Annotated in this window: 57 protein-coding genes and 1 tRNA gene (2 of these 58 cut by a window edge); 19 read left to right on the top strand and 39 right to left on the bottom strand. The window is 72.6% G+C overall.

What is annotated here, in order from left to right; all coding sequences use genetic code 11:
* Positions 1–419, bottom strand: the 5' portion of a protein-coding gene (locus ABME02_RS11645; protein WP_353815497.1) for a DUF4192 family protein. The gene continues 787 nt to the left of window position 1, outside the view; the window shows 419 of its 1,206 coding nt (coding positions 1–419); its start codon is at positions 417–419; the stop codon falls past the left edge of the window.
* Between the two features lie 202 nt (positions 420–621).
* On the opposite strand from ABME02_RS11645, the gene ABME02_RS11640 reads away from it, so the two are divergent.
* Together ABME02_RS11640 and ABME02_RS11635 are read left to right on the top strand one after the other, a co-directional pair.
* On the top strand, positions 622–1,113 hold the full coding sequence (locus ABME02_RS11640; RefSeq protein ID WP_353815496.1) for a methylated-DNA--[protein]-cysteine S-methyltransferase: 492 nt from the start codon (positions 622–624) through the stop codon (positions 1,111–1,113).
* Complete coding sequence (locus ABME02_RS11635; RefSeq protein WP_353815495.1) at positions 1,110–1,730, top strand: DNA-3-methyladenine glycosylase I; 621 nt, start codon at positions 1,110–1,112, stop codon at positions 1,728–1,730. Before ABME02_RS11640 ends, ABME02_RS11635 begins: the two co-directional genes overlap by 4 nt.
* Before the next feature lie 35 nt (positions 1,731–1,765).
* Here ABME02_RS11635 and ABME02_RS11630 read toward each other — a convergent pair whose 3' ends face one another.
* The 14 genes from ABME02_RS11630 to prmC form a co-directional block, all read right to left on the bottom strand.
* Positions 1,766–2,524, bottom strand: a complete 759-nt coding sequence (locus ABME02_RS11630) for a YaaA family protein (protein ID WP_353815494.1) — start codon at positions 2,522–2,524, stop codon at positions 1,766–1,768.
* Entirely contained in the window at positions 2,524–3,096 is a 573-nt protein-coding gene (locus ABME02_RS11625; RefSeq protein ID WP_353815493.1) for a P-loop nucleotide/nucleoside kinase family protein, read from the bottom strand. Before ABME02_RS11625 ends, ABME02_RS11630 begins: the two co-directional genes overlap by 1 nt.
* 10 nt (positions 3,097–3,106) lie before the next feature.
* Positions 3,107–3,367 (bottom strand): F0F1 ATP synthase subunit epsilon, encoded by a 261-nt coding sequence (locus tag ABME02_RS11620; RefSeq protein WP_067947101.1) that lies wholly within the window; start codon positions 3,365–3,367, stop codon positions 3,107–3,109.
* Between the two features lie 2 nt (positions 3,368–3,369).
* Entirely contained in the window at positions 3,370–4,827 is a 1,458-nt protein-coding gene (atpD, locus tag ABME02_RS11615; protein WP_353815492.1) for a F0F1 ATP synthase subunit beta, read from the bottom strand.
* A gap of 27 nt (positions 4,828–4,854) precedes the next feature.
* A complete protein-coding gene (locus ABME02_RS11610; RefSeq protein ID WP_155841222.1) occupies positions 4,855–5,763 on the bottom strand; it encodes a F0F1 ATP synthase subunit gamma in 909 nt (302 codons plus the stop codon).
* A 90-nt stretch (positions 5,764–5,853) separates the two neighbouring features.
* Positions 5,854–7,491, bottom strand: coding sequence for a F0F1 ATP synthase subunit alpha (atpA, locus tag ABME02_RS11605; RefSeq protein WP_353815491.1), 1,638 nt, complete (start codon positions 7,489–7,491; stop codon positions 5,854–5,856).
* 97 nt (positions 7,492–7,588) lie between these two features.
* Entirely contained in the window at positions 7,589–8,380 is a 792-nt protein-coding gene (locus tag ABME02_RS11600; protein WP_353815490.1) for a F0F1 ATP synthase subunit delta, read from the bottom strand.
* 3 nt (positions 8,381–8,383) lie between these two features.
* Complete coding sequence (locus tag ABME02_RS11595; RefSeq protein WP_353815489.1) at positions 8,384–8,947, bottom strand: F0F1 ATP synthase subunit B; 564 nt, start codon at positions 8,945–8,947, stop codon at positions 8,384–8,386.
* 28 nt (positions 8,948–8,975) lie between these two features.
* Positions 8,976–9,209, bottom strand: coding sequence for an ATP synthase F0 subunit C (atpE, locus tag ABME02_RS11590; RefSeq protein ID WP_022888426.1), 234 nt, complete (start codon positions 9,207–9,209; stop codon positions 8,976–8,978).
* Between the two features lie 45 nt (positions 9,210–9,254).
* Entirely contained in the window at positions 9,255–10,052 is a 798-nt protein-coding gene (atpB, locus tag ABME02_RS11585; protein WP_353815488.1) for a F0F1 ATP synthase subunit A, read from the bottom strand.
* 405 nt (positions 10,053–10,457) lie between these two features.
* Complete coding sequence (locus ABME02_RS11580; protein WP_353815487.1) at positions 10,458–10,937, bottom strand: Cg1360 family ATP-synthase-associated protein; 480 nt, start codon at positions 10,935–10,937, stop codon at positions 10,458–10,460.
* The gene (locus ABME02_RS11575) at positions 10,934–12,232 is read right to left on the bottom strand and encodes an MraY family glycosyltransferase (RefSeq protein ID WP_353815486.1); all 1,299 of its coding nucleotides are present in this window, start codon (positions 12,230–12,232) and stop codon (positions 10,934–10,936) included. The genes ABME02_RS11580 and ABME02_RS11575 overlap by 4 nt, the downstream gene beginning before the upstream one ends.
* Positions 12,229–13,146, bottom strand: a complete 918-nt coding sequence (locus ABME02_RS11570) for an L-threonylcarbamoyladenylate synthase (protein WP_436408263.1) — start codon at positions 13,144–13,146, stop codon at positions 12,229–12,231. The genes ABME02_RS11575 and ABME02_RS11570 overlap by 4 nt, the downstream gene beginning before the upstream one ends.
* A gap of 60 nt (positions 13,147–13,206) precedes the next feature.
* Complete coding sequence (gene prmC / locus ABME02_RS11565; RefSeq protein WP_353815602.1) at positions 13,207–14,046, bottom strand: peptide chain release factor N(5)-glutamine methyltransferase; 840 nt, start codon at positions 14,044–14,046, stop codon at positions 13,207–13,209.
* A gap of 135 nt (positions 14,047–14,181) precedes the next feature.
* Between prmC and cysK the strand changes: the two genes are divergently transcribed.
* On the top strand, positions 14,182–15,117 hold the full coding sequence (gene cysK / locus ABME02_RS11560) for a cysteine synthase A (protein ID WP_353815485.1): 936 nt from the start codon (positions 14,182–14,184) through the stop codon (positions 15,115–15,117).
* 29 nt (positions 15,118–15,146) lie between these two features.
* Positions 15,147–15,740 carry a serine O-acetyltransferase EpsC gene (gene epsC / locus ABME02_RS11555; protein WP_353815484.1) on the top strand — a complete coding sequence of 198 codons (594 nt, stop codon included), beginning with the start codon at positions 15,147–15,149 and terminating at the stop codon, positions 15,738–15,740.
* Positions 15,741–15,787: 47 nt separating this feature from the next.
* On the opposite strand, the gene ABME02_RS11550 is transcribed toward epsC, so the two are convergent.
* The 9 genes from ABME02_RS11550 to ABME02_RS11510 form a co-directional block, all read right to left on the bottom strand.
* Positions 15,788–16,282: a GNAT family N-acetyltransferase gene (locus tag ABME02_RS11550; RefSeq protein ID WP_353815483.1), complete on the bottom strand. Its 495-nt coding sequence runs from the start codon at positions 16,280–16,282 to the stop codon at positions 15,788–15,790.
* A complete protein-coding gene (prfA, locus tag ABME02_RS11545; RefSeq protein ID WP_353815482.1) occupies positions 16,279–17,355 on the bottom strand; it encodes a peptide chain release factor 1 in 1,077 nt (358 codons plus the stop codon). Before prfA ends, ABME02_RS11550 begins: the two co-directional genes overlap by 4 nt.
* Positions 17,356–17,358: 3 nt before the next feature.
* Positions 17,359–19,464: a transcription termination factor Rho gene (gene rho, locus ABME02_RS11540; protein WP_353815481.1), complete on the bottom strand. Its 2,106-nt coding sequence runs from the start codon at positions 19,462–19,464 to the stop codon at positions 17,359–17,361.
* A gap of 262 nt (positions 19,465–19,726) precedes the next feature.
* Positions 19,727–20,707 (bottom strand): homoserine kinase, encoded by a 981-nt coding sequence (gene thrB / locus ABME02_RS11535; RefSeq protein WP_353815480.1) that lies wholly within the window; start codon positions 20,705–20,707, stop codon positions 19,727–19,729.
* Positions 20,704–21,801: a threonine synthase gene (gene thrC / locus ABME02_RS11530; protein ID WP_353815479.1), complete on the bottom strand. Its 1,098-nt coding sequence runs from the start codon at positions 21,799–21,801 to the stop codon at positions 20,704–20,706. The genes thrB and thrC overlap by 4 nt, the downstream gene beginning before the upstream one ends.
* Positions 21,798–23,108, bottom strand: coding sequence for a homoserine dehydrogenase (locus tag ABME02_RS11525; RefSeq protein ID WP_353815478.1), 1,311 nt, complete (start codon positions 23,106–23,108; stop codon positions 21,798–21,800). Before ABME02_RS11525 ends, thrC begins: the two co-directional genes overlap by 4 nt.
* Complete coding sequence (lysA, locus tag ABME02_RS11520; protein ID WP_353815477.1) at positions 23,105–24,520, bottom strand: diaminopimelate decarboxylase; 1,416 nt, start codon at positions 24,518–24,520, stop codon at positions 23,105–23,107. The genes ABME02_RS11525 and lysA overlap by 4 nt, the downstream gene beginning before the upstream one ends.
* Before the next feature lie 210 nt (positions 24,521–24,730).
* Complete coding sequence (locus ABME02_RS11515; RefSeq protein WP_353815476.1) at positions 24,731–25,537, bottom strand: LmeA family phospholipid-binding protein; 807 nt, start codon at positions 25,535–25,537, stop codon at positions 24,731–24,733.
* A gap of 10 nt (positions 25,538–25,547) precedes the next feature.
* Complete coding sequence (locus ABME02_RS11510) at positions 25,548–27,221, bottom strand: arginine--tRNA ligase (protein ID WP_353815475.1); 1,674 nt, start codon at positions 27,219–27,221, stop codon at positions 25,548–25,550.
* Positions 27,222–27,261: 40 nt separating this feature from the next.
* Between ABME02_RS11510 and ABME02_RS11505 the strand changes: the two genes are divergently transcribed.
* The 8 genes from ABME02_RS11505 (at position 27,262) to ABME02_RS11470 (ending at position 34,647) form a co-directional block, all read left to right on the top strand.
* Positions 27,262–27,894: an iron ABC transporter ATP-binding protein gene (locus tag ABME02_RS11505; protein WP_353815474.1), complete on the top strand. Its 633-nt coding sequence runs from the start codon at positions 27,262–27,264 to the stop codon at positions 27,892–27,894.
* A 65-nt stretch (positions 27,895–27,959) separates the two neighbouring features.
* Positions 27,960–28,032: transfer RNA gene (locus tag ABME02_RS11500), tRNA-Arg, on the top strand.
* 196 nt (positions 28,033–28,228) lie between these two features.
* Positions 28,229–30,229 carry a TPM domain-containing protein gene (locus tag ABME02_RS11495; protein ID WP_353815473.1) on the top strand — a complete coding sequence of 667 codons (2,001 nt, stop codon included), beginning with the start codon at positions 28,229–28,231 and terminating at the stop codon, positions 30,227–30,229.
* Positions 30,230–30,283: 54 nt separating this feature from the next.
* A complete protein-coding gene (locus ABME02_RS11490) occupies positions 30,284–31,021 on the top strand; it encodes a PspA/IM30 family protein (RefSeq protein WP_353815472.1) in 738 nt (245 codons plus the stop codon).
* 122 nt (positions 31,022–31,143) lie between these two features.
* Positions 31,144–31,746: a J domain-containing protein gene (locus tag ABME02_RS11485; protein WP_353815471.1), complete on the top strand. Its 603-nt coding sequence runs from the start codon at positions 31,144–31,146 to the stop codon at positions 31,744–31,746.
* Between the two features lie 92 nt (positions 31,747–31,838).
* Positions 31,839–32,681 carry an arginase family protein gene (locus ABME02_RS11480; protein WP_353815470.1) on the top strand — a complete coding sequence of 281 codons (843 nt, stop codon included), beginning with the start codon at positions 31,839–31,841 and terminating at the stop codon, positions 32,679–32,681.
* 119 nt (positions 32,682–32,800) lie between these two features.
* Positions 32,801–34,252: a dihydrolipoyl dehydrogenase family protein gene (locus tag ABME02_RS11475; protein ID WP_353815469.1), complete on the top strand. Its 1,452-nt coding sequence runs from the start codon at positions 32,801–32,803 to the stop codon at positions 34,250–34,252.
* A 5-nt stretch (positions 34,253–34,257) separates the two neighbouring features.
* Positions 34,258–34,647, top strand: a complete 390-nt coding sequence (locus ABME02_RS11470; protein ID WP_353815601.1) for a Fe-S oxidoreductase — start codon at positions 34,258–34,260, stop codon at positions 34,645–34,647.
* Between the two features lie 86 nt (positions 34,648–34,733).
* On the opposite strand, the gene ABME02_RS11465 is transcribed toward ABME02_RS11470, so the two are convergent.
* The 6 genes from ABME02_RS11465 to ABME02_RS11440 all read right to left on the bottom strand — a co-directional run bounded on the left by ABME02_RS11465 (position 34,734) and on the right by ABME02_RS11440 (position 41,279).
* A complete protein-coding gene (locus ABME02_RS11465) occupies positions 34,734–35,765 on the bottom strand; it encodes an iron-siderophore ABC transporter substrate-binding protein (RefSeq protein WP_353815468.1) in 1,032 nt (343 codons plus the stop codon).
* Positions 35,766–35,836: 71 nt separating this feature from the next.
* A complete protein-coding gene (locus ABME02_RS11460; RefSeq protein ID WP_353815466.1) occupies positions 35,837–36,673 on the bottom strand; it encodes an ABC transporter ATP-binding protein in 837 nt (278 codons plus the stop codon).
* Positions 36,670–37,728 (bottom strand): FecCD family ABC transporter permease, encoded by a 1,059-nt coding sequence (locus ABME02_RS11455; protein ID WP_353815463.1) that lies wholly within the window; start codon positions 37,726–37,728, stop codon positions 36,670–36,672. Before ABME02_RS11455 ends, ABME02_RS11460 begins: the two co-directional genes overlap by 4 nt.
* The gene (locus tag ABME02_RS11450) at positions 37,728–38,804 is read right to left on the bottom strand and encodes a FecCD family ABC transporter permease (RefSeq protein ID WP_353815462.1); all 1,077 of its coding nucleotides are present in this window, start codon (positions 38,802–38,804) and stop codon (positions 37,728–37,730) included. Before ABME02_RS11450 ends, ABME02_RS11455 begins: the two co-directional genes overlap by 1 nt.
* Positions 38,801–39,772, bottom strand: a complete 972-nt coding sequence (locus ABME02_RS11445; RefSeq protein WP_353815460.1) for a siderophore-interacting protein — start codon at positions 39,770–39,772, stop codon at positions 38,801–38,803. Before ABME02_RS11445 ends, ABME02_RS11450 begins: the two co-directional genes overlap by 4 nt.
* 70 nt (positions 39,773–39,842) lie before the next feature.
* Entirely contained in the window at positions 39,843–41,279 is a 1,437-nt protein-coding gene (locus ABME02_RS11440) for an amidase (protein ID WP_353815459.1), read from the bottom strand.
* Between the two features lie 54 nt (positions 41,280–41,333).
* On the opposite strand from ABME02_RS11440, the gene ABME02_RS11435 reads away from it, so the two are divergent.
* Positions 41,334–41,978, top strand: a complete 645-nt coding sequence (locus ABME02_RS11435; protein ID WP_353815458.1) for a hypothetical protein — start codon at positions 41,334–41,336, stop codon at positions 41,976–41,978.
* 29 nt (positions 41,979–42,007) lie between these two features.
* Here the strand turns inward: ABME02_RS11435 and ABME02_RS11430 are convergent, their stop codons facing one another.
* The 6 genes from ABME02_RS11430 to ABME02_RS11405 are packed head-to-tail and all read right to left on the bottom strand — an operon-like array spanning position 42,008 to position 46,138.
* Positions 42,008–42,586: a GNAT family N-acetyltransferase gene (locus ABME02_RS11430; RefSeq protein WP_353815457.1), complete on the bottom strand. Its 579-nt coding sequence runs from the start codon at positions 42,584–42,586 to the stop codon at positions 42,008–42,010.
* A 50-nt stretch (positions 42,587–42,636) separates the two neighbouring features.
* Complete coding sequence (locus tag ABME02_RS11425) at positions 42,637–43,329, bottom strand: uracil-DNA glycosylase (RefSeq protein WP_353815456.1); 693 nt, start codon at positions 43,327–43,329, stop codon at positions 42,637–42,639.
* Complete coding sequence (locus ABME02_RS11420; protein ID WP_353815455.1) at positions 43,329–44,051, bottom strand: type 1 glutamine amidotransferase family protein; 723 nt, start codon at positions 44,049–44,051, stop codon at positions 43,329–43,331. Before ABME02_RS11420 ends, ABME02_RS11425 begins: the two co-directional genes overlap by 1 nt.
* Complete coding sequence (locus tag ABME02_RS11415) at positions 44,048–44,581, bottom strand: phosphoribosyltransferase (RefSeq protein WP_353815454.1); 534 nt, start codon at positions 44,579–44,581, stop codon at positions 44,048–44,050. The genes ABME02_RS11420 and ABME02_RS11415 overlap by 4 nt, the downstream gene beginning before the upstream one ends.
* 10 nt (positions 44,582–44,591) lie before the next feature.
* Positions 44,592–45,353 carry a potassium channel family protein gene (locus tag ABME02_RS11410; RefSeq protein ID WP_353815453.1) on the bottom strand — a complete coding sequence of 254 codons (762 nt, stop codon included), beginning with the start codon at positions 45,351–45,353 and terminating at the stop codon, positions 44,592–44,594.
* Entirely contained in the window at positions 45,350–46,138 is a 789-nt protein-coding gene (locus ABME02_RS11405) for an SDR family NAD(P)-dependent oxidoreductase (RefSeq protein ID WP_353815451.1), read from the bottom strand. Before ABME02_RS11405 ends, ABME02_RS11410 begins: the two co-directional genes overlap by 4 nt.
* 64 nt (positions 46,139–46,202) lie before the next feature.
* Here ABME02_RS11405 and ABME02_RS11400 point away from each other — a divergent pair, with 64 nt between their 5' ends.
* The 6 genes from ABME02_RS11400 to ABME02_RS11375 all read left to right on the top strand — a co-directional run bounded on the left by ABME02_RS11400 (position 46,203) and on the right by ABME02_RS11375 (position 53,354).
* Entirely contained in the window at positions 46,203–47,363 is a 1,161-nt protein-coding gene (locus ABME02_RS11400) for an acyltransferase family protein (RefSeq protein WP_353815450.1), read from the top strand.
* A gap of 99 nt (positions 47,364–47,462) precedes the next feature.
* A complete protein-coding gene (locus ABME02_RS11395) occupies positions 47,463–48,788 on the top strand; it encodes a bifunctional o-acetylhomoserine/o-acetylserine sulfhydrylase (protein WP_353815449.1) in 1,326 nt (441 codons plus the stop codon).
* A 113-nt stretch (positions 48,789–48,901) separates the two neighbouring features.
* Positions 48,902–50,110 (top strand): homoserine O-acetyltransferase MetX, encoded by a 1,209-nt coding sequence (metX, locus tag ABME02_RS11390; protein WP_353815447.1) that lies wholly within the window; start codon positions 48,902–48,904, stop codon positions 50,108–50,110.
* Positions 50,111–50,234: 124 nt separating this feature from the next.
* Positions 50,235–51,392: a sensor histidine kinase gene (locus ABME02_RS11385; RefSeq protein ID WP_353815445.1), complete on the top strand. Its 1,158-nt coding sequence runs from the start codon at positions 50,235–50,237 to the stop codon at positions 51,390–51,392.
* Positions 51,389–52,699, top strand: coding sequence for a hypothetical protein (locus tag ABME02_RS11380; RefSeq protein ID WP_353815444.1), 1,311 nt, complete (start codon positions 51,389–51,391; stop codon positions 52,697–52,699). The genes ABME02_RS11385 and ABME02_RS11380 overlap by 4 nt, the downstream gene beginning before the upstream one ends.
* Before the next feature lies 1 nt (position 52,700).
* Complete coding sequence (locus ABME02_RS11375; protein ID WP_353815443.1) at positions 52,701–53,354, top strand: response regulator; 654 nt, start codon at positions 52,701–52,703, stop codon at positions 53,352–53,354.
* A 15-nt stretch (positions 53,355–53,369) separates the two neighbouring features.
* Here the strand turns inward: ABME02_RS11375 and ABME02_RS11370 are convergent, their stop codons facing one another.
* The 3 genes from ABME02_RS11370 to ABME02_RS11360 all read right to left on the bottom strand — a co-directional run.
* Positions 53,370–54,644 carry an MFS transporter gene (locus tag ABME02_RS11370; protein ID WP_353815442.1) on the bottom strand — a complete coding sequence of 425 codons (1,275 nt, stop codon included), beginning with the start codon at positions 54,642–54,644 and terminating at the stop codon, positions 53,370–53,372.
* 98 nt (positions 54,645–54,742) lie between these two features.
* Positions 54,743–55,051 (bottom strand): thiamine-binding protein, encoded by a 309-nt coding sequence (locus ABME02_RS11365; RefSeq protein ID WP_353815441.1) that lies wholly within the window; start codon positions 55,049–55,051, stop codon positions 54,743–54,745.
* A gap of 42 nt (positions 55,052–55,093) precedes the next feature.
* Positions 55,094–56,224, bottom strand: the 3' portion of a protein-coding gene (locus ABME02_RS11360) for a glycosyltransferase 87 family protein (protein WP_353815440.1). 141 nt of this gene lie beyond the right edge of the window; the window shows 1,131 of its 1,272 coding nt (coding positions 142–1,272); its start codon lies off the right edge, out of view — the gene reads right to left on this strand; the stop codon is at positions 55,094–55,096.

Here is a 56,224-nt window from a genome sequence, read left to right as displayed (position 1 = left end):
CTCTCCTCGATGAGGCCGAGTGCCCGGCCGCCCGCGGGAAGGCCGTCGTCGAAGAGCGATCCCCATCCGTTCGGTGCCACCGTCAGTGCGTCTCGGACGGCGAAGCCGGCGCGCTCTGCGCCCTGGACGACGCACTCGAGGACGTCGGCCCGCGGGAGGCCCTCCCCGTCGAACGGCTCCTCGCAGTACGCGATGGGGACGATCCCGTCGACGCTCGGGATCCTGCAGAGCGTGCCCATCACCGAGGCCACGACGGCGTCGACGTGCGCGGAGTCCGGCAGGTCGTGTCGGAGCACCGCCGACGTGCGGTTGCCCTCGAAGGCGACGCAGACGAGGGAACGGGCCGGACGGTAGCCGGCGAGCACGGGGACGAGTGCCAGGAAGTCCTGAGGGGCGCCGGCGCGAATGGTGGTCGTCATGCGGGCAGCCTCGCTGCGACCGCGGCATGGACGGGCGCGCGCTCCCGGATCGGTGATCCGCGGCATGCCCCGAGGCGATGTGGAGGACGGCTCCCGAGGCGACGTGGCGGACCGGTCCTCCACACCCGACGTGGTCGATTCCACTTCGTGCGGTGTCCGATTCCCGCCAGTCGATGACGGATGCCGCGCCTATCCTCGAAGCATGAACTCCCCCTACCTGATCCGCCTCTCCAGCCCCGTCGGGCGGATCGAGCTCCAGGCCGACGATTCCGCGCTCACCTCGCTCACCATCGAGCGCGACGGCGCGCTCCCGCACGACGACCTCCCCGAGCGCACCTCGGCGCTCCTCGAAACCGCACGCTCCCAGCTCGACGAGTACTTCGACGGACGACGGACGAGCTTCGACATCCCCGTCCGACTCGACGGCACGCCGTTCCAGCGCGCCGTGTGGGCTGAGCTCCAGCGCCTCGCCTGGGGCGAGGCGACCTCCTACGGCGCCCTGGCGGCGGCCGTGGGGCGACCCGGCTCCGCTCGCGCCATCGGCGGCGCCGTCGGCGCCAATCCGATGCCGATCATCGTGGGCTGCCACCGCGTGCTCGCATCGGACGGCCGGATCACGGGCTACTCGGGCGGTGAGGGGATCCCGACCAAGGTCTGGCTCCTCGGGCACGAGCAGATCGGCTTCGCGGCGTGACCGGGTCCGTCGGGCCCGACCTGATCGTCGGCGATGATGGAGTGGCGAGATGCGCGTGGGGAGCCTCGGACCCGGAGTACCGGCGCTACCACGACGAGGAGTGGGGCACTCCGCAGCACGACTCGGACGTCCTGTTCGAGAAGCTCTGCCTCGAGGGCTTCCAGGCCGGTCTCTCATGGATCACCATCCTGCGTCGCCGTCCGGCGTTCCGGGAGGTCTTCCATGGGTTCGACCCCGAGCGCGTCGCCGCGATGGACTCGGAGGACGTCGAGCGCCTCCTCGGCGATGCGCGCATCATCCGCCATCGCGGGAAGATCGAGGCGACGATCTCGAACGCACGGGCGACGCTCGCGCTCGACGGCACGCTCGACGAACTGCTGTGGGGCTTCGCGCCGCCTCCACGGCCCGACCCGCCCGTGGGCTTCGCCGAGGTCCCGGCGGCCACCCCGGAGTCGACAGCGCTCAGCAGGCAGTTGCGCTCGCTCGGCTTCCGCTTCGTCGGACCGACCACGATGTACGCGCTGATGCAGGCGATGGGCATGGTCGACGATCACCTCGCCGGCTGCCACCGCTCACGCGCGGCAGCCGAGTATGCGGCGATTCCGGGGCGCCGGTGACCTCTCCGGGTCCGCCTCACGGCGCGATCGCGCGATCAGGCGACGAGCTCGAGCTCGACCGGCGCCGCCGGCCGCTCGGCGCCGACCTCGAGCCGGAAACCCGCGCCGGCGCACCACGACATCAGGTCGTCGCGCGTCTCGAGGATCGGTCGTGCGTCGAGCAGGGCACGCGTGAAGAGACCCTTCGCCCGCTTGTTGAAGTGGTTGAGCGCCCGACGACGACCGCCCTCGTCCACGGACACGACGCGGAGGAACACCGAGTCCCGCCGCACCGGGGCGGGACCGAGCTCGACGTATCCCTCCGAACGGAGGTCGACGATGAGTCCTGACCGCTCGGCGAGCACCGTGCTGATCGGATCCCGCCACTGCGGCCTGAGACGGAGCCCGGGCAGCCGCGAATCGTGGGACAGGCGGTAGGCCGGGATCGGATCCCCGGCACCGACGAGGCCGAACAGTGCCGAGTGCACGGCGACGTGCTCGGCGGCGAACGCGCGTGCAGCGCGGTCGAGGCTCGGAGCGTCGAGCGCGTCGTACAGCACGCCCGTGTACCGATCGATCGCCGGCATCGTCGGCGAGGTCAGGATGCGGCGGTTGCGATCGACCTCGGCGATCTGTCGCGGGCCGAGCTTCAGCGCGCGCATCATGGCGTCGGCGTCCGCAGCCAGCGCGGAGGCGGCCCGGAGCACCTCGTCGCGTGCATCGCGCAACGCGGGGAACGAGAGCGCGTCGAGCGACAACGGGATCGGATCGCCCCCGTCCCGCTTGGTCTCGGAGGGCGGCAGCAGGACCAGCACTACTCGGCGATGAAGGCCAGCGCGGCCTCGACGTTCACGCCCAACGGCTCCACGCTGTCGACGGTCACGCGAGGCAGGGCGGAAGAGGGTCCCGTCCATGGCGCATACCCGTCGAGGCTCTGCTCGACGGCTCTCCACGTGGTCTCGTCCAGGTGCGGGAGGTTGCGCTCTCGCTTCTCGAGCCGCTCCTTGTGCACGGACGCGTCGGAGCACACGACCTCGATGACGCGAAGGCGCACGTCGGCGCGCGCTGCCAGGTCGCGCCACTGCAGTCGGGCGGACTCGGCCGCGTTCACGGCATCCACGATCACGGTGCGACCGGAATCCAGTTCCTTCTCCGCGATCTGCTCGGCGACCAGGTAGGCGGCGAGGCCCGTCGGCTGGTCGACGTCGATGCCGGCCCGCAGGATCGCGGACTCGATCGGATCGACCGACACGACCGTGGCGCCGAGGCGGGCGCCGACGATCTCGCCGATCGTCGACTTGCCCGCGCCCGGCAACCCGGCCATGACGATGAGCTGTGTGACGCTCAGGTCACCGAACTGGCGGTCGAACGGCTGCTCCCCCTGCATCCGTGCTCCTTCAGGCGAGGGCGGCGCGCGACGCGACGACCTGCACGGCGTCGGACTGCACCGAGAGGAACCCGTCCTCGGCGTTCGCCGTGATCTTCTCACCGCCGGGCAGGGTGACGCGCACCTCGCCGCCGGCGAGGATCGCGAGCATCGGCTCGTGACCCGGCAGGATGCCGATCTCGCCTTCGACGGTGCGCGCCACCACCATGGCCGCCTCGCCCGACCAGACTTCCTGGTCGGCCGAGACGACGCTCACGTTGAGGGCGGCCATGCTCAGCCGTTCTCCTTCTGGATCTTCGCCCACTTCTCCTCGACGTCGGAGATCGGGCCGACGTTGAAGAACGCCTGCTCGGCGACGTGGTCGAAGTCGCCGCGGGCGATGGCGTCGAACGACTCGATGGTGTCCTTGAGCGGCACGGTCGAACCGTCGACACCGGTGAACTTCTTCGCCATGTAGGTGTTCTGCGAGAGGAACTGCTGGATGCGGCGCGCACGCGACACCGTGATCTTGTCCTCTTCCGAGAGCTCGTCGACGCCGAGGATCGCGATGATCTCCTGCAGCTCCTTGTTCTTCTGGAGGATCTGCTTGACCGTCGTCGCGACGCGGTAGTGGTCCTCGCCCAGGTAGCGCGGGTCGAGGATGCGCGACGTCGAGGTCAGCGGGTCCACCGCGGGGTAGAGGCCCTTCGACGCGATCTCACGCGAGAGCTCGGTCGTGGCGTCGAGGTGGGCGAACGTGGTCGCCGGCGCCGGGTCGGTGTAGTCGTCGGCGGGAACGTAGATCGCCTGCAGCGAGGTGATCGAGTGACCGCGCGTCGAGGTGATGCGCTCCTGGAGGATGCCCATCTCGTCGGCGAGGTTCGGCTGGTAGCCCACGGCGGAGGGCATGCGGCCGAGCAGCGTCGACACCTCGGAGCCCGCCTGCGTGAAGCGGAAGATGTTGTCGATGAAGAGGAGCACGTCCTGCTTCTGGACATCGCGGAAGTACTCGGCCATCGTGAGCGCCGAGAGGGCGACGCGCAGACGCGTCCCCGGGGGCTCGTCCATCTGGCCGAAGACGAGGGCGGTCTTGTCGAAGACGCCCGCCTCCTCCATCTCGTGGATGAGGTCGTTGCCCTCACGGGTGCGCTCGCCGACGCCGGCGAACACGGACACACCGCCGTGGTCCTGGGCCACACGCTGGATCATCTCCTGGATGAGGACCGTCTTGCCGACGCCCGCACCACCGAAGAGGCCGATCTTCCCACCCTGGACGTACGGGGTGAGGAGGTCGATGACCTTGATGCCGGTCTCGAACAGCTGGGTCTTGGACTCCAGCTGGTCGAAGGTCGGGGGCTTGCGGTGGATCGGCCAGCGCTCGGTGATCTCGATCGTCTCGCCGGGCTCGCCGTTCAGAACATCGCCGATGACGTTGAAGACCTTGCCCTTGGTGACGTCGCCGACGGGCACCGAGATCGGTGCGCCGGTGTCGTGCACCTCCTGACCGCGGACCAGGCCGTCGGTCGGCTTCAGCGCGATCGCACGGACGACGTCGTCACCGAGGTGCTGGGCGACCTCGAGCGTCAGCTCGGTGCTCTGCTCGCCGATCGTGATCGTGGTCTTCAGCGCGTTGTAGATGTCGGGGATCGAGTCGTGCGGGAACTCGATGTCGACGACGGGGCCGGTGACGCGCGCGATGCGGCCGACGGTGCCCGTCGTGTCCTGGACTGGCGCGATGGCGGTGTCAGTCATGTTCTCTTCCTTCTGGATGAATCTTGGCTACTTGGAGGAGGAGAGCGCGTCCGCTCCACCCACGATTTCTGCGATCTGCTGCGTGATCTCGGACTGCCGGGCCTCATTGGCCAGTCGGGTGTAGTCGGTGATCAGCTTGTCGGCGTTGTCGGTGGCCGACTTCATGGCCTTCTGCGTGGCCGCGTGCTTCGCGGCGGCCGACTGCAGCATGGCGTTGAAGATTCGGCTCTCGATGTACACCGGGAGCAGTCCGTCGAGGACCGTCTCGGCGTCGGGCTCGAACTCGTAGAGCGGGAAGACCTCGGCCTTGCCGGACGGCGCGACCTCCTCCTCGGCCTCGACGACCTCGAGCGGCAGCAGTCGCGTCACGACCGGAACCTGCGTGATGCGGCTGACGAAGCGGTTGTAGACGATGTGGATCTCGTCGACGCCGCCGTCCGCGCTGTCGCGGAGGAACGCCTCGAGGACGGCGTCCGCGACCTCCTTCGCGGTCTCGAACTCGGGGTTGTCGGTGCCGCCGATCCAGCTGCGCTCGTAGTCGCGCCGCCGGAACGAGAAGTACCCGACCGACTTGCGGCCGATCAGGAAGTACACGACCTCCTTGCCCTGGCTGCGGAGCAGCTCGGCGAGCTCCTCCGACTCACGCAGGACCTGCGAGTTGAACGCGCCCGCGAGGCCGCGGTCCGAGGTGAAGATCACGATCGCCGCGCGGTCGACCCGCTCCGGCTCGGTCGTGAGCACGTGCGAGACGTTCGAGTAGCTCGCCACCGCGGACACCGCACGCGTGATCGCGTCGGAGTACGGCGTCGACGCGGCGACGCGCGCCTGCGCCTTCTGGATCCGCGAGGCGGAGATGAGCTCCATCGCTCGCGTGATCTTCTTGGTCGTCTGCGCCGACTTGATCTTCTGGCGGTAGACCCGAAGCTGCGCTCCCATGTTTCTCCTGTGTCCTGGCTTCCTGTTCCCGAGGCTCCCGGTTCGGCCGGTACGGCCCGTCCCCGAGAGCCTCAGGGACGGCGGAATCGACTAGCGACGACCCTTGACGATCTTCTCCTGGCCGACCTCTTCCTCGTCGATGGCCTCGAACTTCTCGCTGCCGACCGAGGCGAGCGGCTTGCCCTCACCGGTCTGGAACTCGAGCTTGAAGTTGTCGACCTCGGACTCGAGGGTCGCGACCGTCTCGTCGGAGAGCACGTTGGTCTCGCGGAGGTCCGAGAGCACCGACGTGTTGCGGCCCAGGTAGTCGAGGAACTCGCGCTCGAAGCGCAGGATGTCCTCGACGGGGACCTCGTCGAGCTTGCCGTTGGTTCCGGCCCAGATCGAGACGACCTGCTCCTCGACCGGGTACGGCGAGTACTGCGGCTGCTTGAGCAGCTCGGTCAGGCGCGCGCCCCGCTCGAGCTGACGGCGGCTGGCCGCGTCGAGGTCGGATGCGAACATGGCGAACGCCTCGAGCGAGCGGTACTGGGCGAGCTCGAGCTTCAGCGTTCCCGAGACCTTCTTGATCGACTTGACCTGGGCGTCGCCGCCGACGCGCGAGACCGAGATGCCGACGTCGACCGCCGGACGCTGGTTCGAGTTGAACAGGTCGGACTGGAGGAAGATCTGGCCGTCGGTGATCGAGATCACGTTGGTCGGGATGTACGCCGAGACGTCGTTCGCCTTGGTCTCGATGATGGGAAGGCCCGTCATCGAGCCGGCGCCGAGGTCGTCGGAGAGCTTCGCGCAGCGCTCGAGCAGGCGCGAGTGCAGGTAGAAGACGTCACCGGGGTACGCCTCGCGGCCCGGCGGGCGACGGAGGAGCAGCGAAACGGCGCGGTAGGCCTCGGCCTGCTTCGACAGGTCGTCGAAGATGATCAGGACGTGCTTTCCGTCGTACATCCAGTGCTGGCCGATCGCCGAGCCGGTGTACGGCGCCAGGTACTTGAAGCCCGCGGGGTCGGAGGCCGGAGCGGCGACGATGGTGGTGTACTCCATCGCGCCCGCGTCCTCCAGCGCACCCTTGACCGACGCGATGGTCGAGCCCTTCTGGCCGATCGCGACGTAGATGCAGCGGACCTGCTTGGTCGGGTCGCCCGACTCCCAGTTCGCCTTCTGGTTGATGATCGTGTCGATCGCGATGGCGGTCTTGCCGGTCTGGCGGTCGCCGATGATGAGCTGGCGCTGGCCGCGGCCGACCGGGATCATCGCGTCGATCGCCTTGATGCCGGTCTGGAGCGGCTCGTGCACCGACTTGCGCTGCATGACGCCCGGGGCCTGGAGCTCGAGCGCGCGGCGACCCTCGGTGGCGATCTCGCCGAGACCGTCGATCGGGGCGCCCAGCGGGTCGACGACGCGGCCGAGGTATCCCTCGCCCACGGGCACCGAGAGGACCTCGCCCGTGCGGGTCACCTCCATGCCCTCCTCGATGCCGGTGAACTCGCCGAGCACGACGACACCGATCTCGTCCTCGTCGAGGTTGAGCGCGAGGCCGAGCGTGCCGTCCGCGAACTTGACGAGCTCGTTCGCCATGACCGAGGGCAGGCCCTCGACGTGGGCGATGCCGTCAGCCGCATCGGTGACGTACCCGACCTCGGTCTTCTGCGCCGCGCCCGGCTCGTAGTCGCGGGCGAACTCCGAGAGAGCCGAACGGATCTCGTCGGGGCTGATGGAGAGTTCTGCCATTGCCATTTCCTTTTCTGAAGGGCCAGGCCCTTTTCTGTACCGCTTGTACAGCTACTGGTGTGTCGCGGCGCAGGACGCCGGTCGTTGTCGTCCGGCGTCAGCCGGCAAGCTTCTGCCTCAGGTCGGTGAGGCGGCTGGCGACGCTGCCGTCGATGACGTCGTCGCCGATCTGCACCCGCACGCCGCCGAGGACCGTGGGGTCGACGACGGAATCGAAGCGGATGCGGCGGCCGGCCTGGGCCCCGAGCGTGCGCTCGAGGCGGGCGATCTGGTCGTCGGTCAGGGGCGCGGCCGAGGTCACCGTCGCGACGTCGAACCCGCGCTGGTCGGCGACGACGGCTGCCGCGCCGCGCAGCATCTCGCCGATGCGGCGACCGCGAGGCGACTGCACCAGGTGGCGGACGATGAGCGTCGTCGCCGGCGCGGCCTTCGAACCGAGCAGCCGCTCGACGAGCGCGACCTTCGCGTCAGGCGAGCCGAGCTTGGAGCCGAGGGCCAGCTCGAGCTCGGCGTCCGACGCGACCGTGCGCTGGAAGGCGTACAGCTCGCCGTCGACCTCCACATCGCCCGCGGCGTCCGCTGCGACCCGGAAGCCGAGGTCCTCGAGCCCGTCGAGGAAGTCGGCCGCCGAGGACCACCGCTGCGACGACGCGCTCACGAGGAGCGACGCCGCGGCGGGGGTCACCCTGCCGCCGAAGACCCGCTTGACGAGCTCGGTCTTCTGGGCGAGGTCGGCCTCCTTGTCGGTGAGGGCCGTCCGCAGCTGCGGGGTGACCGCGATCACCCGGGTCGCGGCGAGGAGGTCGCCGGCCACCGGGAGCTCGGCCCCGCCGAGCGCCGCGAGCTCGGCTCGCGTGCCGGCCAGGGCCTCTCTCGTAGCGCTGCCCATGGGTTACTTCTTCCCCCCTGCGGCGGCCTGCTCGGACGCCTCGAGGTCGGCGAGGAAGCGGTCGACCACGGCCTTGGCCTTGGCATCGTCGGAGAGCGACTCGCCGACGACGCCCGAGGCGAGGTCGATCGCGATGGTGCCGACCTCGGAGCGGAGCGACACGAGCGCCGACTGGCGCTCCGCCTCGATCTGCGCCTGGGCGCTCGCGTTGATGCGGGCGGCCTCGGTCGACGCCTGCTCCTTGGCCTCGGCGACGATCTTCTTGCCGTCCTCGCGGGCGGTCTCGCGGATCTTGCCCGCCTCGGCGCGCGCGTCGGCGAGCTGGGCGGTGTACTCCTCGAGGGCGGCCTCGGCCTTGCGCTGGGCCTCGTCGGCCTTCGCGATGTTGCCCTCGATCGCCTCGGCGCGCTCGTCGAGCAGCTTCTGCATGCGCGGAAGCGCGTACAGCCAGAAGAAGACGAGGATGATGGCGAAGCAGACCGCCGACCAGACGATGTCGTAGGTCGCCGGCAGCACCGGGTTGTGAGTCTCGCCCTCGGTTGCAGCTCTCAGCACTGCGTGAAGCACGTTGGCCTCCTCAGTTGGGACGGGACGATCAGACGAAGATGAAGTAGGTCGCGATACCGATGAAGGCGAGCGCCTCGGTGAAGGCGATACCGATCCACATCAGGACCTGGAGGCGGCCGGCGAGCTCGGGCTGGCGAGCCACGCCCTCGATGGTCTTGCCGACGACGATGCCCACGCCGATGGCCGGGCCGATGGCGGCGAGACCGTAGCCGACCGTTGCGATGTTGCCGTTGATCTCAGCGAGAACGGTGGTTGCGTCCACGTTGGGGTTTCCTTTCTTGGGGTTTCTTCGGGCGGGCGCCCTGGCTCAGTGCTCCTCCGCCACCGCGAGCTGGATGTAGACCGCGGTGAGGAGCGTGAAGACGTAGGCCTGCAGGACGGCGACGAGGATCTCGAACAGCGTGAACACGAAGCCGAAGGCCAGCGTTCCGACGCCGAGCAGCGTGTACCAGCCGCCGAGGTTGAAGATGAAGAACTGCGTCGCCGCGAAGAACAGCACGAGCAGCAGGTGGCCGACGATCATGTTCATCATGAGTCGCAGCGTCAGGGTGACGGGGCGGATGACGAAGGTCGAGATGAGCTCGATCGGCGTGACGATGATGTACACCGGCCACGGCACGCCCGAGGGGAAGAGCGAGTTCTTGAAGAAGTTCTTCGGGCTCTGCTTGATGCCGGCGTAGATGAACGTGACGTACGACACGATCGCGAGCACGAGCGGGACGCCGATGACCGACGTTCCGGCGATGTTCAGTCCCGGGATGATGCCCGTGATGTTCATGAACAGCACCATGAAGAAGATCGACGTCAGGATCGGCAGGAACCGCTTGCCGTCCTTCTTGCCCAGCAGGTCGTCGGCGACGCCGACGCGGATGAAGTCCAGGCCCATCTCGACGATGCTCTGGAATCGGCCCGGGACGATGCGCATGCTGCGCGTGCCGATCCAGAAGACCAGCAGCAGCGCGGCCACGGCGATGAAGCGCACCAGCATGATGCGGTTGATCTCGAAGGCCGTGCCCTCGAACAGAAGGGCGCCGGGGAAGAATTCCTCGATCGACGGCCCGTGGAATTCACCATCATTGGTTTCAGTCGGAACCAGCAGGTTCACAGCGTTAGCTAGCAGCGCTATCTCCTGTTTCGGGGCGTGGAGCGGAGCTCTCGCGTCGACGAACATGGAAACGGTCCGGCGCCCGTGCCGGAGCAGGGCGGAACCGTGGGGGATCGCCCCTACTGTAGCAAGACTTCGGCGCTCCGCCGAATCGCCACACGTCGTAGAACTCGCGGCCGACCGGGGAGCATGCCGATCGGCGCATGCCACGGCGCGTGTCGCTCGGGTCGCCGGACCGCGGCGACCCGGGACGCGCCCCGCCGCCAGGCGGAGGCCATCCTCCGCAGTCCCGGTGCCGAACGCCCCGGAAACGCGAACGCCGCCAGGCGGAGGCCATCCTCCGCAGTCCCGGTGCCGAACGCCCCGGAAACGCGAACGCCGCCCCGTCGGGGGGCGGCGTTCCGGTCAGTCGTCCGAGGGAGGCGGCGGCAACTGCGCGTCGCTCGCGTAGGGCAGTCGCGATCGCGCCACGACGAGGACGTCGACCACGAGCGATCCGATCACCCCGGCCACGATGGACAGGAACAGGACGACCGGGTCGAGCCAGTCGACGCCGCGGAGCAGCACCACCAGCACGATGAAGACGATGAACTTCAGCAGCCATCCGCCGAGCACGATCCCGAAGAAGGCGCCCACGAACAGGTCGGAACCCGCGAAGCGGTTGGCGAGCAGGATGCTCGCGCCCGTGATGCCCATGAACACGACGGCGATGAGCGTGCCGAGGAGCGCGCTCACGAGTCCCTCGGTGCCGGCGAAGACGAGGCCGAGGATGCCGCCGACGACCGCGATGCCGCCGGCGATCGCCACTCCCCAGGTCAGGGCGCGGCGGAGCACCGGGTTCGAGGTCGGCGTACGGTCGGCGGGGTCGCGAGGCGGGGTGGTCATCGGGCTCCTGTGGGGTGCTCGCCCTGGGACGGGCGGTCGGGGACTGGGGTGCGGTCGGCGTCGTCCGCTCGGCGCGGTTCGGCGGCTGCGAGCTCGTCGAACCCGGGCGCCGAGCCGCTGCCCGCGGCATCCGCCTCGGCCGCCACCGTCTGCCGCTTGCGCAGGCCGAGGGGTGCCAGGGTGAGCGCGGCGAGGACGACGAATCCGACGCCGATGAAGAGGAACGCCCAACCGGAGTCGACGCCGAAGTAGACGGGCAGGACGAACGCGAGCAGGCACCCGAACGAGGCGACCGCGGTCCATCCGTAGAAGATGAGCACGGCATGCAGGTGCGAGTGGCCCATGTCGAGCAGGCGGTGGTGCAGGTGCTTGCGATCGGCCGCGAACGGCGACTTGCCAGCCCGCAGCCGACGCACGACCGCGAGGCCGAAGTCGAGCAGCGGGATGAGCAGCACCGCGAACGGGATGATGATCGGGATGAAGGCGGGGAACAGCTCGTCGTTGCCGAGTTGCGAGGGATCGACCTGGCCCGTGACCGCGATCGCGGAGGTGGCCATGAGCATGCCGACGAGGAGCGCCCCGGCGTCGCCCATGAAGAGCTTCGCCCGGTGCCAGTTGAGCGGCAGGAAGCCGGCGCACGCACCCACCACCACGACGGCGAGCAGCGAGGCGAGGTTGAAGTAGTTGGTGGGCGAGGTCTGCTGCACGAGCAGGTACGAGTAGAGGAAGAACACGCCGCTCGAGATGAGGGCGACCCCGGCGACGAGCCCGTCGAGCCCGTCGATGAAGTTGATGGCGTTCATCACGAGCACGATCGTGAAGACCGTCACGGTGGCACTCATCCACGACGAGCCGACGGTGATGCCGCCGTCGGGCCCGCCGATCGGCAGCGAGACGATCGACACGCCCTGCCAGGCGATCAGCCCGGCGGCGATGAACTGGCCGGCGAGCTTGGTGAGCCAGTCGAGGTCCCAGATGTCGTCGGCGACGCCGATCGCCACGATGAGTCCGGCCGCGAGCAGGATCGCGAGGACCTGGAAGGGGTCCTGGAACACGATCTGCAGGTTCGCGAAGCGGGCGATGCCGAGCGAGGAGATCCAGGCGGCGGCCGCGAAGCCGACGAGGATCCCGAGGAACATGGCGATGCCGCCCAGCCTCGGCGTCGGCCGGGTGTGCACGTCGCGCTCGCGGATCTTCGGATAGAGCCGGTACTTGAGGCTCAGCTTCCACACCACCAGCGACCCGGCGAACGTCACGATCGCCGTGACGAGCGCGAGCAGGACGAACAGGGTCATGAGGCGGCGGAGTCCGTCCGCTCGGCGGGAGACGGGGCCGCGTCCGAGGCCGCGTCGACGGATGCGGCGGGCTCGGCGTCGTCGGCGGCCGGCTCGTCGGCGACGTCATCCGCGGGTGACCCGACCGATGCCTCGGCCTCGCCCTCGGGCGCCGTGCCGTCTCCGGGCGTGCCGTCGGCGGGCGCGCCGTCGTCGTCGGAGCCGGTCGGGCCCTCGGCGACCGGCGCCAGCAGCTCCTCCCCCACGACGTCGGCGATCCGCTCGCGCGAGATCACGCCGGCGCGGACGATGCGGAGCACCCCGGTCCCGTCGGCGGCCAGGCCGGTGGCGTCCACGATCGTCGACGACGTGTCGCCCGGCCGTTCCCCGATCGCCTCGTAGCCCGTGCCCGCGGCGCCGCCGTCGAGGTAGACCGACACGCGATCGCCCAGCATGTCGGCGGCCTCGCCCGCGGTCGACGCGGACGGCATGCCCGACAGGTTCGCCGACGACACCGCCAGGGGCCCGGTCTCGGAGAGCAGTTCGAGCGCGATGCGGTGGTCGGGCATGCGGAGGGCCACGGTTCCCCGGGTCTCCCCCAGGTCCCAGTGCAGCGACGGCTGCGCGCGGAGGATGACGGTGAGCCCGCCGGGCCAGAACTCGGCGACCAGCGCGCGCACCGCCTCCGGGACGTCGGCCGCGAGCGCGTCGAGCGTCGGGATGCCCGGCACGAGCACGGGCGGCGGCGAGGTGCGCTCGCGCCCCTTCGCATCGAGCAGGCGCTGGACGGCGGCCGCGCTGAACGCGTCGGCGGCGACACCGTAGACGGTGTCGGTGGGGATGACGACCAGCTCGCCGCTGCCGATGGCGCGACGGGCCAGGCGCATGCCGGCGAGGAGCTCGGACTCGACCGAGCAGTCGTGGATGAGTGTCATGACCGCTCGATTCTAGACGTGACCGAGGTTCGCAGGCTGGGCGAACGGATGCCGCGGCCGTCAGCGGCGCGCGGTCGTGACGCGGTCGCGCCCCGTGAGGTCCCGGTGGTGCGCGACGGCGTGCCATCCGTCGGCCGTCAGGATGCCCGCGATCTCGGCGGACTGCGTCTCCCCGTGCTCGATCAGCAGCGCGCCGCCGGGGTGCAGCAGCACGAGGGCCCGCCGCGAGAGCACCCGCACGACGTCGAGCCCGTCAGGCCCGCCGTAGAGCGCGCGCTCGGGATCGTGCAGGCGGACCTCGGGGTCGCGCGGGATCGCGTCGTCGGGGATGTAGGGCGGGTTCGACGCGACGACGGCGACGCGGCCCTCCAACCCGGGAAGCGCCTCGGCCAGGTCGCCGAAGACGAGTTCGAGGTTGGATGCCGCGACCTCGTCCACGTTCCGCCGGGTCCACGGGAACGCCTCGGGCGAGTTCTCGACGGCCCAGACGCGCGCGTGCGGCACCTCGGTGGCCATCGACAGCGCGATCGCGCCGCTGCCGGAGCCGAGGTCGACGCCGATCGGCTCGGGCTCGGCCGCGGCCCGCAGCGCGTCGATCGCGAGCTGTGCCAGCAGCTCGGTCTCGGGTCGCGGCACGAAGACGCCGGGGCCGACGGCGAGCTCGAGCGACCGGAACGCGGCGCGCCCCGTCAGGTGCTGCAGGGGCTCCCGCCCCGCGCGCCGCGCGACGAGCACGTCGAGTGCTGCGGTATCCGTCGTCGACATCCGGTCGCCGATCACGAGGCGCGCATGGACCCCGCCCCGGGAGAGCCCGAGCACGTGGCCGATGAGGAGGTCGGCGTCGACCTCGGCGTCGGCGATGCCCGCCGCCTGCAGCGCGCGGACCGTCTCGTCGCGCACGTCGCGGAGCGGTCGGCGCGCCGGCTCGTCGTGGGTCGCATTCACGCAATGGAATGTAACCCACTCCCGGCGCGTTCCCGCCCTCCGTATGCTGGTGCGCGGCACGACGCCGCCGTCACGAGAGGGAACGAGATCATGGCCCAGGTCTACGAGAACATCACCGACGTCTTCGGGCGCACCCCGCTCGTCAAGCTGAACCGCGTCACGGATGGCGCGGGCGCGACCGTGCTCGCCAAGCTCGAGTTCTACAACCCGTCGGCCAGCGTCAAGGACCGCCTCGGCATCGGCATCGTCGACGCCGCAGAGGCCGACGGCTCGCTGAAGCCCGGCGGCACGATCGTCGAGGGCACGAGCGGCAACACGGGCATCGCGCTCGCGATGATCGGCGCCGCGCGCGGCTACCGGGTCGTGATCGCCATGCCCGAGACGATGTCGAAGGAGCGACGCGCGCTGCTGCGCGCCTACGGCGCCGAACTCGTCCTCACCCCGGGCTCCGAGGGCATGAAGGGCGCGGTCGCCCGTGCCGAGCAGATCGCCGCCGAGACCCCCGGCGCCGTGCTCGCGCGCCAGTTCGAGAACCAGGCGAACGTCGACGTCCACCGGCGCACCACCGCGGAAGAGGTGTGGGACGACACCGACGGCGGCGTCGACATCTTCGTGTCGGGCATCGGCACGGGCGGCACCCTCTCGGGCGTCGGCCAGGTCCTGAAGGAGCGCAAGCCCGAGGTGCAGATCGTCGGCGTCGAGCCGCTCGAGTCGCCGATCCTCAACGGCGGCCAGCCGGGACCCCACAAGATCCAGGGCATCGGCGCGAACTTCGTGCCCGCGATCCTCGACCGCGACGTCTACGACGAGATCATCGACGTGAACATCGACCAGGCCGTCGCGACCGCCCGTCGCCTCGGCGTCGAGGAGGGCATCCTCGGCGGCATCTCGTCCGGCGCCACCGTGTACGCCGCGACCCAGCTCGCCCAGCGCCCCGAGAATGCGGGCAAGACGATCGTCGTGATCCTCGCGAGCTACGGCGAGCGCTACCTCTCGACCGTGCTCTACGAGGACCTGCTGGACTAGCGGCCCAGGCGATCTGGTTGACTGGACGGGTGGGAATCCTCGGCCGCCTCAGGGAAGACATCGCGACGGCCCGGTCCCACGACCCCGCCGCGCGGAACCGCATCGAGATCGTGCTCGCCTACTCGGGCCTGCACGCGATCTGGGCGCACCGGCTCGCGCACCGCATGTGGCAGGTGCCCCTCCTGCGCCTCCCGGCCCGCGTGGTCTCCCAGCTCGTGCGCTTCCTCACCGGCATCGAGATCCACCCGGGCGCGACGATCGGCCGCCGGTTCTTCATCGACCACGGCATGGGCGTCGTGATCGGCGAGACCACGATCGTCGGCGACGACGTGATGCTGTACCACGGCGTGACGCTCGGCGGGAAGGCGCCGCGGGGCGCTCCGCGCGGCGCGAAGCGCCATCCGACGCTCGGCGACGGCGTCACGGTCGGCGCGGGCGCGAAGGTGCTCGGCGACATCGAGATCGGCGCCGGCAGCGCGATCGGCGCGAACGCGGTCGTCACGCGGGGTGCTCCCCCGCACTCGCTGCTCGTCGGGATCCCCGCGGTCGCGAAGCCGCTGTCGCCGGCGACGGCGGATGCCGCGCGCGGCATGCACGACTGGCACGTCGACTTCCACATCTAGGCGCGCCGCGACGACGGATGCCGCGGCGTCCGTCGGCGCACGCTCGCTCAGAGCGGCAGGAACATCACGTGCAGGCCCACGCGACCGTGGCGGGGCGAGCGGAACGCCCCGGGGACGGTGCCGACGACCTCGAACCCGACCGATCGCCACAACCGGACCGCGACCTCGTTCGACGCGACGACGGCATTGAACTGGATGCCCTCGTAGCCCTCGCGCCGGTGCCAGTCGACGACCCAGTCTGCCAGCGCGCGGCCGACGCCCGCCCCACGCGACCCGGATGCGACCATGAACGAGGCCGTGCCGATGTGGTCGCCGGGCCCGGGCCGGTTCGGCCCCATCTTCGCGGTGCCGACGATGCGCCCGTCGGACTCGGCGACGACGGTGAGTCCGGGCGGGGCCTCGATCCAGAGCGACCGGGCCTCGGCGGACGCGAGCGGCATCGGGTACGCGTAGGTCTCGCCCTCTCGGACGACCTCGTCGATGATCGCGAGCACCGCCGGCCAGTCGCCCTCGGCGAAGGGCCGGATCGAGGGTCCGGTCACTGGTCGCCGAGGTCGGCGAGCCGCGCCTCCTCGTCGGCGTGGATCGCCGACTCGATGATCGGCTCCAGCGAACCGTTCATCACCTGGTCGAGGTTGTACGCCTTGTAGCCCGTGCGATGGTCGGCGATGCGGTTCTCGGGGAAGTTGTACGTGCGGATCCGCTCGGAGCGGTCCATCGAGCGGATCTGCGACTTGCGCGCGTCGGATGCCGCGGCCGCGAGCTCCTCCTGCTGGCGCGCGAGGAGCCGGGCCCGCAGCACCCGCATCGCCGCCTCGCGGTTCTGCAGCTGCGACTTCTCGTTCTGCATCGCGACGACGATCCCGGTCGGGACGTGCGTGATCCGTACGGCCGAGTCGGTCGTGTTGACCGACTGGCCCCCCGGACCCGACGACCGGTAGACGTCGATCTTGAGGTCGTTCTGGTTGATCTCGACCTCTTCGGGCTCGTCGACCTCGGGGAAGACGAGCACGCCGGTCGTCGACGTGTGGATGCGCCCCTGCGTCTCGGTGACGGGGACGCGCTGCACGCGGTGCACGCCGCCCTCGTACTTCAGGTGCGCCCAGACGCCCTGCGACGGGTCGGAGGCGTTCGACTTGATCGCGACCTGGACGTTCTTGTAGCCGCCGAGGTCGGACTCGTCGCGCTCGAGGAGCTCGGTCTTCCACCCCTTCGACTGCGCGTACTGGATGTACATGCGCAGCAGGTCGGCCGCGAAGAGGGCGCTCTCGGCGCCGCCCTCGCCGCCCTTGATCTCCATGATCACGTCCCGGCCGTCGTCGGGGTCGCGCGGGATCAGGAGCCGTCGCAGCTTCTCCTGCGCCTCGGCGAGGTGCTCCTCGAGTCCGGGGACCTCCTCCGCGAACGCCTCGTCCTCCTTGGCGAGCTCACGCGCGGCCTCGAGGTCCTCCTCCGCCTGCCGCCACGCGTCGTGCGCGGCGACGATGCGGCTGAGCTCGGCGTAGCGCCGGTTCACCCGCTTCGCGCGCGCGGCGTCGGCGTGCAGCGCCGGGTCGGCCAGCTCGTCCTGGAGCGAGGTGTGCTCGGCGATCAGCGCCTGGACGGACTCGAACATCGATCAGCGGTGGTCGGACTCGTGGCCGTGGCCGTGTCCGTTCCCGTTGCCGCCCACCGGAGCCGACTTCTGCATGAGGAGCAGGAACTCGGTGTTCGACTGCGTCTCGCGGAGACGACCCAGCACGGCCTCGAGGGCCTGCTGGGGCTCGAGGCCGGCGAGCGCACGACGGAGCTTCCACGTGATCTTCACCTCGTCGGGCGAGAGCAGCATCTCCTCGCGACGCGTCGACGACGCGTTCACGTCGACCGCCGGGAAGATCCGCTTGTCGGCCAGGTGACGCGAGAGCCGCAGCTCGGAGTTGCCCGTTCCCTTGAACTCCTCGAAGATCACCTCGTCCATCTTCGAGCCCGTCTCGACGAGCGCGGTGGCGAGGATCGTCAGCGAGCCGCCGTTCTCGATGTTGCGCGCCGCACCGAAGAACCGCTTCGGCGGGTACAGCGCCGACGCGTCGACGCCGCCCGAGAGCACGCGGCCCGAGGCGGGCGCGGCGAGGTTGTACGCACGGCCCAGGCGCGTGATCGAGTCGAGCAGAACGACCACGTCGTGGCCGAGCTCGACGAGGCGCTTCGCGCGCTCGATCGCCAGTTCGGCGACCGTCGTGTGGTCCTCCGCCGGGCGGTCGAACGTCGAGGCGATGACCTCGCCCTTCACCGTCCGCTGCATGTCGGTGACCTCCTCGGGGCGCTCGTCGACGAGCACGACCATGAGGTGGACCTCGGGGTTGTTGATGGCGATGGCGTTCGCGATCTGCTGCAGCACGATCGTCTTGCCCGCCTTCGGCGGCGCGACGATGAGGCCGCGCTGGCCCTTGCCGATCGGGGCGACGAGGTCGATGATGCGCTGCGTCAGCTTCGTCGGCTCGGTCTCGAGGCGGAGGCGGTCCTGCGGGTAGAGCGGCGTGAGCTTCTGGAAGTCCACGCGCGCCGCGGCCTCGTCGGCCGTCTGGCCGTTGACCGAGTCGATCTTGACGAGCGCGTTGTACTTCTGGCGGCCGCTGCCCTCGCCCTCGCGGGGCTGCTTGATCGAGCCGACGACCGCGTCGCCCTTGCGCAGGTGGTACTTCTTCACCTGGCCCAGCGAGACGTACACGTCGCTCGGTCCGGGCAGGTACCCGGTCGTGCGGACGAACGCGTAGTTGTCGAGCACGTCGAGGATGCCGGCGATGGGGATCAGCACGTCGTCGTCAAGGATCTCGGGCTCGACCTCGTCGCCCTGGCCCTGACCGCGGCGCTTGCGGTCGCGGTACCGGTTGCGGCGACCGCCGCCCTCGCCGTCGGCCTGCTGCTGGTCGCCGCGGCCCTGCTGGCCGCGACCGCCCTGCTGGTCCTGCTTGCCCTTCTCGGCGTCGCCGCCCTGGCGGCCCTTGTCGGAGTCGGACTGGCGGCCCTTGTCGCCCTCGGCCTGCTCGTCGGCGCGGCGTCCGCCCGGCTGCTGGTCGGCCTTCTGGCCCTCGCCGCGATCGGCGCCGCCGCGGCGACCGCGGTTGCGGCTGCGGCCCTGACGCTGCTCCTGCGCGGCCTGGTCGGCCTTGCCGTCGCCATCGGACGCGTCGTCGGCCCGGCCCTCGCCGGCGTCGCCCTTCCGGCCCTCGGCCGTGGCGGCGGCGAGCTGCTCGCGAACGGCGGCACGTGCGGCCTCGCGGGCCTCGTCGTCGGAGGAACCCGTGGAGGGCGCCTCGTCGGCCTGCGCGTCGGCGGGCACGAGGTCGACGCCGGTCGCGCCCGCGTTCGCGTGGGCGGCGGCGGCCGTGGCGCTCGTGGCGCGGCGCGGCTGGCGGCCGCGACGGACCGGCTCGGCCGCGGGCGCCTCGGCGGCCTGCGTCTCGACCGCGGGCTCCACTGCGTCGGCCGGCACGTCGTCAGCCGACGCGGGCGCCTCGGCGGGGGCCTCGGCCGTCGGCGCGGCGGCGGGCTCGACGACGTCGTCGGCCTCGACGGCCGCGGAGCCGTCGGTGTGGGCGGAGATCAACTCCACGAGTTCTCCTTTTCGGCGCTTCGATGCGCCCGAGATGCCGAGCGAGGACGCGAGCTCCTGGAGCTCGGCGACCTTCATGGTCGACAGGCGGGCGGCGTCCACGCGCTCCGCGTGGTCGGTTCCGTTGGTCACTGGGATTGTCCTTTCCCCTGGCCAGGCATTGGGGGTTGGCCGAGGAGAGCTGATCGCGGCACGTCGCAGACGTGCGCACGAGGCGCAGATCTGCGCGATGGCGAAAGCATGAGATGCCGGGAATCGCACCGAACGGCGACGACGCAGGTGATGCAGCGCCTACCGGGTGCGGGTCTCAGTCTAGCACCCGGCCGTCGGCGGTCCGACCACGCGCCACGCCCGCCGACGCGGATCGCGAGGCCGGTTCGCCCGCGTCGGCGACTCAGGTGCCGTCGTCGGGCGTCACGGTCGCCCCGAGGAAGTCGACCGCGAGCGGGAGGGCCTGCCAGGCGGTGTCGGCCGTCTCCTCGACGAGGCGCGTGGCATCCGCTCGCTCGCTCGGATCGCTCGCGAGCACCAGGATCGACGGCCCGGCCCCCGAGACGACGGCGGGATGTCCCGCCTCCCGGAGGCGGCGGATGAGCCGGTCGGTCTCGGGCATCGCCTCAGCGCGGTAGTTCTGGTGGAGCTTGTCCTCGGTCGCGGCGAGCAGGAGCTCGGGACTCTGGATCAGCGCCGCGACGAGCAGCGCCGAACGCGAGACGTTGAAGACCGCGTCCTCGTGGGGCACCGACTGCGGCTGCAGGCTGCGTGCGAGCGCGGTGGACATCTCGTGCTCGGGGACCAGCACGAGCGGCGAGACGCCCCGATGCACCATGAGCTTCTTGTGCCGCGGACCGTCGGGCGTGACCCACGCGATCGTGAGCCCCCCGAAGAGCGCGGGCGCGACGTTGTCGGGGTGGCCCTCGAGCTCGGTCGCGAGTTCCAGCAGCCCGTCCGGGGTGATCTCGACCTCGGGCGCGAGCAGGCCCTTGGCCGCCATCACGCCGGCCACGATCGCGGCGCCGGACGACCCGAGTCCACGACCGTGCGGGATGGAGTTGTGCGCGACCAGCCGGATCGGGGGGAGTTCGCGGCCGTGGCGCGCGAACGTGTGCGCCATCGCGCGCACCACGAGGTGGGTGTCGTCGAGCGGAACCTCGCCCTCGCCGACGCCCTGCACCTCGATCTCGAGCCCGGAGCCGATGACCTCGACCTCGACCTCGTCGTAGCGCGCCAACGCGAGGCCGAGCGTGTCGAAGCCCGGCCCGAGGTTCGCCGACGTCGCCGGGACCTTGACGTGCACCTTCCGCCCGAGGAGGGCGTCACCCGACGGCGTCGCCGCCGCCGAGGGCGTCGCCTCCGCAGAGACGGCGGCGCTCATGCGCCGAGCCCCAGCACCTCGGCGACGTGCGCCACGTCCGCGGGGACGACCGTCGGCGCGACCTCGGAACCGTCGGGGCGGCGGAGCGCCCACTGCGGGTCCTTCAGCCCGTGCCCGGTGACCGTGAGGACGACCTTCGCCCCGGCCGGCACCTCCCCGGCCGCGGACCGCTCCAGCAGGCCCGCGACGCTGATCGCGGAGGCCGGCTCGACGAAGATGCCGACCTCGGCGGAGAGGATCCGCTGCGCCTCGAGGATCTTGTCGTCCTCGATCGCGCCGAAGTACCCGTCGGTGAGGTCGCGGGCCTCGAGCGCGAGGTGCCACGAGGCGGGGTTGCCGATGCGGATCGCGCTTGCGATGGTCTCGGGGTTGCGGACCGGCTCGCCGCGCACGAGCGGCGCGGACCCCGCGGCCTGGAAGCCGAACATGCGCGGGAGCCTCGTGGCGTTGCCGGCCTCGATGTCCTCGCGGTAGCCGCGGGTGTACGCGGTGTAGTTGCCGGCGTTGCCGACCGGGATGAAGTGCAGGTCGGGGGCGTCGCCGAGCACCTCGACCACCTCGAATGCCGCAGTCTTCTGGCCCTCGATGCGGTCGTTGTTCACCGAGTTCACCAGGTGCACCGGGTAGTTCTCGGCGAGGTCGCGCGCGATGTCGAGGCAGTCGTCGAAGTTGCCCTGGATCTGGATGAGCTGCGCGTCGTGCGCGATCGCCTGGCTGAGCTTGCCCATCGCGATCTTGCCCTCCGGGACCAGCACGGCGGCCTTGATGCCGGCGTGCGTGGCGTATGCGGCGGCGGAGGCCGACGTGTTGCCGGTCGATGCGCAGATCACGACCTCGGCGCCGCCCTCGACGGCCTTGGTGACGGCCATCGTCATGCCGCGGTCCTTGAAGGACCCGGTCGGGTTCATGCCCTCGAACTTCACCCACACGTCGGCGCCGGTGCGGCGCGAGAGCGCGGGCGCGGGCAGGAGCGGCGTGCCGCCCTCGCCGAGGGTCACGATCGGGGTCGCGTCGGTCACGTCGAGGCGATCGGCGTACTCCCGGATGACGCCGCGCCATTGGCGCGACGGCGCCTTCGTTGCCTGGTGGTTCACTCTGCTCCTTCGACTCGGATGACGGATGCGACCGAGGTCACGACGGGGCTGTCGGCGAGCGCGCGCACCGTCTCGGCGAGCGCGGACTCACGCGCCTCGTGGGTGCCGATCACCAGCGTAGCCCGGCCGTTCTCGTCGTTGATGGTCTGCTCGAGCTCACCGACCGAGACGCCGTGGTCGGCGAACACGTGGGCGATCGTCGCGAGCACGCCGGGCTGGTCGGCGGCCTCGAGCGTGATGGCGTAGCGGGTCGTGATGCGGCCGATCTCGAGCACGGGCAGCTCCGCGTGGGTCGACTCCGCCGTGCCCGGGCCGCCGAGCACGTGGCGGCGCGCGATCGCGACGAGGTCGCCGAGCACGGCCGAGGCGGTCTGCACGCCGCCCGCGCCGGCGCCGTAGAACATGAGGGGGCCGGCTGCGGCGGCCTCGACGAAGACCGCGTTGTTGGCGCCGTGCACCGCGGCGAGCGGATGGCTCCGGTGCACCATGGCCGGGTAGACGCGCGCTGAGACGCCCTCCTCCCCCGTCTCGGGGTCGGCGAGGCGCTCGCAGATCGCGAGGAGCTTGACGACGTAGCCCGCGCGCCTGGCCGACTCGACCTGCGCGGCGGTGACGCCCGTGATGCCCTCTCGGTGCACCTTGTCGACGGGCACGCTCGTGTGGAACGCCAGGCTGGCGAGGATCGCGGCCTTCTGCGCGGCGTCGTAGCCGCCGATGTCGGCCGTCGGGTCGGCCTCGGCGTAGCCGAGCTCGGTGGCCGTCGCGAGCGCGTCCTCGAGCGACGCCCCCGTGGTGTCCATCCGGTCGAGGATGAAGTTCGTCGTGCCGTTGACGATGCCGAGGATGCGGTCGATGCGGTCGCCCGCGAGGCTGTCGCGGAGCGGCCGGATGATGGGGATGGCGCCGCCGACGGCGGCCTCGTACGACAGCTGCGCCCCGACCTGCTCCGCCGCGGCGAACAGCTCGGGGCCGTGGGTGGCCAGCAGCGCCTTGTTGCCCGAGACGACGTCGGCGCCCGAGGACACGGCCTTCAGGATGAGCGTGCGGGCCGGCTCGAGCCCGCCCATCAGCTCGATCACGATGTCGGCGCCGAGGATCAGCGACTCGGCGTCCGTCGTGAGCAGTTCGCGCGGGAGCGCGACGTCGCGCGGGGCGTCGACGTCGCGGACGGCGATGCCGACGAGCTCGATCCTCGCGCCGATGCGATTGGCGAGCTCGTCGCCCTGCTCGAGCAGCAGCCGGGCGACCTGCGAGCCGACCGAGCCGGCGCCGAGCAGCGCCACGCGGATGGAACGGTATTCGATCATGCGGTGACTCCGTGTGCGTCATCGTCGTGGTCGGACAGCCCGGCGTCGCGGGCGAGGAGGTCCTCCTCGCTCTCGCCGCGCACGATCACGCGAGCGGCGCCGCCGGAGACGGCCACGACCGGCGGTCGTGGCACGTGGTTGTAGTTGGACGCCAGCGACCAGCAGTACGCGCCGGTCGCGGCGACCGCCAGGAGGTCGCCGGGGGCGACGTCGTGGGGAAGCCAGTCGTGGTCGACGACGATGTCGCCGGACTCGCAGTGCTTGCCGACGACGCGCACGAGCGCGGCGGGCTCGTCGGAGGCCCGCGACGCGAGGCGGACCGTGTACGAGGCGCCGTACATCGCCGTGCGGATGTTGTCGCTCATGCCCCCGTCGACCGACACGTAGTGGCGCCAGCCCTCGTCGGTCGGCACGGGCTTCACGGTGCCCACCTCGTAGAGGGTGATCCCGGCGGGGCCGATGATCGAGCGTCCGGGCTCGAACGCGAGTCGCGGCACGGGCACGCCGAACCGCTCGCTCGCCGCGGCCACCGCTCGCGCGATGCCGTCGGCGATCTCCTCGATCGGGGCAGGCTCGTCGGCCTCCGTGTAGGCGATGCCGAACCCGCCGCCGAGGTTGAGCTCGGGCACCGCGGCGACCGCCGACAGCTCGGCGTGCACGGCGAGCAGCCGCTCGGCCGACTCGGCGAACCCGGCGGCGTCGAAGATCTGGGACCCGATGTGGCAGTGCAGGCCGACGAAGTCGAGCGAGTCGTGCGAGCGGATGTCGGCGACGACGCGCTCGGCGTCGGGCAGCGCGATCCCGAACTTCTGGTCCTCGTGCGCGGTGGCGAGGAACTCGTGCGTCGACGCGTGCACGCCCGAGTTGACCCGGAGCCGCACGCGCTGCACGCGGCCGGCGCGCGCCGCGGCATCCGCGACGCGGAGCACCTCGACCTCGCTGTCGATGATGATCGTGCCGACGCCCGCGGCGACCGCGCGCTCGATCTCGCGCACCGACTTGTTGTTGCCGTGGAATCCGATGCGACCGGGGTCGGCACCCGCGGTGAGCGCGACCGCCAGTTCGCCGCCCGTCGCCACGTCGATCGCGAGCCCCTCGTCGGTCATCCAGCGGACGACCGCGCCGGAGAGGAAGGCCTTGCCGGCGTAGTAGACGGTCGCCGAGGTGCCGATGGAGGCCGCGGCACGCTCGAACGCGGCCCGGGTGCGTCGCGCGCGCGAGCGCGCGACCTGCTCGTCGACGACGTAGAGGGGCGTGCCGAATCGGCGGGCGAGGGACTCGACGTCGACGCCGCCGACGACGATCCGCCCGGACTCGTCGCGGTGCGCGCCCTCGGGCCACACCTCCGGGTCGAGCGCGTTCGGTTCCGCGGGCGCGCCGCGCAGCGCGTGGACGGATGCGCTGGAAGACACGGGGAAACCTCACGGACGATGGAACGACGGATCGCTCGGACGGCGAGCGAACCCGGATCGGTTCCTGAAGCCTCGGTGCGGACCGCCCTTGTGGGGCGGCGTACGGGCGAGTCTACCGACGCCCGGCGCGGTGGCCGAATCGACGACGACGCCGGGCGTCTCGGGAGCCGTCCGGGCGCAGGGACACCGCGCGGGCCTCGCGCGGGACGGTCAGCCGCAGGCGCCCGTGGTCGCGAGGGTCTCCTCGGCGAGCGGCAGCCCGCTCGCCTCCAGGCGCACGGTCACGAGGTCGGGTTCGACGTCGATGCCGGCCACCTCGACCCCCTCGGGCAGGCGATCGGCGACGCAGATCGGGAACGGGTCGCCGCCGAGGATTCGGTCGACGAGTCCCGATGCGTCGAAGCTGCCGCCGACCGCGTCGATCTCGGCCGCCACGGGCCGGAGCAGCACGCGATCGCCCGCGGCCTCCGGTTCGGCGGTGATCGAGAAGCCGATCGGGATGCCGAGGAAGGCGACCTCGTCCCCGTACGCCACGGTCCCCTCGCCGAGCGTCAGCCCGCCGGTGATCCCCTGCGACGCGGCGATCTCGTCGACCGCGTCGCCGTCGATCGACGCCTCGACCTCGCCGCGCTCGAGCGTCCCGCCCTCGGCGAGCGGCACGCCGTACGCGGTGACGGTCACGTCGACCGGGATGCCGTTCACGACGAGGTCGGGCGCGGTGGCGACCATCTCGTCCATGCTCCCGGTCATCGCCTGCCAGAGCGCGGAGAACCCGCGGATCTCGACGTCGACCTCGCCGTCGACCCCCGCGGGCAGCGACCGTTCGATCGAGTCGGCGACGTTCCGCTCCGCGATGCCGCGACCGACGGTCTCGACGAGGACGAGCAGCGCGGCGATCACCGCGAGCAGGACGAGGACGACGCCCACGACCCGGCCGCCGCGGCGGGAACGGCGCGGCGCGGCATCCGCCCCGCCCAGGGGCTCGACGGGAACGGTCTCGGCGTCGCGCGAGGTCATGCGGGCGAGGCTACATGCGCTCGGGCGCCGACACGCCGAGCAGGTCGAGGCCGTTGCGGATGACCTGCCCCGTCGCGTCGTTCAGCCAGAGGCGCGTGCGCTGGAGGTCGCCGACCGGTTCGTCGCCGAGCGGGAGGACGCGGCAGTTGTCGTACCAGCGGTGGTAGAGGCCCGCGAGCTCCTCGATGTAGCGCGCGATGCGGTGCGGCTCGCGGAGCTCGGCCGCCTGCGCGACGATGCGCGGGAACTCCTGCAGGGCGCCGAGCAGCGCCGACTCGGTCTCGTGCACGAGCAGCTCGGGGGCGAACGACGATCGGTCGACTCCCGAGGCGTGGGCGTTCCGGGCGACCGCCGACGTGCGCGCGTGCGCGTACTGCACGTAGAAGACGGGGTTGTCGTTCGTCCGACGACGCAGCTGCTCGGGGTCGATCGCGAGCGGCGAGTCCGCCGGGTACCGGGCGAGCGTGTAGCGGAGCGCATCGGTGCCGAGCCAGGCCTGCAGGTCGTCGAGCTCGATGATGTTGCCCGCGCGCTTGGACAGCCGCGCGCCGTTGATCGACACGAGCTGGCCGATGAGCACCTCGATGTCCTTCTCGGGGTCGTCGCCGGCCGCGCCCGCGAGCGCCTTCAGGCGGTGCACGTAGCCGTGGTGGTCGGCGCCCAGCAGGTAGACCTTGTGCTCGAACCCGCGGTCGCCCTTGTCGAGGTAGTAGGCGGCGTCGGCCGCGAAGTACGTGTAGACGCCGTTGGCGCGTCGGATGACGCGGTCCTTGTCGTCGCCGAAGTCGGTCGTGCGGACCCAGACCGCGCCGTCCTCGTCGAACACGTGCCCCTGGGCCCGCAGGCGCTCGACCGCGGCGTCGATCGCGGAGACGCCGTCGTCGTCCTTCGCATGCAGGGCGCGCTCGCTCGTCCACACGTCGAAGTGCACGTTGAAGCGCTCGAGCGACGCCCGGATCTCGGCGAGCTGCAGCTCGTAGGCGATCTCGCGCGCGGTGTGCAGCGCGACCTCGTCGTCGAGGTCGAGCAGGTGCGGCTCGCGCTCGAGCACGCGCCCGGCGAGGTCGGCGATGTACTGGCCCGGGTAGCCGTTCTCGGGCGTCGGCTCGCCCTTGGCGGCCGCGATCACCGAGGCGCCGAAGTTGTCCATCTGGTTGCCGGCGTCGTTGATGTAGTACTCGTTGGCGACCCGGGCCCCGGCGGCGCGCAGGACGCGGCCGATGGAGTCGCCGAGCGCGGCCCAGCGGGTGTGCCCGATGTGCAGCGGACCGGTCGGGTTCGCCGAGACGAACTCGAGGTTGATCACGCGCCCGGCGAGCCGGTCGCCGTGGCCGTACGCGGCGCCGGCGTCGACGATCGCCTTCGCGAGCGCACCCGCGGCCGCGGCGTCCAGCCGGATGTTGATGAAGCCGGGACCGGCGACCTCGGCGCTCGCGACGCCGTCGACCTCGGCGAGGCCCGCGGCGAGCTCGTCGGCCAGCTCGCGCGGGTTGGCGCCGAGCGGCTTGGCGATGCGCAGGGCGATGCTCGAGGCCCAGTCGCCGTGCTCGCGGAGCTTCGGGCGCTCGAGCGTCACGGCGTCGGGGGCGAGGCTCAACTCGACGTCGGCGCCCGCCTCGCGTCGTCGTGCGACCAGGGCGATGACGAGGTCGAACAGGGCACGCGAGAGGTCGGCGGGAGTCACTCGAAGATCCTACCGGGCGCCCGTTGCTATCGTTTCCCGCATGCCGCGCCCGAACGCCCACCGCCCCCGTCTCCGCCCGGTCGTGCTCGCGGCGGCGAGCGCGACCGCGCTCGCCCTCGCCCTGTCGGCCTGCACCGACCCCGCGGCCTCGCCGGCGGAGACCTCGGCGCCGCCCGCCGCGAGCGGAACGGCGGCCGCGACGGCCCCGGCCGAACCGACCATCGAGCCGGAGCCGACGGAGGAGCCCATCCCGTTCGAGGTCGCGTGCGAGGAGATCCTCACGGCCGACCAGGTGTACGCGTTCAACCCGAACTACGGGACCGCGCCCGACTACGCCCCGTCCGCGGCGACGATCACCGACGTGGTCGACGCGTCGGGGACGGCGTGCGGATGGAGCAACCAGACGAGCGGCGAGGTGATCGAGGTGGGCGTGGCCTCGCTCCCCGAGCACGCCTACGAACTGCAGGTCGGCGATGCGGCGATGCGCTCCAACCCGGTTCCCACGTACGGCACGCCGCCCGAGGTCGAGGGCTTCTTCCGGCAGTCCGGCGGCGTCGGACAGGCCCAGGTGTTCGCCGACGGCTACTGGATCGTCGTCGAGTCGCCCGTGCTGTTCGAGCCGGGCGACGCCCAGGGACTCGTCGCCGACGTCATCGCGAACGTCGTCGGCTGAGCCGCCAGCAGGGCGTCCGGCGTGCGCCGGGCGCCCCGCGCAGGTGGTAGTGTTTCCTGCTGTGCGCCTCCGTAGCTCAGGGGATAGAGCGCCGGTTTCCGGTACCGTAGGTCGGGGGTTCGAATCCCTCCGGGGGCACGTCGTGAAGAGCCCGGTCCACTCAGCCAGCTGAGGGTCCGGGCTCGTTCCGTCTCCGGGTGCGCGCACCGCCTCCCCGGTCGTCGGGCTCGCCCTGGTCGGGCGCTGCTGAGCGTCCGCCCGGAACCCGTGGACGCTCCTCGGAGCACCCCAATAGACTCCAAGGCATCGGCTCCGAGGGGAAGGGCACTGTCGCATGCGGTCGGTTCGCAGGGGTTCGATCGCGGTCGCCGTCCTGATCGGGCTCACCCTGCTCCAGGCCCCCGCGGCCGCGAACGCCGACCAGCCCGTCGAGTTCGGCGCGAGCCCGGTCGTCGACACGGCGGGGGCGCTGACCGCCGATGAGGTGCGCGAGGTCGAGGCGGCGATCGACGACGCCGCCGACCGGAGCGGCCGGCAGCTCTTCGTGGCGTACGTCGGCGAGTTCGAGGACCCGGCCGACGCGGGGACGTGGGCGACCGAGACCGCCAACGACAACAACATGGGCAGCGAGGACTACCTGCTCGCGGTCGCGATCGACGGCCGCGCCTACCACCTCTCCGCCGCGGAGGACGCGTCGCTGTCCGCGGCCGACATCGACCGCATCGCCGTGCAGGTGATCGAGCCGCACCTGCGCGACGGCGACTGGGCGGCCGCGGCGATCGCGGGGGCCGAGGCGCTCGGAGGCGGCGGCTCCTCGGGCGGCGGACTCGGCTGGCTCTGGATCGTGCTCCTCATCGCCGCCGTCGTCGTCGTGGTGGCGATCGTGCTCGTCCGACGACGCCGGCGGGGACCCGCGGCGCCGTCCGAGGAGGCTCCCGCCATCCCGATCGACGAGGTCAGACGGCAGGCGGGCGGCGCGCTCATCGACGCGGACGACGCCCTGAAGACCAGCGAGGAGGAACTCGGCTTCGCCGTCGCCTCCTTCGGCGACGAGGCCACGGCCGACTTCCGCACCGCGCTCGCCGCGGCGAACGCGAAGGTGCGCGAGGCCTTCGGCCTCCAGCAGCGGCTCGACGACCACGAGCCGGACACCGAGGCGCAGCAGCGCGAATGGTACGCCGGCATCCTGCGTCTCACGGAGGAGGCGGAGGGCCTGCTCGACGCGCAGGCCGAGCGCTTCGACGACCTGCGGGCCCTCGAGCAGAACGCACCCCGGGCGCTCGCGAGCGCGGAAGCGGCGGTCCGCGCCGCGGAATCGGAGATCGGCCCCGCCGCGGCGCGGCTCCAGGCCCTGGCATCGCAGTACGCGCCGGCGGCGCTGGCATCCGTCGCCGACAACCCGGAGCAGGCCCGGGCGCGCATCGCGTTCGCCCGCGACGCCGCGACCGAGGCCGCCGCCGCGCTCGGTCGCGGCGAGACCGGCGCCGCAGCCGTCGACATCCGCGCCGCGGAGGAGTCCGCGGACCAGGCCCGACTCCTCGCGGCAGCGGTCGAGCGGCTCGCGGCCGATCTCGGCGACGGCGACCGCGCCGCCGCTGCGGGCATCGACGACCTCGATGCCGATGTCCGCACCGCGCGCGGCATGTCCGACCCGGCGCTCGCCGCCCTCGCCGACCGAGTCGACGCCGAGGCGACCTCCCTGCGCGCGGCCCTCGGCCGCGCCGGACGGTCGCCGCACGAACTCGCCGCACGACTCGACGCGGTCAACCGGGAGATCGACACCGCGATCCAGGGCGCGCGCGACGCCGCGGTGCAGGCCCAGCGCGCGCGGGCCGAACTCGACCGGGCGCTGCTGTCCGCGCGCTCCCGCGTCCAGGCCGCCGAGGACTACCTCGTGGCACGGCGCGGAGCGGTCGGCGCCGAGGCCCGCACGCGACTCGCCGAAGCCGGCCGGCTCGTCGTCGAGGCGCAGTCGCTCTCGGCGACGGACGCCGCCGCGGCGCTCGGCGCGGCCCAGCGGGCGGATCGGCTCGCCGGCCAGGCGATGAGCCTCGCCCAACGGGACGTCGGCGGCTTCGGCGGTTCCGCAGGCGGCGGATACGGCATGCCGCCGGGACGCGGTGCGAGCGGCGGCGACGTCTTCGGCGCCGTGCTCGGCGGCATCCTCATCGACTCGATGCTCGGCGGCGGCCGACGGGGCGGGGGCCTCGGCGGCGTCCCCGGCGGGTTCCGAGGCGGCCGCTCGTCCGGCGGACTCGGCGGCGGCCGACGTGCTCCCGGCAGCTTCGGCGGCTCCGCGACGCGCTCGCGGCGCGGGAGCGGAGGCCGCTTCTGACGCCGCCCCCAGCCCGATGACCCAGTTTCGATCACCAATGGAAGGACACCACCGATGACCAAGCAGTCCATCTTCGGACGGATCTCGCAGCTCCTGCGAGCCAACGTCAACGCGCTCATCGACCAGGCCGAGGACCCCGAGGTCATGCTCGACCAGATGGTCCGCGACTTCACCAACTCGATCGCCGACGCCGAGGCGGCGATCGCCGAGACCATCGGCAACCTGCGGCTGCTCGAGGACGACCACCGCGAGGACGTGAACGCCGCCCGCGAGTGGGGCGACAAGGCGCTCGCCGCGAGCCGCAAGGCCGACGAGCTCCGTACGACGGGCGACACCGCGGGGGCCGACAAGTTCGACAACCTCGCCAAGGTCGCGCTCAGCCGCCAGATCTCGTCCGAGAACGAGGCCCGTGCCGCCGAGCCGCAGATCGCGGCGCAGACCGAGGTCGTCGAGAAGCTCAAGTCGGGCCTGAACGGCATGAAGCAGAAGCTGGTCGAGCTGAAGAACAAGCGGAGCGAGCTCATCGCCCGATCGAAGACCGCCGCAGCGCAGCAGCAGGTGCACGAGGCCGTGAAGTCGATCGACATCCTCGACCCGACGAGCGAACTCGGTCGCTTCGAGGACAAGGTCCGCCGCGAGGAGGCCAAGGCGCGCGGGCAGGCCGAGCTGGCGGCGTCGAGCATCGACGCGCAGTTCAACGAGCTCGAGGACCTGGGCGAACTGACCGAGGTCGAGGCGCGGCTCGCCGCGCTGAAGTCCGGTGGCGCTCAGGGGCAGATCTCCGGCTCCTGACGCCGGCGCGGATGCCGCGGCGCGCCGCCGCACGGACGGCGACCCCGCGGCATCCGCACCCCTGCCCGGCATCGACGTCCGGGCGCGCGGCCCACTCTCCGACCACGAGGGAGGTGCGGAGCATGACCCCCGACGAGGCGGCGCGCGTGCTCGGGGTCGAGCCCGACGCCGACCGGGCGGAGCTCGATCGGGCGTACCGGCGCCTCGCGCGCGAGCTGCACCCCGACCGCTTCGCGGGCGCGCCGGAGTCGGAGGTCCGCGCGGCGAGCGCGCGCTTCGTCGAGGTCGGCCGGGCGTACCGCCTGCTCTCCGAGGCGCGGTCGGACGCCGGGGCGGCGGCGGGTGCGACGGGGCCGGTCTGCGCCGAGGCCCGACCGGGGAGCGGTGCACGGGTGGTGCCCCTCCGGCCGATCAGCGCGCGCCTGTTCGCGACGTGGACGGCCTTGCTCCTCGTCGGCGCGCTCCTCTCGACATCCACCGATCCGATCCTGACCCCGCTCGACCTCTGGGGTCGGCTCGTGCTGCTCGTCGCCGCGGCGCTCGCGACCGGGCTGACCCGACGGCGCTGGGCGTGGTGGGCGACCCTGGTGCTGCTCGGACTCAGCGGCCTCGCGGTGATCGCGTCGACGACCGTCGCATCGCTCCTGGGGCTCGGCTTCATGGCGGTCGCCTCCGTCGGCCTCGCCGTCCAGGCGGGGCTCGTGCACTTCCCCGACCAGGGCTGACCGGCGGCGTCCCCGGTGCCCCGTACCTCATCGTGGCGGAGGCGCGGGACCGGCGCTCGCGCCCGGATGCGGCGAGGAACATACTGGGAACCATGCCGGCCGCCTTCGTCGTCGTCCCCGAATGGCAGGGTTCCGTCTCCGCGCGCGCGATGAGCCACGCCGACGGGGCGCTCGCCATCAGCGGGGACCTCCCCTCCGCCGCCACCGTCGTCGTCGAGGTGCCCGTGGAGGCCGGTGATGCGCTCGGCACCGGCGTGCACCGCTACAGCGCCCTGCGCCGGGTCGGCGACCGCGTGCGGGAGGCCATGCAGGGGCTCGGGAGGACCCCCATCGCGATCGGCGGCGACTGCGGCATCGCACTGGCCTCCGTCGCGACCGCGGCAGCGGGCGACGCCGACTCGCTCGCGGTCCTCTGGCTCGACGCCCATCCCGACCTCAACTCCCCCGAGACGAGCCCCTCCGGCGCGTTCAACGGCATGGTGCTGCGGGCCATCGCGGGCGACGGCGCCGAGGGACTGGCGCTGCGCGAGGGCGAGCGGATCGCCCCGTCGAGGCTGGTCCTCGGCGGCGTCCGCGCGCTCGACGCCGGCGAACAGGCCTTCATCGACGAGCACGGGATCGCGATGGTCGACGTCGACCGCTTCCGGGAGCCCGGGGCGATCGTCGAGGCGATCCTCGCGACGGGGGCATCCCGGGTGTACGTCCACGTCGACCTCGACGTGCTCGACCCGTCGGCCATCGCCGGCCTGTCCTACCCGCTGCCTTTCGGCGCCGACCCCGACGACCTCGTGGCGCTCGTGCGAACCGTCGTCGCCGGCGTCCCGCTCGCGGGTGCCTCGATCGCCGGATTCGCGCCGTCGTCCCCCGAGGCGGCGCTCGACGACCTCCCGACGATCCTGCGCCTCATCGGCGCGCTCGCGTCCGGCGCGAACTGACCGGGCCGCGGCGCGGCCCGGGTCCGGCGAGTCGGTCCTGGCGGACCGTTCCGCTCACGGCATCCGCTCCCTAGGCTGGCGTGGTGGCCGGCCGCGATCCGGCCCGAAGGGGGGCCCGCATGGCCAGGCAGTTCGACCTCATCGTGCTGGGCGCCGGGGCGGTCGGCGAGAACGTGGCCGACCGGGCGCGCGCCGCCGGGCTCGAGGTCGCAGTCGTGGAGCACCAACTGGTCGGCGGGGAGTGCACCTTCTGGGCCTGCGTGCCCTCGAAGACGCTGCTGCGCAGCGGGCAGGCACTGCGCGCCGCGCAGCGCGTGCCGGGTGCGGCCGAGGCCGTGACGGGCACGCTCGACGCCGATGCCACCTTCCGGCGCCGCGACTACTGGACGTCCGACTGGCGCGATGCGGGCGGCGTGCACTGGCTGACCGGCATCGGCGCCGTGCTCGTGCGCGGCCACGGGCGCCTCGTCGGCGAGCGCCGGGTGCTCGTCACCCCCTCCGACGGCAGCCCGGAGGAGGAGCTCGTCGCACGGCACGCGGTGGCGATCTGCACGGGCTCGGATCCGGTGGTGCCCGACATCCCCGGGCTCGCGGACGCGGAACCGTGGGTGAGTCGCGATGCCACGAGCTCGCATCGGGTGCCGGGGCGCCTCGCGATCATCGGCGGCGGTGTCGTGGCCGTCGAGATGGCGACCGCCTACGCGGGCCTCGGCTCGGAGGTGACGATGCTGGTCCGGCACGGGCTGCTGGGGTCGCTCGAGCCGTTCGCGGCCGAGGCGGTCGGCGAGGGCCTCGCCGACCTCGGCGTCGACGTCCGCTTCGGGGTGAGCGCTCGGCGCGTCGAGCGGAACGCATCCGGCGAGGTCGTGCTCGGACTCGACGACGGCTCGACCCTCACCGCCGACGAGGTGCTCACGGCGACCGGTCGTCGCCCGCGGACGGCCGGGATCGGGCTCGAGACGGCGGGTCTCGAGCCGGGTGCGCCGATCGACGTGGACGACACGCTCGCGGCGACCGCGGTCCCCGACGTCGACGGGACGCCGTGGCTGTACGCGGCGGGCGACGTCGTGGGCCGGGCGGAGTTCACGCATCAGGGCAAGTACCAGGCCCGCGCTGCGGGCGATGTCATCGGCGCTCGCGCGCTCGGTCGTCCGGTGGATGCCGGCCGGTACGGCGTGCACGCGGCGACCGCCGACCACACGGCCGTGCCGAGCGTCGTGTTCTCGGACCCGGAGGTCGGCAGTGTCGGCCTCACGAGTGCGGAGGCGGCGAGGCGGGGCCTGTCGGTGCGGACGCCGGAGGTGCCGTTCTCGAGCGTGAGCGGCGCCGGGATCCTCGCCGACCACTACCACGGGCGCGCGCGTCTCGTGATCGATGCGGACCGCGACGTGGTGGTGGGCGCCACGTTCGTCGGACAGGGCGTCGCCGAGCTCGTGCAGCAGGCGACGATCGCGATCGTCGGCGAGGTGCCCGTGTCCCGCCTGTGGCACGCGGTGCCCGCGTTCCCGACCCTGAGCGAGGTCTGGCTGCGACTCCTCGAGGCCGACGGCCGACCGGAGGTCGGGGCGTGAGCCGGATGGTGCGCGTGCGGCTCACGGACTCCCCCGTCAGCCTCGCGGGTTACTGGTGGGCGACGGCGGTCGGCTTCGCTTGGGGCTTCCTCTGGAGCCGTGGGCGGATCGAGGTGCGTCGGGGCCTCATCGTCTTCCGCGGGATGCCGCGCTGGACGTTCGGCCGCGGCGGCTCGTGCGTCGGCGCCTGCTACCTGACCGATCGGAACGACTCCGACACGGTGCTCGGCCACGAGGTCGTCCACCGGGCGCAGTGGCGCACGTACGGCCTGCTCTTCCCGATCCTGTATTTGATGTCCGGGCGGGACCCGCTCACGAACCGGTTCGAGATCGAGGCCGGGCTCGAGGCCGGCGGCTACCTCCCGAAGCGGCGGACGCGCTCGACCGATCGGTGACGCGGCGGTCGGCATCGCCCCGGCGACGAACCGCGGGCCGGGTCCCCGTGGAGGGTCCGGCCCGCGGCGCGCATCTCAGCGCGGGGTCACTGCTCGACGACGCCCGAGATCGCCTCGACGAGCGCGGGCAGGCCGCCCTCCCAGTCGAAGCTCAGCGCGGTGGGCGGCGAGACGGAGGACACCGTCACCGGGTCGTAGACCTGGGCGACCCGGCCCGCCGCGACCGCGGGGATGGCCTGCAGCTCGGGCTTGGCGAGGAAGGCGTCCGCCTCGTCCTTCGTGCTGTGGTAGCTGACGATGACGTCGGCGTCGAGCTGGTCGAGCTGCTCGTAGCTCAGCTCGTAGTAGAAGCCGCCGTCGCTCGTGTCGAGCTCGGACACGCTCGGCGCGACCTCGAGTCCGAGTTCGGTCAGGACCTCGATGCGCGAGTCGGCCGCGGTGTAGACGTAGACGAAGCCGTCGCCGTCCCACACGCCGGCGAAGGTCGTGCCTGCGAAGTCGGGGTGCTCGGACGCCTGCTCGGCGAGCCCGTCGGAGATGTCCTGCAGGACCGCCTCGCCCTCGTCGGCGCGTCCGAGCGCATCGGCCGTGATCTCGATGGCCTGGTCCCACGGGGTGGTCCACGGCGCCTCGGGGTAGGCGACGACGGGCGCGATCTCGGAGAGCGTGTCGTACTGCTCCTCGGTGAGGCCGGAGTAGGGCGCGAGGATCAGGTCGGGCTCGGCCGCGATGAACTCCTCGTAGGGGACGGTCGCGCCGCCCTCGGGGTCGGGGATGAGGGCGGGCAGCTCCTCGCCGGCCTCCTCGTACGCGGCCTCGACCCACGGCAGGTAGTTGCCCTCGCCGACGGTCCAGGCCTGCTCGGCGATGGCCACCGGGTAGACGCCGACGGCGATGGCGGCCTCGGTCGACCCCCAGCCCCACGTCGCTACCCGCTCGGGCTCGCCGCCGACGACGGTCTCGCCGAAGGCGTGCGCGACCGTCACGGGGAAGCCCTCGGCGGCCTCGGAGACGGCGTCGCCCCCGGTCGGGTCGGCTGACGCGGCCGAGCAGGCGGAGAGTGCGAGCGCGGTGACGGCGGTGCCGGCCACGGCGATGAGGGAACGTCGAAGACGCACGGATGCTCCTTGGTTCGAGTAAGTTTGTAAGGCTAGGCTAACCTAACTAATCGTCTCCCGCACGTCGGGAGTCAGGGACGGCCCTCGGCCGAGTGGAACCGGCCGACGGGCACGACGAGCGGGCTCCCCGACACGGGGTCGGCGATCACGCGCGCGTCGAGGCCGAACGCGTCGCGGACGGTGCCGGCGGTCAGGACGGAGCCCGGGTCGCCCTCCGCGACGATACGGCCGGACGACATCACCACGAGGTGATCGGCGTAGCGCGCGGCCAGGTTGAGCTCGTGCAGCACCATCACGACGGTGGTGCCCCGCTCGCGGTTCAGTGCGGTCAGCAGGTCCAGCAGCTCGAGCTGGTGCGCGACGTCGAGGAACGTCGTCGGCTCGTCGAGGAGCACGAGGTCGGTCTGCTGCGCGAGCACCATGGCGATCCACACGCGCTGCCGCTGCCCGCCCGAGAGCTCCTCGATCGGCCGCTGGGCGAGGTCGGCGATGCCGGTGGCGGCCAGCGCCTCGGCGACCACCGCGTCGTCGTCGCTCGAGTGCCGACCGAACCAGCCCTGGTGCGGGTACCGTCCGCGCTCGACGAGGTCGGCGACGCGCACGCCGTCGGGCGCGACGGACGACTGCGGCAGGACGCCGATGCGACGCGCGACGTCGCGCCGAGGCATCCGCGACGCATCGCCGCCGTCGAGCAGCACCCTGCCCGCCTCGAGCGGATGCAGCCGGGCGAGCCCCCGCAGCAGCGTCGACTTGCCGCAGGCGTTCGGCCCCACGATCGCGGTGATGCGGCCGGGCGGGATCGCGAGGTCGAGTCCCTCGATGACGCGCCGGCCGTCGTAGCCGAGGCTCACGCCCTCGGCGACGAGGCCGTCGGACGCCGGGGGCCGGGGAACGGGAGGGGAGCTCATGCGCGGGTCCTCTCGGTGCGGGCGAGCAGCCACAGCAGGTACGGGGCGCCGATCACGCCGGTGACGATGCCGAGCGGTGCGGTGAAGCCCGGGACGGCGAACTGGCCGGCGACGTCGGCGCCGAGCGCGAGCACCCCGCCCACGGCGGCCGACGCGGCGACCGCCGCTCCCCCGCGTCCCACGAGCCGCCGCGCGACGGCCGGCGAGATGAGGGCGACGAAGGCGATGGGACCGGCGACCGAGGTCGCGAGCGCCACGAGGGCGACCGCGACGACGAGCAGCGCGACGCGCGCGGCATCCGCCCCGACCCCGAGCGCGCGGGCACGGTCATCGCCGAGGGCCAGGGGCCGGAGCACCGGCGTCAGGACCGCGAGGACGCCCGCGCAGGCGGCGGTCCCGCCGACGAGGAGCCACAGCTCGTCACCGCGGACGTCGGCCACGCTGCCGACCGTCCAGTGCAATGCCGTCTGGGCCTCGCGCACCTCGGCACGGGCCAGCAGCCAGGCGACCGCGGAGCCGCACAGGTAGGCCATCCCGACGCCGACCAGCACGAACCGGACGCCGTGCAGGCCCTGCCGCCACGCGGCGAGCCAGATCACGATCGCCACGACCAGCCCGCCGCCGAACGCGAAGCCCGCGACGATCGCGCCACCGGCGCCGAGGCCCAGGATCGCCCACACCGCGCCGAGGCTCGCACCGGCGGAGATGCCGAGGATGTCGGGGCTCGCCAGCGGATTGCGCAACGTCGACTGGAAGACCGCTCCCGCCAGCGCGAACGCGACGCCGACGACGAGCGCGGCGAGGATCCGCGGGAGCCGGAGCTCGAACACCACGAAGCGGTCGAGGCGATCCCCGCCGCCGAGGAGGACGGAGAGGACGCGGTCGGGCGTCACGCCCGCCGCACCGAACGAGAGCGCGGCCAGGGCGACCGCCAGGGCCGCACCCGCAGCGACCACGACGACCGCCACGCGACGACGACGGTCCGCCCGGCGGAGGGCGCCGACGACCGCCGAGTCGATCGGCCCGCGCGGCGGGGCGGTTCGGAGGTCGATCATCAGAGCCCCGCCACCCGTCGGCTCCGCGCGATCGCGATGAGCACCGGCGCCCCGAGGAACGCGGCGACGACCCCCGCCTCGAGTTCGGAGTTCGGCACGACGAGGCGCCCGATGACGTCGGCGGAGAGCAGCATGATCGGCCCGAGGACCAGTGCGAGCGCGGTGATCCAGCGGTAGTCGCTGCCGACCAGGCGCCGCGCCGCGTGGGGCACGACGAGCCCGACGAGCGCGATCGGACCGGCGAACGCGACCGCTGTGCCGCACAGGAGGACGAGCGCGACCCCGGCGACGGCGCGCGTGACGCCGACGCGCTGGCCGAGGGCGGACGCCACGTCGTCGCCGAGGGCGAGGAGGTTGAGCCGATGCGCGAGCGCGACGGCGAGCCCCACGCCGACGAGGAGGAACGGCCAGAGCACGGCGACGGTCGACAGGTCGCGCCCGGTGAGCGAGCCGACGGCCCAGAAGCGGTACTGGGTGAACGCCTCCGCGTCCCGCAGCAGGACGAGCGCGATGAGCGGCGTGAGGAGCGCCGTGAGCGCCGCCCCGACGAGCGCGAGCCGGACCGGCTGCGCCCCGCCGATCGCGAACACGACGGCGGCGGCGGCCGTGGCGCCGGCGAAGGCGAACCAGATGAAGCCGAGCGGGGCGGTGACGCCGAGCAGCGAGATGCAGAGCACGACCGCGAGCGACGCGCCGGCGTTGATGCCGAGGAGGCCCGGGTCGGCGATCGGGTTGCGGGTCACGCCCTGGATGAGGGTGCCCGCGAGTCCGAGCGCCACGCCCGCGGCGAGGCCGATCACCGTCCGCGGGATCCGGAGTTGCACCACCACGGCCTGGTCGGGGTCCCCGAGGTCGGGTGCCACGAGCGCCTGCCAGACCTCGGCCGGGTCGATCGCGCGCACGCCGAGGGCGAGGCTCGCCGCGACCACGACGAGGAGCGCCATCAGGTTCCCGACCAGGACGAGGACGGCCCGACGGGTGCGGGCCCGCCCGCCCGGCACGGGCCGACGGGCCGCGACCTCACGTGGCGCGGACGACGCGACCGGCGTCGCCGCCGGGGCGGATGCGGCGCTCACGCCAGCTCGGCGCGGCCCCGCCGCCAGTACCCCATGAACGCCACCTGCCGGCGGTCGAGCCCCGCCTCGCGCACGAGGAAGCGGCGGAGCGCCGTGATGACCGAGGCCTCGCCCGCGAGCCAGGCGTAGCAGTCGCCGTCGAGGCTCGTGCCCTCCGGCACGTCCCAGAGCACGCCGTCGGCGTCGGCCGCGGACTCGAGCTCGGCCAGCGTGCGGCGGGCGGACTCGGCGGCCGCCGACGCGGGGTCGGCGCACTCGCGCAGCCAGCACGTGCGGGCGACCCAGTCGCGGACCGCCGGGACGAGCCGTTCGCCGTGCGCCTGCCCAGCCGTGCGGGGCAGCCAGCGCACCTCGACGCCCTCGGGTGCGGCGACCTCGAGGGCGTCGTCGGCGCTCGGCACCTCGATGATCGCGGCACCCGCCGCATCTGCGGGCAGCGACTCGAGGATGGCGCAGATCGCGGGCGCCGCGGTCTCGTCGCCGGCCAGGAGCACCGTGTCGACCGCACCGGGACGCCAGTCGATGCCGATCGTCCGCCCCTCGCTCAGCTCGTCGGGGCCGACCAGCACGATCTCGTCGCCGGGCCGCGCGCGCGTCGCCCAGGCCGAGCCGGGACCGGCGTCGCCGTGCGCCACGAAGTCGACGTCGACCTCGCGGAGGTCGGGGCGCACCGCGCGGATCGTGTACGTGCGGAACGGATTGCGCTGCTCGACGGGCAGTTCCCGCCAGGCGGCGTACCAGTCCTCGCCGTCGGGGAAGTGCGCGAAGCCGGAGTCGTCGAGCGGCAGGACGACCTTCACCCGCTGGTCGAGGCCGGCGGTGCCGAACCCGGCGAGCGCATCGCCCGCGAACGTGACGCGCGTGAAGTGCTCGGACAGGCGGCGGACACGGGCGACGCTCGCGCGGAAGCCGCGGTAGGCGGGACGCGGTCGCGCGGGCGCCGTGGCTTCGGCAAGTGAGGTAAGCATTACCTAAGTCTTGCACACCGGTCCGAGCGGACGACACCGCGCACCGCCCACGGCTCGCCGACGGCCTCGGTCACCAGGCGGGCGGACGGCGGCGACCGCGCCGCGCGGCGCGCTCGAGCTGCGCCGCGAGCGCGAAGAGGGTGGCCTCTCCACCCGGCCGCCCGATGAGCTGGACGCCAATCGGCAGGCCCGACTCCGTGTCCTGCACGGGCAGCGTGAGTGCGGGCAACCCCGCGACGTTGACGAAGGACGTGTACGGCGTGAACCGCACCTGCTGCGCGAAGTTCTCCTCCGCGTCCTCGGCGTCGTACCAGCCGACGGGTCGCGGGGTCATGGCGAGCGCCGGAGTGAGTACGGCGTCGACCGACGAGAAGCGCGCGATGATCCGCCGTTCGAAGCCCGCGAGCCATCCCAGCGCCTCGGCGAGCTCGCCCGCGGTCCGCTCCCGACCCCGCTCGACGAGCCATCGCGTGAGCGGCTCGAGCACACCGTCGGCACCCTCCGGCACCGCGATCCCGGCGGCGCCGGACTGCCAGATGGTCCGGAACGCCTCGGGGTACCCGGGCTCGGGGGCCGGCGCGAGCTCCTCGACGCCGTGCCCCAGCCGGTCGAGCAGCCCGATCGCGTGCGCGAGCGCCGCGCGCGGCTCGTCGTCGACGCGGATGTCGATGAAGTCGTCCCACGGGGTATCGAGCATCACGCCGACCTGGAACCGTCCTTCGCCGCGGATCGCCGCGCCGAGGTACGGCCCGTCGTCGCCCGGGGCGCGAAGTGCGAACGGATGCCGCACCGGGTAGCCCTGCGGCGCGATGAGGCCGTCGAGCAGCAGCGCCGCGTCGGCGACGGTGCGGGCGAGCGGGCCGACCACGCCGAGCCCGCCGAGCCGGTCGATGCCGGATCCCGCCGGGACCCGTCCGCGAGACGGTTTGACGCCGACGAGCCCGCAGGACGCTGCCGGGATGCGGATCGATCCCCCGCCGTCGCTGCCGGGCGCGAACGGCAGCAGGCCCGCGGCCACCGCCGCCGCAGCGCCGCCGCTCGAGCCGCCCGCCCCGAGGGCGAGGTCCCACGGATTGCGCGCTGGTCGACCCGCCAGCGGTTCGGTGTACGAGGGCAGGCCGAACTCGGGCGTCGCGGTCTTGCCGAGGCTCACCGCCCCGGCCGCGTCGACGGCGCGGACGAGGTCGTCCGACTCGTCGGGCACCTCGCCCGCGTAGGCGCGCGACCCGAACGCCGTGACGACGCCCGCACGCGGGTGCAGGTCCTTGTCGGCCAGCGGCATCCCCCAGAGCGGCGCGGCCCGCGGGACCTCGCGCTCGACGGACCGCGCCCGTTCGAGCGCCGCGTCGGGGGTGACGAGCGCGAACGCCCCCACCTCCGGGTCGAGGCGCTCGATGCGCGCGAGGTAGTGCTCCGTCGCCTCGAGCGGCGTCACCTCCCCGCGCTGCAGGAGCTGGTGGAGCTCCAGCGCGGTGTGCTCGTGCAGGTCCTCGTGCAGGTCGGCCACCACCCGAGCCTACGCAGCACGGCCACCGCGCAGCACCCCGGTAGAGTGGCGCGCGTGGCGGGGGTGACGGGCACGCGCATCGCCGGTGCCGTGGCGCGGCATCCGCTCGCCTTGGGCGCCGCCTGGAGCGCGGTCCTCGGGATCGTCGCCGCGGCGGGCATCGCCGCCGGCTGGCCCGCCGTGCTGCTCGGCACGCTGCTCACCCTGCTCGTCGCGCCCTCGCTCGCCGCGACCGTGGCCGTGCTGCACGCGACGCCGCGCCGGCGGTTCGACGAGATGTCCTCGGTGTTCGGCCACTTCGCGGTCCGCTACGCGGCGCTCGTCATCGGCGTGATCGCCTGGAGCCTCTCGGTCGTCGTGGGCGCGGCGATCTCCGCGGTCATCCAGCTCGCCGCGGAGGGACGCGAGGCGGACATCGTCGGGGTGGGGCTCGACATCATGCTCGTGATCGTGCCGACCGTCGTCGGCCTGCTGTGGGCCGCCTTCGTGCTCCGCTGCGCGTGGTTCCTCTCGCGCATCCGAGGCTGGCGCGAGCTGCCGGCCCGCGACGGCGTACCGGAACGGATGCTCGCCGGCCGCCCGGAGCTCCGGCGCACCGTGATCGCCCTCGCGCACCCCGCCCTGTTCGGCCTGTCGGGACTCTTCGTCGCCTGCGCGCTGCCGTTCCTGCAGGGCGACCTCGATATCCTGCTCGGCTGACGAGGCGCGACGCCGGCCCGCGGCATCCGCTATTTCAGGGTCTTCTGCAGGAGCACCGTGCCGAGCCACCGGTCGAACTTGAAGCCGACCCGCCCCATGCGGCCGATCTCGTGGAAGCCGAACTTCTCGTGGAGCCGGATCGACGCGTCGGCGCCCTGATCGGCGATGACGGCGATCATCTCCTTCAGCCCGGCCTCCTTCGACGCCTCGATGAGGGCGCCCAAGAGGGCCCGCCCGAGCCCCTTGCCGGATGCGGCGGGGCCGAGGTAGATGGAGTTCTCGACCGTGTACCGGTAGGCGCGCTTCTGCTTCCACGGCGACACGAGTGCGTAGCCGAGCAGCTGCCCGGTCGGCGACTCGGCCACGAGGAACGGCATGCCGAGCCGGTTCAGGTACGAGTACTTCTGCTTCCACTCCCGGAGCGACATCGCCTCCTCGTCGAAGGTGACCGTCGAGTTCGCGACGTAGTAGTTGTAGATCTCGCGCACCGCCGGCAGGTCGGCCGGTCGCGCGGGCCGGATCTCGAAGGAGAACGGCGCCTCGGGCTCCTCGCGCCTCCGCAGGTGCCGCGGCAGCGATCGGCGCGCCTGGTATTCCTCCTCGAGCATCCCGCCATGCTACGCGCGCCGGGTTTCGAACGGATGACCCGCGGCGCGGTTCAGGTTGGGATCGCCCAGTCCACCGGCTCGCCGCCCTGCGCGACCAACAGCTCGTTCGCCCGGCTGAACGGACGCGAGCCGAAGAACCCGCGGCTCGCCGAGAGCGGGCTCGGGTGCGCGGACTCGATGCGCGGCACGTCGCCGAGCGCCGGTGCGAGCGACTGCGCGTCGCGACCCCAGAGGATCGCCACGAGCGGCCCGCCGCGCGAGACGAGCGTGCGGATCGCGTGGTCGGTCACACGCTCCCAGCCCATGCCGCGGTGCGATGCGGGTTCGCCGGGCCGCACGGTGAGGACCCGGTTCAGCAGCATCACGCCGTGCGTGCTCCATGCCCCGAGGTCGCCGTGCGCGGCCGGCGGGATGCCGAGGTCGTCGGCGAGCTCCCGGTAGATGTTCGCGAGGCTCCGCGGCAGCGGCCTGACGTGCCGCTCGACCGCGAACGACAGCCCGATCGGATGTCCCGGCGTCGGGTACGGGTCCTGCCCGACGATGAGCACGCGCACGTCGGGCACGGGCTGCCGGAACGCGCGCAGCACGGCGTCGCCCGCCGGCAGGTACCCGCGCCCCTCGGCGACCTCGGTGCGGAGGAGGTCGCCCATGCGGGCGATGTCGCCGGCCACCGGAGCGAGCGCGTCGGCCCACGTGGCGTCGATGAGCCCCGCCTCGGCGAGCTCGGGGAGCGTGCGGCCCATCAGCCGGAGATGCTCCGCACCGAGACGCCGTCGCCCTCAGCCGTCACGCTCCAGACGCTTCCGGCGCCCGCGACGCGGAGCCCCGCGGCGCCGATCGAGAACAGCGTGTCCTCGTCGATCGCGATGCCGCCGTCGACGAGGCGCGCCTCGGTCGCGGCGATGAGCCGCGTGAGGGTGCCCCACTGTGCCGCGTGGCAGTCGATGGTGAGGTCGACGAGCCCGATGCCCGCCTCGACCGTGACGTCGTCCAGGTCCTCTCCGGCCTCCTCGGGGGCCACCGGCACCCCGCCGATGCGCCATCCGCCGAGCAGGGCCGTGTCGGAGGCGATCGCGGCGCCCGCCGAGAACCCCAGGTAGGGCTCGTCGGCCGCGGCGCGGCGTCGCAGCTCGGCCGCGATCGGTTCGACCGCCCGTCGGTACGCGGGCGTCAGGCCGCCGCCGACGAGCACGCCGTGCGCACCTGCCAGCGCGGCCGGCGCGAACTCGCCGCCCTCGGGGACCACCGTGACCGCCGCCTCGACGTCGGCGACGGACTCGAGCAGGGCGCGCCACCGGCCCTCGAGCTCGTCGGCCTCGTCGCGCGGCGCGACGAGCAGGACCGCGACGCGGGGACGATCCGCGCCGGCGCGCGCGGCGGCTTCGGCCGCCTCGGCGAGGAACGGCGCGTAGACGGATGCCGCGTGGGCCGGGTCCCACCCGCCGCCCACGAGGTGCACGCTCACTGCGCCGCCTCCGGCGCATGCGCCGCCTCGACGGGCGGGAGGGCCGACCACGGGAAGATGATCCAGTCGTCGGTGCGCCGGTAGTCGTAGTCGGGCGCGAGCACGGTGTGCGACTTCGTGTACAGCGTCGCCGTGCGCACGTCGGCGCCGGCGTCGGAGAGCAGGTCGACGACCTTCCGGAGCGTCCGGCCGGAGTCGGAGACGTCGTCGACGAGAAGCACGCGACGCCCGGCGAGCGCCGGTGCGTCGAGCATCGGCGGATGGAGCACCGGCTCGGGCAGTCGCTCGTCGACGCCGGTGTAGAACTCCACGTTGATCGAGCCGCACGACTTGGTGCCGAGCGCGTAGGCGATCGCGCCCGCGAGGAGGAGCCCGCCACGGGCGATCGCGATCACCACGTCGGGCCGGAACCCGGAGACGAGCACGTCGGCCGCGAGCGAGCGAGCGGCGTCGCCGAAGTCGTCCCAAGTGAGGATCTCGCGGCGGATGCCGTCGCCGCCGGCCGCAGCGTCATTCGCGTCGAACGTCATGCCTGTCAGGCTATCGGTCGACGTCCGGCCCGGCGTCCCGCTCGGCCCCGCCCTCCGGCATCGGGTCCGGGCCGCCGCCGAGGCCCTCGTGCTCGGCCAGCAGCGGCCCCTCGGAGCGTTCGCCGCTGCGCAGGCCGTTGAGCCGTTCGTTCAGGACCGAGATGATCGTCGCCGAGGCGACGCCGACGATCGCGATCCCGCCGACCATGAGGAACACGGCCCAGGTCCTTCCGACCACCGTCACGGGATACGTGTCGCCGTACCCGACGGTGGTGAGCGTCACCACGGCCCACCAGAGCGCGTCGCCGAAGTTCGTGATCGTCGCGCCGGGCGCGTCCCGCTCGGCCTGCAGCGTGGCGAGGGCGAGGAAGAACACGTACATGGCCGCGTACAGGACCGCCGCGACCACGAAGTTCGCGCGGACCGCGCCGGCCGTGCGGCGCTGGAGGGCCGGGAGGTGCCGCAGCAGGGCGACCGCGCGCAGGGCGCGGAACACCGGCAGGATGGCGGAGAGGAACTCGATCGGGTGGTGCCACGTGTAGCTCCACCGTCGCCCCGCCGGCGTGAGCACCAGTCGGATCACGACGTCTCCGAGGAACGCGATCCAGGTGAGCACGAACACCGCGCTGAAGACGTGCCGCCACCGTCCGGCGAAGTCGGGCGCGAGCACGCCGACCGTGTACGCGGCGACGAAGAGGAACCCCAGCACGGCGAGGATCGGGGCGGTGCCGGCGACCCAGCGTTCCCGTCTGTCGACGCGTCCGATCCTCATGCGCCGGGCTCCGCCTTCACGACCAGTTCGCCCCTGGCGAGCCGGTGCGGCGCCGCCTGTGCGACGGGCTTGACGACGATGAGGTCGAGGTCGACGTGCCTCGGCTTCGAGATCGCGTCGACGATGACGCCGGCGATGTCCTCGGCCACCAGCGGCTCGGGCACGTCGTCGTAGACCGCGTCGGCCCGCTCGCGGTCGCCGCCGAACCGGACGAGCGAGAACTCGTCGGTCCGCACCATCCCCGGGGCGACCTCCACCACGCGGATCGGCTCGCCGTTCAATTCGAGTCGCAGCACCTCGGTCACCGCGTGCGCGGCGAACTTCGCCGCGTTGTAGCCGCCGCCGCCGACGTACGCGACGTGGCCGGCGATCGAGGTGACGTTCACGATGTCGGCGACGCCGCGGTCGACCGCGCCGCGCCGCAGCACCGGCAGGAGTGCGCTCGTGACCCGCTTCAGCCCGAGCACGTTGACCTCGAACATCCACGCCCAGTCGTCGAGGTCCGAATCCTCGACGGACGCGAGCCCCTTCGCACCCCCCGCGTTGTTCACGAGCGCGTGCGCGCCGCCCGAGGCGGCCACGTACTCCGCGAGCGCCGCGACCTCCGCGTCGCTCGTCACGTCGGCGACGAACGATCGCGCGCCGGTCTCCTCCGCGAGCGCGGCGAGGCGGTCTCCTCGACGAGCGACCGCGACGACGTCCCATCCGGCGGCCGCGAGCCCCCGGACCGTGGCGGCCCCGATCCCCGAACTCGCTCCCGTGACGACTGCGCGCAACTGGTCCATGCCGACATTCTGCCCGAGCGGACGGCCGCACCGCCGCCGGGGGTCGGTGGGGAAGAATGGGCGGATGGAGCCGACCACCATGCCCCATGCCCACCGGCCACCGCATCGCAAGCGCCGGGTGCCGCTCTGGGACAACGCCCGCTGGATCGCGATCACGCTCGTCGTGATCGGCCACGGCATCCTGCCGCTCATCGCCGAGGACGACGCGGCCTACAGCGTCTACCTCTTCATCTACTCGTTCCACGTGGCGGTCTTCGTCACGGTCTCCGGGTACTTCGCCAAGTCCGGACCGCCGAACGCACGGGCCATGCGGCAGGTGCTCACCGACATCGTCTTCCCCTACTTCATCTTCGAGACCATCTGGACGGTGATCCGGTTCGCCCTCGGCGGCGACTTCGTGCTCGACTACACGACCGCGTCGTGGACCCTGTGGTTCCTCATCGCGCTCGCGATCTGGCGCATCGCGCTCCCGTACCTCGTGCTCCTGCGGTACCCGCTGCTCATCGCGATCGCGATCTCGATCGGCGCGGGCTACTCCGTCGAGATCGACTCGACGCTCGCGCTCACGCGCACGTTCGGCATGTTCCCGTTCTTCGTCTTCGGCTGGAAGCTCCGGCAGTGGCGCATCACCGAGCGCTGGCTCGAGCTGTCGACGGCGGCGACCTGGCGATGGCGCGCCGGAGCGATCGCCCTGTTCTCGGTCCTCCTCGTCGTGCTCCCGATGGCGATCGAGACGTGGCGCGACCTCAGGCTGCGGCGCTTCATGCTCTACGACGAGTCCTACGAGGCGATCGGCTACGACGAGCCGTGGTCGGGCGCCATCCGGCTCTTCATGCTGCTGCTCGCCATGCTGCTCGCGGTCGCGTTCCTCATCCTCATGCCGCGGCGTGCGACGGCGTTCACGGCGTTCGGCAGCGCCACCATGTACATCTACCTGCTGCACTCGTTCGTCCTGTTCCCGCTCCGGGAGACCCCGCTGCTCGAGGGCGAGCAGCCCTGGTGGGTGCTGCCGGCGATGATGGTGTTCTGCATCGGCGTCTCGGTGGTGCTCTCGCTGAAGCCGGTGCGACGCGTCTTCCGCCCGTTGGTCGAGCCGCGCGCGCGCTGGCTGTTCCGGCCGGAGCCCGCGACCGCGACCGGGACGATCGTGCTCCCGCCCGATGCCCTCCCGCCGGTGCCCGACGCCCCGAAGCCGGAGCCGCCGACGCCGGACGCGCGCGAATGACGCCGTGTTGCGACATCCGTTGAGGCCCTGGCGGGCCGGACGTACGGTGGGCGACGGATGCGGCGGAGACCGCACCTCCATTTCGTGAAGGAGTCCCACATGGCCGACCACGCCGCCGACTGGCGCTTCGAGACCAAGCAGGTCCACTCGGGCGCCGCTCCCGACCCGGTGACGAAGGCGCGGGCGACGCCGATCTACCAGACGACGTCGTACGTGTTCGACTCGGCCGAGCACGCGCAGAACCTCTTCGCGCTCGCGGAGTTCGGCAACATCTACACGCGCATCATGAACCCGACGCAGGCCGTCGTCGAGGAGCGCCTCGCGGCGCTCGAGGGCGGCAGCGGCGCGCTCCTCGTCGCCTCGGGCCAGGCCGCCGAGACCTTCGCCGTGCTGAACATCGCGCAGGCGGGCGACCACATCGTCTCGTCGTCGTCGATCTACGGCGGCACGTACAACCTCTTCAAGTACACGCTCGCCAAGCTCGGCATCGAGACGACGTTCGTCGAGAACCAGGACGACGCCGACGAGTGGCGACGCGCGGTGCGGCCGAACACGAAGCTGTTCTTCGCCGAGACGATCGGCAACCCGAAGATCAACATCCTCGACATCGGGCTGGTCTCGGGCGTCGCGCACGACGCGGGCATCCCCCTCATCGTCGACAACACGATCGCGACGCCGTACCTCATCCGCCCCTTCGAGCACGGCGCCGACATCGTCATCCACTCGGCCACGAAGTTCCTCGGCGGCCACGGCACCGTCATCGGCGGCGTCATCGTCGACGGCGGCCGATTCGAGTGGTCGAAGAACGTCGAGAAGTTCCCGGGCCTCACCGAGCCCGACCCCTCCTACCACGGCGCGAGCTACACGGGCGCCGTGGGCGACGCGCTGGCGTTCGTCATCAAGGCCCGCGTGCAGCTGCTGCGCGACCTGGGTGCGTCCATCGCGCCGGCGAGCGCCTGGCAGCTCATCCAGGGTATCGAGACGCTCTCGCTCCGCGTCGAGCGCCACACCCGGAACGCGCAGGAGATCGCCGAGTGGCTCGACGACCACCCCGACGTGGCCCACGTGAACTACTCGGGCCTGCCGTCGAGCCCGTGGTACGCGGCGGCGAACACGTATGCGCCCAAGGGCGTCGGCGCGGTGCTCTCGTTCGAGCTGAAGGGCGGCGTCGACGCCGGCCGGGCGCTCGTCGACAACCTCTCGCTCTTCAGCCACCTCGCGAACATCGGCGACGTCCGCTCGCTCGTGATCCACCCGGCCTCGACGACGCACTCGCAGCTCACGCCGGAGCAGCAGCTCACGACCGGGGTCACGCCAGGCCTCGTGCGCCTCTCGGTGGGCATCGAGAACGTCGACGACCTCAAGGCCGACCTCGAGGCGGGGCTCGCCGCCGCGCGTCGCGCGAGCGAGGCCGCCCGCGTCTAGCACGACGCACCGCAGACACGGATGCCGCGTCCCGCCTGGGGCGCGGCATCCGTCGTCTCGCCGGCCGACGTAACAGTGCCTCGACAGCCCATCGCGTCGGGGAGAATCGGAGCATGGACTGGCAGACGACCTCGGAGACGGTGCCCGCGAGCGTCGTGCCCGAGGCCCGTGCCGCCCACCAGCTCGCCGGGCGCGCGCCCGCGACGGGCGCATGGCGCGAGGGCGACCCCGTCGGCGATCGCCGCTTCGCGAGGATCGGCGACCTCGGGCTCGAGTCCGGCCAGGTGCTGCCCGACGTCCGCATCGCGTACGAGACGTGGGGCACGCTCGATGCCGCGCGCGGCAACGCGATCCTCGTGCTGCACGCGCTCACCGGCGACAGCCACGTGGTCGGCCCCGCCGGGCCCGCACACGCGAGCGCGGGGTGGTGGCCGGGCGTCGTCGGCCCCGGTCGTGCCATCGACACCGACCGCTGGTTCGTCGTCGCACCGAACGTGCTCGGCGGATGCCAGGGCTCGACCGGTCCCGCCTCGCTCGCGCCCGACGGCGTCGAGTGGGGCGCGAGGTTCCCGTTCGTGACGATCCGCGACCAGGTCGCCGCGCAGGTGGCGTTCGCCCGCGAGCTCGGCATCGAGCGCTTCGCCGCGGTCGTCGGCGGCTCGATGGGGGCGATGCACGTGCTGGAGTGGGCGCTCATGGCACCGGAGGCCGTCGAGCGAATCGCCGTGCTCGCGGCGCCCGCCGCGACGACCGCCGACCAGATCGCCCTCAACTCGGTCCAGCTCGAGGCGGTGCGCAGCGACCCGGCGTTCCGGGGCGGCGCGTACTACGACGCGCCCGACGGCGAGGGCCCCACGCGGGGGCTGGCGCTCGCACGACGCATGGCGATGCTGAACTACCGCACGCCCGTCGAGCTCAACCAGCGCTTCGAGCGCGGGTGGCAGTCGGAGCTCGATCCGCTCGGCGGCGGCGGGCGTTTCGCGGTGGAGTCGTACCTCGACTTCCACGGCAACAAGTTCACGCGCCGGTTCGACGCCAACAGCTACCTCGCGCTCACCGAGGCGATGAACTCGCACGACGTCGGCCGCGGCCGCGGCGGCGTCGCCGCCGCGCTCTCGCGCATCGAGGCGACGACGCTCGTGCTCGGCATCGACAGCGACCGGTACTTCTCGCTCGACGGCCAGCGCGAGATCGCCGCGGGCGTGCAGCGGACCGTGCACGGCGACGAGCCCGTGGTGCTGCGCTCCGACTACGGGCACGACGCGTTCCTGATCGAGGACGACGCCGTCGCCGCGGAGCTCGTCCGCCTCCTCGCGGCCTGACCGGATCCGGACGCCGCACCCCGCTTCGGGCCGTCTGTCCCGCATACGGGGGGCGTTCTGAGCTATCTTCGAGAAGAGCGCCGCTGCGCGGCGCGAGCGACGGCGCAGACGGTCGGGGGGTGGCATGCGGCGGATCGACAAGGAGCGCGACCGGCTGCTGCGCCGCCTCGCGAGGGTCGGCGGGCTCACGGGCGCGGCGATCGCGCTGGCCTGCCTGGTCGTCCCCGGCGCCATCGCACCGTCCCGGTTCGCCCTCGCCTCGGCGCTCGTCGTCGGCATGGCGGTCCTGATCGGGCTCGCGAGCTCGCGCGGCGCGATGACCGCGACCGTCGGCGCGATGGCCGCGGCGACCGTGCTGCTGCTCGTCGTCGGCCTCGACCCGACGCTCGATCCGGCCGGTGCGACGGCGATGGCGGCCGTCGGCGCGCTGGCCACGGGCGCACTCGCCATCCCGCTCGTGGTCCGTCCGGCGGGGCCCGCAATGATCGTGGCGAGCGCCGCGGCGGTCCTCGTGGCGCTGGGCGCATCCGCGGCCTCCGGCGCCGACGTCCGCCTCGTCGTCATCGCCACGGCCGCGGGCTGGGTCGCGTGCGTGATCGTCGGGATCTGGCTCGCCCGTGCCATCGATCGCGCCGCGGAGCGGATCGACGAGGTCGGCCGCGCGCACGAGGCCGAGCGACTGGCGAGCGAGTCCGAGGCGCAGCAGCGCCAGGACGCGCGGGTGCTGCATGACACCGTCCTCGCCACGTTGAGCCTCCTCGCGCACTCCGGCGTCGGGGTCGAGACCGGCCCCCTGCGCCAGCAGGCCGGCGACGACGCGCGACTGCTGAAGCAGTTGCGCCTCGGCGCTCCCCTCGACAACGGCTCGAGCGCCATCTTCTCCCCGGAGTCCTCCGACGACGGCCTCGGGTCGACCTTCGAGTCGGTGCGACAGCGCTTCGCCCGCCTGGGGCTCGACGTCAACTGGCACGGCGCCAACCACCTGGTGCTGCCGAAGGAGGGCCTCGACGCGCTGCTCGGCGCGCTGGGCGAGTGCCTCGAGAACGTCCGCCGGCACGCCGGCGTGAGCGTGGCGGACGTCACCGTCACCGACGACGAGCACACGGTCCGCGCGATGGTGACCGACCAGGGTGCCGGGTTCGAGCCGGCCGCGGTCGATCCGGCACGCCTCGGCTTCGCCGAGTCGGTCGTCGGCCGGCTGCACGCCGTCGGCGGTCGCGCACGGGTCTTCAGCTCCCCCGGGTCCGGGACCACGGTCATGCTGGAGGTGCCGAAGCCGTGAACCCCTTCCGCCGCTCCCCCGACGCCGAGGCGCCGCCGGACACGACCCACGAGATCCAGTTCGATCGGCCGACCCGGTCCGCGCGCGCCGCCGAGGACATCCGCAGCGCCCACGGCGGGCGTCGCCTCGCGGTCGGGATCACCGCGGCGGCGGGCGTCATCGTGCTCGCCCACCTCGTGCACGCGATCGGACTCATCGGCGTCTTCCCGCCCGGAACCGGGTCGGGGCCTGCCTGGATCGCGTTCGCGGTCGTCGCGGTCGCCACGGTCGTCGCCACCCGCGGCCTCACCCGCGTCGCGGACTGGACGCACCTGCTCCTCCTCGCCGCGCTCGCGGTACCGGTCGCGATGGACCTCACGGCGACGGCGGGCCTCCTGCACCTCGGCATCACGCCGACGGCCGCGCCGGCCGCCGCCGCGCTCCTCCTGCCGATCGCGGCACTCCGCGAGACCCGGACCCCGGTCGCGGCCTCCGCGGTCATCGCCGCGGTCCTCGTGACCGCCGCGCTCCTCCAGGCGCAGGCCGCCGGGTCGTGGACCGTCGCCGGGCTCGCGATCGCCGCGACGGCGGTGGTTCCGGTGGTACTCGTCGCGATCGGCGTCCGCGGGTTCCGAAGGCTCGTCGGCCGGGAGCTCGACCTCTCGCTGGTGCAGTCGACCGTCGCGACCCCACGATCGGCCGTCGGCATGCGCGCCTCCGAGGAGCTCGCCGAACTCGACTACGACGCCGAGGCGCTGCTCGAGGACGTGGGGTCCGGCCGCATCTCGATCCCCCTCCCCGCCGAGGCCGCCGAACGGGCGGGAACGCTCGCGGCCCGACTGCGCATCCGGCTCATCGAGGGACGCACCGACACGTGGCTGCGCCACGCGGTCACCGAGTCCGCGTACCTCAGCCGGCGGGTGAGCGTCGACGACGCGCAGGGGCTCGCCGGGCTGCTCTCGCCGACGCAGCGCGAGGGGCTGCTCCTGGCGCTGTGGCTCGTCGCCGGCCAGCGGCGGCGCAAGGCGAACGAGCCGCCGCTCGAGGTGCGCGTCCAGTGCCGCGAGGGCGAGGTCGGCGCGCCGGGCGACGAGTCGCCGGAGGACGGTGCGCGACCCGGGGAGTCGGCGGCCGTCGCCATCGGACTCGACGTCTCCGGTCTCACGGCGCGCCGCGTCGATGCAGCAGCATGGGATGCACTCGATAATGTCGGTGTACACGAGGTCGTTCAGGGTCCCGAGGGGTTCCGGATCGAGCTCGAGTGCCGGATCGACCCCACGGTCCGGAATCCGGCGCCGCCCAGCGCCGTCAACCCGAGGGGAGCATGACGTGCCCGAACCCGAGCTGCCGCCCATCCGACTCGCCGTGGTCGACGATCACCGCATGCTGCTCGGTGCCCTCACCGAGTGGCTCCGCGGCGCGACCGACGACGTCGACCTCGTGGCCGCGGTGCCGTCGTGGTCCGAGCTCCTCGCCCACACGGAGTTCCCGGTCGACGTGGTGCTCCTCGACCTCGACCTCCGCGACAACATCCCGATCTCGATCAAGCTCTCGACGCTCAAGTCGGCCGGCGTGCGCACGATGCTCATGAGCACGTACTCCGAGCCCGCGGTCGTCCGCGAGGCGCTGGGTGCCGGCGCCCTCGGCTACCTGGTGAAGTCCGAACCGGTCGAGACCATCGTCGAGGCCATCCGCGCGGCACGCAACGGCGAGCCGTACCTCTCGCAGGAGCTCGAGGACGCGCTCCAGACCGACGGCGCCGCGCCGCGCCTGAGCGCCCAGGAGCGTCGCGTGATGGCGCTGTACGGGGCGGGCCAGCCGGTCAAGGCGGTCGCGTTCCAGCTCGGGATCTCCGAGGAGACCGCGAAGAGCTACCTCAAGCGCATCCGCGAGAAGTACCGCCTCGCGGGCTACGACGTCGGCACGAAGGTCGCGCTCCGGAAGCGCGCGATCGCGGACGGGATCCTGCTGCAGTCGGAGTAGCCGCCCGCTTCGGCGTCAGTCGCCGATCGCGCCGAACGCCCCGGTCACCGATGGCAGCGGGATGCCGCGGCGCTGCCGCGCCCGGTCGAGCGCGAACGTGCCGAGGGCGAGGATGCTGCCCGTGACGGTGAGCAGGAGTCCCACCCACACGGGGGCGACGTAGCCCAGCCCTGCGGCGATGACGAGCCCGCCGAGGATGGCGCCGAGGCTGTTGCCGATGTTCAGCGCCGAGTGGTTCAAGGCGGCGGCGATCGATTGGCTGTCGCGGGCGACGTCCATGAGTCGCGCCTGGATCGTGGGCGAGAGCGCCGCCGCGGAGCCGCCGACGAGGAAGACGCCGACGCCGAGGCCGAGCGGATGCTGCGCCGTGAGCCCGAGCAGGACCAGCGCGCCGGCGAGCGCGGCGAAGAACAGGTGCATCGACCGCCGGACGCTCCAGTCGGCGAGGCGCCCGCCGATGAGGTTCCCGATGGTCATGCCGAGGCCGAAGACGACGAGCACGATCGGCACCGCGCCGGTCGGCAGGCCGGTCACGTCGGTCGCGAGGGGTGCGACGTAGCTGTAGACGGAGAAGAGGCCGCCGAACCCGATCGCGCCGATCGCGAGGGCGAACCACGCCTGGGTGCGCGTGAAGATGCGCAGCTCCCGCTTCATGGTCGCGGCGGCGTCGCCCGGCTGCCATGGCACGGCGAGGGCGACGGCCAGGAACGTGGCGACGAAGATGCCGGCGACCGCGAGGTAGGCGACGCGCCAGCCGGCCTGCTGGCCGAGCCACGTGATGAGCGGGACGCCGACGACGTTCGCGATGGTGAGCCCGGACAGCACGAGCGCGACCCCGCGGGCGCGCTTGCCCGGCCCCATGAGGCTCGCCGCGACGAGGGAGGCGATGCCGAAGTACGCGCCGTGCGGGAGGGCCGCGATGAATCGTGCGGCGACCACGAGTTCGAACGTGGGCAGGAGCGCCGAGGCGATGGTGCCGAGGCTGAACGCGGCGAGGAGCGCGAGGAGCAGGCGCTTGCGCGGCCAGCGGGCGGCGGCCGCCGCGATGGTGGGGGCGCCGACGACCACGCCGAGCGCGTAGGCGGAGATGATCCAGCCGGCGGCGGCGTTCGCGGCATCCGTCGACTGCGCGGACAGGCCGGGCAGCAGGTCCGCCGCCATGTCGGGCAGCAGTCCCATGGCGACGAACTCGGTCGCGCCGATGCCGAAGCCGCCCATCGCGAGGGCGAGGAGGGCGAAGCGGATACGGGCCGGCGACAACGTCGTCGGCCCGTTGGTCTCGGGGGTCACCGTTCGATCATCGCATGGATCGAATCGATTCGACAAACGACCATGCAGATCGTGGGCGACGGCGCACCGTGCAGCGAGGGGCGACGGTCGGCGCGGCCTCAGCCGTCGTTCTCGATGGCCGCCTCGAGCCGATCGACCTTGGCGTCCAGCTCGCCCGAGTACCCGGGGCGGATGTCGGCCTTGAGCACGAGCGAGACCCGCGAGCCGTACTCGGCGACGGCATCGCACGCGTCCTTGACGACGCCCATCACCTCGTCCCACTCCCCCTCGAGTTCCGTGAACATCGAGGTCGTGCGGTTCGGCAGCCCCGACGCGCGGACGATCCGCACCGCGGCGGCCACGGCGTCGTGCACCGACCCGTCGCTCCGTCCCGTTCCACTCGGTGCGACCGAGAACGCCACCAGCATGCGAGTTCCTCCCAGGGTCGACGGCGCGACACGCGCCGGAGGTCACGACGCCGTTCGGGGGCGCCGGTCGCTCCCAGCCTGCCACACCGCGCGGACCGACCAGCCGAGCAGGACGCAGAGCAGCACGACCTTCACCGTGAGCAGCAGCACGAACCCCGGATTGGCGATGAGGAGCCAGCCGTACCAGTACGGGTAGATCACGTGCGTGAGCACCGCGATCGCCGCCGCGATCGCCGCGGGCGTGAGGAACCGCGTCCCGCCGAGCACGAGGCCCAGCACCACCGGGGCCGCGAGCCACGTGACGAACTGCGGCGAACCGACCTTGTTCGCCAGCATGAGCACCACCGTGAAGGCGACCGCGAGCGGCGGCAGCAGGGCGCCCACGTGCGCACCGCGTCGCGCGGCCCGCACGCCCGCCGCGAGCACGGCGGCGAGCCCGACCAGCATCAGCGGCGTGGTGATCGCCGCCGCGACATCCGCCCCCGGGCCCGCGATCTGGAAGGTGAGGATGTCCTCGTCATAGACGATGGTCGCGGCATCCGTCCCCGCCACGATCCACCACAGCCAGATCACCGCGAGCGGCGCCTCGATCTGCAGGCCTCGCCCGGCCTGCTCGGCGACGAAGCCGAACGCGTTCGCGCCCGAGCCGGCGAGCAGGCTCACCCCGATGATGCCGATCGACAGCGTCGCGGCGACCGTGAACACCTCGAATCGGCGCCGCAGGGAGACGAGCAGCGCCGCGATGAGCGCGGCCGGCCACACCTTGATCCACGTCGCGATGGTGAGGAGCACGGCGGCGACTCGGGGCCGTCCCGCCGCCCAGAGGAGGCCGACCAGTGCGAAGGGCACCGTGACGGCGTCGATGCGGCCGAGCGCGATCGGACCGAGGAGCGCGAGGAACGCGAGCCACCACCATGCCGCCGCCCGGCGCCGCCGGGAGAGGAGTCCGCGCCCGAGCAGCACCGAGAACGCGAGCGCGTCGAGCACCGTCACCATGCCGAGCCAGGTCACCCCGTACCAGGAGGATCCGAACGCGAGCGCGGCCGTCATCGGCGCGAACGCCAGGATCGGGTACACCCACGCCGTGTCGATGCCCATGCGCAGGAAGCCGAGTTGCGCGGTCTCCGCCCACACCCGGTACACCGCGGTGACGTCCCCGAGGGGCCAGCCGGG

It is taken from the genome of Agromyces zhanjiangensis (assembly GCF_040496055.1).
In the GTDB taxonomy this organism is placed as follows: Bacteria; Actinomycetota; Actinomycetes; order Actinomycetales; family Microbacteriaceae; genus Agromyces; species Agromyces zhanjiangensis.
The sequence above is the reverse complement of the archived record's forward strand: the minus strand, read 5'-3'. Positions and strand labels throughout refer to the sequence as shown.

What these genes read in the sequence shown, in the direction of transcription:
- ABME02_RS11640 (WP_353815496.1), top strand. Translation starts at nt 622, where the DNA reads ATGAACTCCCCCTACCTGATCCGCCTCTCCAGCCCCGTCGGGCGGATC.
- ABME02_RS11625 (WP_353815493.1), bottom strand. Translation starts at nt 3,096, where the DNA reads ATGCAGGGGGAGCAGCCGTTCGACCGCCAGTTCGGTGACCTGAGCGTC.
- ABME02_RS11620 (WP_067947101.1), bottom strand. Translation starts at nt 3,367, where the DNA reads ATGGCCGCCCTCAACGTGAGCGTCGTCTCGGCCGACCAGGAAGTCTGG.
- atpD (WP_353815492.1), bottom strand. Translation starts at nt 4,827, where the DNA reads ATGACTGACACCGCCATCGCGCCAGTCCAGGACACGACGGGCACCGTC.
- ABME02_RS11610 (WP_155841222.1), bottom strand. Translation starts at nt 5,763, where the DNA reads ATGGGAGCGCAGCTTCGGGTCTACCGCCAGAAGATCAAGTCGGCGCAG.
- atpA (WP_353815491.1), bottom strand. Translation starts at nt 7,491, where the DNA reads ATGGCAGAACTCTCCATCAGCCCCGACGAGATCCGTTCGGCTCTCTCG.
- ABME02_RS11600 (WP_353815490.1), bottom strand. Translation starts at nt 8,380, where the DNA reads ATGGGCAGCGCTACGAGAGAGGCCCTGGCCGGCACGCGAGCCGAGCTC.
- ABME02_RS11580 (WP_353815487.1), bottom strand. Translation starts at nt 10,937, where the DNA reads ATGACCACCCCGCCTCGCGACCCCGCCGACCGTACGCCGACCTCGAAC.
- ABME02_RS11575 (WP_353815486.1), bottom strand. Translation starts at nt 12,232, where the DNA reads ATGACCCTGTTCGTCCTGCTCGCGCTCGTCACGGCGATCGTGACGTTC.
- ABME02_RS11570 (WP_436408263.1), bottom strand. Translation starts at nt 13,146, where the DNA reads ATGACACTCATCCACGACTGCTCGGTCGAGTCCGAGCTCCTCGCCGGC.
- cysK (WP_353815485.1), top strand. Translation starts at nt 14,182, where the DNA reads ATGGCCCAGGTCTACGAGAACATCACCGACGTCTTCGGGCGCACCCCG.
- prfA (WP_353815482.1), bottom strand. Translation starts at nt 17,355, where the DNA reads ATGTTCGAGTCCGTCCAGGCGCTGATCGCCGAGCACACCTCGCTCCAG.
- thrB (WP_353815480.1), bottom strand. Translation starts at nt 20,707, where the DNA reads ATGAGCGCCGCCGTCTCTGCGGAGGCGACGCCCTCGGCGGCGGCGACG.
- ABME02_RS11525 (WP_353815478.1), bottom strand. Translation starts at nt 23,108, where the DNA reads ATGATCGAATACCGTTCCATCCGCGTGGCGCTGCTCGGCGCCGGCTCG.
- ABME02_RS11515 (WP_353815476.1), bottom strand. Translation starts at nt 25,537, where the DNA reads ATGACCTCGCGCGACGCCGAGACCGTTCCCGTCGAGCCCCTGGGCGGG.
- ABME02_RS11505 (WP_353815474.1), top strand. Translation starts at nt 27,262, where the DNA reads ATGCCGCGCCCGAACGCCCACCGCCCCCGTCTCCGCCCGGTCGTGCTC.
- ABME02_RS11495 (WP_353815473.1), top strand. Translation starts at nt 28,229, where the DNA reads ATGCGGTCGGTTCGCAGGGGTTCGATCGCGGTCGCCGTCCTGATCGGG.
- ABME02_RS11490 (WP_353815472.1), top strand. Translation starts at nt 30,284, where the DNA reads ATGACCAAGCAGTCCATCTTCGGACGGATCTCGCAGCTCCTGCGAGCC.
- ABME02_RS11485 (WP_353815471.1), top strand. Translation starts at nt 31,144, where the DNA reads ATGACCCCCGACGAGGCGGCGCGCGTGCTCGGGGTCGAGCCCGACGCC.
- ABME02_RS11480 (WP_353815470.1), top strand. Translation starts at nt 31,839, where the DNA reads ATGCCGGCCGCCTTCGTCGTCGTCCCCGAATGGCAGGGTTCCGTCTCC.
- ABME02_RS11475 (WP_353815469.1), top strand. Translation starts at nt 32,801, where the DNA reads ATGGCCAGGCAGTTCGACCTCATCGTGCTGGGCGCCGGGGCGGTCGGC.
- ABME02_RS11470 (WP_353815601.1), top strand. Translation starts at nt 34,258, where the DNA reads ATGGTGCGCGTGCGGCTCACGGACTCCCCCGTCAGCCTCGCGGGTTAC.
- ABME02_RS11460 (WP_353815466.1), bottom strand. Translation starts at nt 36,673, where the DNA reads ATGAGCTCCCCTCCCGTTCCCCGGCCCCCGGCGTCCGACGGCCTCGTC.
- ABME02_RS11455 (WP_353815463.1), bottom strand. Translation starts at nt 37,728, where the DNA reads ATGATCGACCTCCGAACCGCCCCGCCGCGCGGGCCGATCGACTCGGCG.
- ABME02_RS11445 (WP_353815460.1), bottom strand. Translation starts at nt 39,772, where the DNA reads ATGCTTACCTCACTTGCCGAAGCCACGGCGCCCGCGCGACCGCGTCCC.
- ABME02_RS11430 (WP_353815457.1), bottom strand. Translation starts at nt 42,586, where the DNA reads ATGCTCGAGGAGGAATACCAGGCGCGCCGATCGCTGCCGCGGCACCTG.
- ABME02_RS11425 (WP_353815456.1), bottom strand. Translation starts at nt 43,329, where the DNA reads ATGGGCCGCACGCTCCCCGAGCTCGCCGAGGCGGGGCTCATCGACGCC.
- ABME02_RS11415 (WP_353815454.1), bottom strand. Translation starts at nt 44,581, where the DNA reads ATGACGTTCGACGCGAATGACGCTGCGGCCGGCGGCGACGGCATCCGC.
- ABME02_RS11410 (WP_353815453.1), bottom strand. Translation starts at nt 45,353, where the DNA reads ATGAGGATCGGACGCGTCGACAGACGGGAACGCTGGGTCGCCGGCACC.
- ABME02_RS11405 (WP_353815451.1), bottom strand. Translation starts at nt 46,138, where the DNA reads ATGGACCAGTTGCGCGCAGTCGTCACGGGAGCGAGTTCGGGGATCGGG.
- ABME02_RS11400 (WP_353815450.1), top strand. Translation starts at nt 46,203, where the DNA reads ATGGAGCCGACCACCATGCCCCATGCCCACCGGCCACCGCATCGCAAG.
- ABME02_RS11395 (WP_353815449.1), top strand. Translation starts at nt 47,463, where the DNA reads ATGGCCGACCACGCCGCCGACTGGCGCTTCGAGACCAAGCAGGTCCAC.
- metX (WP_353815447.1), top strand. Translation starts at nt 48,902, where the DNA reads ATGGACTGGCAGACGACCTCGGAGACGGTGCCCGCGAGCGTCGTGCCC.
- ABME02_RS11385 (WP_353815445.1), top strand. Translation starts at nt 50,235, where the DNA reads ATGCGGCGGATCGACAAGGAGCGCGACCGGCTGCTGCGCCGCCTCGCG.
- ABME02_RS11365 (WP_353815441.1), bottom strand. Translation starts at nt 55,051, where the DNA reads ATGCTGGTGGCGTTCTCGGTCGCACCGAGTGGAACGGGACGGAGCGAC.